The sequence below is a fragment of the Paenibacillus glycanilyticus genome (assembly GCF_023715145.1).
Classification (GTDB): Bacteria; Bacillota; Bacilli; order Paenibacillales; family Paenibacillaceae; genus Pristimantibacillus; species Pristimantibacillus glycanilyticus_A.
Genome location: NZ_JAMBNP010000001.1, coordinates 690,084 through 745,754, shown reverse-complemented (window position 1 = coordinate 745,754; position 55,671 = coordinate 690,084). Strand labels below are relative to the sequence as shown.

At 50.9% G+C, this 55,671-nt stretch carries 61 protein-coding genes and 4 tRNA genes (2 of these 65 running past the window's edge); 39 read left to right on the top strand and 26 right to left on the bottom strand.

The annotated features are described in order from the left end of the window. Positions 1-485, top strand: the 3' portion of a protein-coding gene (ileS, locus tag M3194_RS03470) for an isoleucine--tRNA ligase (protein ID WP_251651620.1). It extends 2,605 nt beyond the left edge of the window; 485 of the gene's 3,090 nt are visible here — the last part of the coding sequence; its start codon lies off the left edge, out of view; the stop codon is at positions 483-485. Positions 486-633: 148 nt separating this feature from the next. Further along, on the top strand, positions 634-999 hold the full coding sequence (locus tag M3194_RS03465) for a DUF5665 domain-containing protein (protein ID WP_251651619.1): 366 nt from the start codon (positions 634-636) through the stop codon (positions 997-999). A gap of 40 nt (positions 1,000-1,039) precedes the next feature. On the opposite strand, the gene M3194_RS03460 is transcribed toward M3194_RS03465, so the two are convergent. Continuing rightward, entirely contained in the window at positions 1,040-1,744 is a 705-nt protein-coding gene (locus M3194_RS03460; RefSeq protein WP_251651618.1) for a TraR/DksA C4-type zinc finger protein, read from the bottom strand. 168 nt (positions 1,745-1,912) lie between these two features. Here M3194_RS03460 and lspA point away from each other — a divergent pair, with 168 nt between their 5' ends. The 16 genes from lspA (at position 1,913) to M3194_RS03380 (ending at position 23,023) form a co-directional block, all read left to right on the top strand. Further along, positions 1,913-2,434 (top strand): signal peptidase II, encoded by a 522-nt coding sequence (gene lspA / locus M3194_RS03455; RefSeq protein WP_251651617.1) that lies wholly within the window; start codon positions 1,913-1,915, stop codon positions 2,432-2,434. After that, positions 2,415-3,362 (top strand): RluA family pseudouridine synthase, encoded by a 948-nt coding sequence (locus M3194_RS03450; protein ID WP_251651616.1) that lies wholly within the window; start codon positions 2,415-2,417, stop codon positions 3,360-3,362. Before lspA ends, M3194_RS03450 begins: the two co-directional genes overlap by 20 nt. Before the next feature lie 143 nt (positions 3,363-3,505). Then, complete coding sequence (locus M3194_RS03445) at positions 3,506-4,741, top strand: LL-diaminopimelate aminotransferase (RefSeq protein WP_251651615.1); 1,236 nt, start codon at positions 3,506-3,508, stop codon at positions 4,739-4,741. Positions 4,742-5,116: 375 nt separating this feature from the next. Beyond that, a complete protein-coding gene (gene pyrR, locus M3194_RS03440; protein ID WP_311289516.1) occupies positions 5,117-5,686 on the top strand; it encodes a bifunctional pyr operon transcriptional regulator/uracil phosphoribosyltransferase PyrR in 570 nt (189 codons plus the stop codon). Further along, a complete protein-coding gene (locus M3194_RS03435) occupies positions 5,683-6,588 on the top strand; it encodes an aspartate carbamoyltransferase catalytic subunit (protein ID WP_285889124.1) in 906 nt (301 codons plus the stop codon). The genes pyrR and M3194_RS03435 overlap by 4 nt, the downstream gene beginning before the upstream one ends. A 31-nt stretch (positions 6,589-6,619) precedes the next feature. Then, complete coding sequence (locus tag M3194_RS03430) at positions 6,620-7,912, top strand: dihydroorotase (protein WP_251651613.1); 1,293 nt, start codon at positions 6,620-6,622, stop codon at positions 7,910-7,912. 35 nt (positions 7,913-7,947) lie between these two features. After that, the gene (locus tag M3194_RS03425; protein ID WP_251651612.1) at positions 7,948-9,093 is read left to right on the top strand and encodes a carbamoyl phosphate synthase small subunit; all 1,146 of its coding nucleotides are present in this window, start codon (positions 7,948-7,950) and stop codon (positions 9,091-9,093) included. Further along, positions 9,080-12,298 (top strand): carbamoyl-phosphate synthase large subunit, encoded by a 3,219-nt coding sequence (gene carB / locus M3194_RS03420; RefSeq protein ID WP_251651611.1) that lies wholly within the window; start codon positions 9,080-9,082, stop codon positions 12,296-12,298. The genes M3194_RS03425 and carB overlap by 14 nt, the downstream gene beginning before the upstream one ends. 124 nt (positions 12,299-12,422) lie before the next feature. Next, entirely contained in the window at positions 12,423-13,148 is a 726-nt protein-coding gene (pyrF, locus tag M3194_RS03415) for an orotidine-5'-phosphate decarboxylase (RefSeq protein WP_251651610.1), read from the top strand. 3 nt (positions 13,149-13,151) lie between these two features. Next, complete coding sequence (gene pyrE, locus M3194_RS03410) at positions 13,152-13,799, top strand: orotate phosphoribosyltransferase (protein ID WP_285889073.1); 648 nt, start codon at positions 13,152-13,154, stop codon at positions 13,797-13,799. A gap of 174 nt (positions 13,800-13,973) precedes the next feature. Then, complete coding sequence (locus M3194_RS03405) at positions 13,974-15,698, top strand: methyl-accepting chemotaxis protein (protein ID WP_251651609.1); 1,725 nt, start codon at positions 13,974-13,976, stop codon at positions 15,696-15,698. A gap of 218 nt (positions 15,699-15,916) precedes the next feature. Then, complete coding sequence (locus M3194_RS03400) at positions 15,917-16,648, top strand: ABC transporter ATP-binding protein (protein WP_251651608.1); 732 nt, start codon at positions 15,917-15,919, stop codon at positions 16,646-16,648. Beyond that, entirely contained in the window at positions 16,614-17,687 is a 1,074-nt protein-coding gene (locus tag M3194_RS03395; RefSeq protein ID WP_251651607.1) for an efflux RND transporter periplasmic adaptor subunit, read from the top strand. The genes M3194_RS03400 and M3194_RS03395 overlap by 35 nt, the downstream gene beginning before the upstream one ends. Before the next feature lie 3 nt (positions 17,688-17,690). Continuing rightward, positions 17,691-20,588, top strand: coding sequence for an ABC transporter permease (locus tag M3194_RS03390; RefSeq protein WP_251651606.1), 2,898 nt, complete (start codon positions 17,691-17,693; stop codon positions 20,586-20,588). A 5-nt stretch (positions 20,589-20,593) separates the two neighbouring features. After that, positions 20,594-21,478 (top strand): ABC transporter ATP-binding protein, encoded by an 885-nt coding sequence (locus M3194_RS03385; RefSeq protein WP_251651605.1) that lies wholly within the window; start codon positions 20,594-20,596, stop codon positions 21,476-21,478. Between the two features lie 6 nt (positions 21,479-21,484). After that, complete coding sequence (locus M3194_RS03380) at positions 21,485-23,023, top strand: extracellular solute-binding protein (RefSeq protein ID WP_251651604.1); 1,539 nt, start codon at positions 21,485-21,487, stop codon at positions 23,021-23,023. A 61-nt stretch (positions 23,024-23,084) separates the two neighbouring features. Here the strand turns inward: M3194_RS03380 and M3194_RS03375 are convergent, their stop codons facing one another. Further along, complete coding sequence (locus M3194_RS03375) at positions 23,085-23,594, bottom strand: 2'-5' RNA ligase family protein (RefSeq protein WP_251651603.1); 510 nt, start codon at positions 23,592-23,594, stop codon at positions 23,085-23,087. Between the two features lie 161 nt (positions 23,595-23,755). Here M3194_RS03375 and M3194_RS03370 point away from each other — a divergent pair, with 161 nt between their 5' ends. From M3194_RS03370 to M3194_RS03345, 6 genes are all read left to right on the top strand, one after another. After that, complete coding sequence (locus tag M3194_RS03370; protein ID WP_251651602.1) at positions 23,756-23,920, top strand: hypothetical protein; 165 nt, start codon at positions 23,756-23,758, stop codon at positions 23,918-23,920. A 152-nt stretch (positions 23,921-24,072) separates the two neighbouring features. Continuing rightward, positions 24,073-24,149, top strand: a tRNA-Met gene (locus M3194_RS03365). A gap of 36 nt (positions 24,150-24,185) precedes the next feature. Then, a tRNA-Ile gene (locus tag M3194_RS03360) sits at positions 24,186-24,262 on the top strand. Between the two features lie 21 nt (positions 24,263-24,283). Beyond that, positions 24,284-24,372 (top strand) — tRNA-Leu (locus M3194_RS03355). Between the two features lie 156 nt (positions 24,373-24,528). After that, positions 24,529-25,206, top strand: coding sequence for a ribonuclease H (gene rnhA / locus M3194_RS03350; RefSeq protein ID WP_251651601.1), 678 nt, complete (start codon positions 24,529-24,531; stop codon positions 25,204-25,206). Positions 25,207-25,219: 13 nt separating this feature from the next. After that, the gene (locus M3194_RS03345) at positions 25,220-25,909 is read left to right on the top strand and encodes a uracil-DNA glycosylase (protein ID WP_251651600.1); all 690 of its coding nucleotides are present in this window, start codon (positions 25,220-25,222) and stop codon (positions 25,907-25,909) included. A gap of 59 nt (positions 25,910-25,968) precedes the next feature. Here the strand turns inward: M3194_RS03345 and M3194_RS03340 are convergent, their stop codons facing one another. The 10 genes from M3194_RS03340 to M3194_RS03295 all read right to left on the bottom strand — a co-directional run bounded on the left by M3194_RS03340 (position 25,969) and on the right by M3194_RS03295 (position 34,471). Next, the gene (locus M3194_RS03340; RefSeq protein ID WP_251651599.1) at positions 25,969-26,940 is read right to left on the bottom strand and encodes an S-layer homology domain-containing protein; all 972 of its coding nucleotides are present in this window, start codon (positions 26,938-26,940) and stop codon (positions 25,969-25,971) included. A gap of 100 nt (positions 26,941-27,040) precedes the next feature. Further along, positions 27,041-27,880 (bottom strand): NAD-dependent epimerase/dehydratase family protein, encoded by an 840-nt coding sequence (locus M3194_RS03335; RefSeq protein WP_251651598.1) that lies wholly within the window; start codon positions 27,878-27,880, stop codon positions 27,041-27,043. Continuing rightward, the gene (locus tag M3194_RS03330) at positions 27,877-28,365 is read right to left on the bottom strand and encodes an acyltransferase (RefSeq protein ID WP_251651597.1); all 489 of its coding nucleotides are present in this window, start codon (positions 28,363-28,365) and stop codon (positions 27,877-27,879) included. The genes M3194_RS03335 and M3194_RS03330 overlap by 4 nt, the downstream gene beginning before the upstream one ends. Next, the gene (rfbC, locus tag M3194_RS03325) at positions 28,349-28,900 is read right to left on the bottom strand and encodes a dTDP-4-dehydrorhamnose 3,5-epimerase (RefSeq protein ID WP_251651596.1); all 552 of its coding nucleotides are present in this window, start codon (positions 28,898-28,900) and stop codon (positions 28,349-28,351) included. The genes M3194_RS03330 and rfbC overlap by 17 nt, the downstream gene beginning before the upstream one ends. Before the next feature lie 16 nt (positions 28,901-28,916). After that, positions 28,917-30,149: a class I SAM-dependent methyltransferase gene (locus M3194_RS03320; protein ID WP_251651595.1), complete on the bottom strand. Its 1,233-nt coding sequence runs from the start codon at positions 30,147-30,149 to the stop codon at positions 28,917-28,919. Then, positions 30,142-31,203, bottom strand: a complete 1,062-nt coding sequence (rfbG, locus tag M3194_RS03315) for a CDP-glucose 4,6-dehydratase (protein WP_251651594.1) — start codon at positions 31,201-31,203, stop codon at positions 30,142-30,144. The genes M3194_RS03320 and rfbG overlap by 8 nt, the downstream gene beginning before the upstream one ends. Continuing rightward, positions 31,200-31,970: a glucose-1-phosphate cytidylyltransferase gene (rfbF, locus tag M3194_RS03310; protein ID WP_251651593.1), complete on the bottom strand. Its 771-nt coding sequence runs from the start codon at positions 31,968-31,970 to the stop codon at positions 31,200-31,202. The genes rfbG and rfbF overlap by 4 nt, the downstream gene beginning before the upstream one ends. Positions 31,971-32,009: 39 nt before the next feature. Further along, positions 32,010-33,122, bottom strand: a complete 1,113-nt coding sequence (locus tag M3194_RS03305) for a glycosyltransferase family 2 protein (protein ID WP_251651592.1) — start codon at positions 33,120-33,122, stop codon at positions 32,010-32,012. A 70-nt stretch (positions 33,123-33,192) separates the two neighbouring features. Further along, complete coding sequence (locus tag M3194_RS03300; RefSeq protein ID WP_251652116.1) at positions 33,193-34,110, bottom strand: cation diffusion facilitator family transporter; 918 nt, start codon at positions 34,108-34,110, stop codon at positions 33,193-33,195. A 199-nt stretch (positions 34,111-34,309) separates the two neighbouring features. Continuing rightward, a complete protein-coding gene (locus M3194_RS03295) occupies positions 34,310-34,471 on the bottom strand; it encodes a hypothetical protein (protein WP_015845409.1) in 162 nt (53 codons plus the stop codon). Positions 34,472-34,639: 168 nt separating this feature from the next. On the opposite strand from M3194_RS03295, the gene M3194_RS03290 reads away from it, so the two are divergent. The 6 genes from M3194_RS03290 to M3194_RS03265 are packed head-to-tail and all read left to right on the top strand — an operon-like array spanning position 34,640 to position 36,055. Further along, positions 34,640-34,864, top strand: coding sequence for a hypothetical protein (locus tag M3194_RS03290; RefSeq protein WP_251651591.1), 225 nt, complete (start codon positions 34,640-34,642; stop codon positions 34,862-34,864). Between the two features lie 31 nt (positions 34,865-34,895). After that, positions 34,896-35,093, top strand: a complete 198-nt coding sequence (locus tag M3194_RS03285; protein ID WP_251651590.1) for a hypothetical protein — start codon at positions 34,896-34,898, stop codon at positions 35,091-35,093. A 22-nt stretch (positions 35,094-35,115) separates the two neighbouring features. Beyond that, complete coding sequence (locus M3194_RS03280; RefSeq protein ID WP_251651589.1) at positions 35,116-35,328, top strand: hypothetical protein; 213 nt, start codon at positions 35,116-35,118, stop codon at positions 35,326-35,328. A 37-nt stretch (positions 35,329-35,365) separates the two neighbouring features. Then, positions 35,366-35,557, top strand: a complete 192-nt coding sequence (locus M3194_RS03275) for a hypothetical protein (RefSeq protein ID WP_251651588.1) — start codon at positions 35,366-35,368, stop codon at positions 35,555-35,557. Positions 35,558-35,596: 39 nt separating this feature from the next. After that, positions 35,597-35,806 carry a hypothetical protein gene (locus M3194_RS03270; RefSeq protein ID WP_251651586.1) on the top strand — a complete coding sequence of 70 codons (210 nt, stop codon included), beginning with the start codon at positions 35,597-35,599 and terminating at the stop codon, positions 35,804-35,806. 51 nt (positions 35,807-35,857) lie between these two features. Beyond that, positions 35,858-36,055, top strand: a complete 198-nt coding sequence (locus M3194_RS03265) for a hypothetical protein (protein ID WP_251651585.1) — start codon at positions 35,858-35,860, stop codon at positions 36,053-36,055. Between the two features lie 745 nt (positions 36,056-36,800). Here the strand turns inward: M3194_RS03265 and M3194_RS03260 are convergent. Then, positions 36,801-36,873, bottom strand: a tRNA-Val gene (locus tag M3194_RS03260). A 177-nt stretch (positions 36,874-37,050) separates the two neighbouring features. Between M3194_RS03260 and M3194_RS03255 the strand changes: the two genes are divergently transcribed. Beyond that, on the top strand, positions 37,051-37,389 hold the full coding sequence (locus tag M3194_RS03255) for a cupin domain-containing protein (protein ID WP_251651584.1): 339 nt from the start codon (positions 37,051-37,053) through the stop codon (positions 37,387-37,389). Positions 37,390-37,443: 54 nt separating this feature from the next. Here the strand turns inward: M3194_RS03255 and M3194_RS03250 are convergent, their stop codons facing one another. The 5 genes from M3194_RS03250 to M3194_RS03230 all read right to left on the bottom strand — a co-directional run bounded on the left by M3194_RS03250 (position 37,444) and on the right by M3194_RS03230 (position 41,138). Then, entirely contained in the window at positions 37,444-38,181 is a 738-nt protein-coding gene (locus M3194_RS03250) for an anti-sigma factor (RefSeq protein ID WP_251651583.1), read from the bottom strand. Continuing rightward, on the bottom strand, positions 38,178-38,750 hold the full coding sequence (locus tag M3194_RS03245; RefSeq protein WP_251651582.1) for an RNA polymerase sigma factor: 573 nt from the start codon (positions 38,748-38,750) through the stop codon (positions 38,178-38,180). Before M3194_RS03245 ends, M3194_RS03250 begins: the two co-directional genes overlap by 4 nt. A gap of 87 nt (positions 38,751-38,837) precedes the next feature. Continuing rightward, positions 38,838-39,527 (bottom strand): cupredoxin domain-containing protein, encoded by a 690-nt coding sequence (locus tag M3194_RS03240; protein WP_251651581.1) that lies wholly within the window; start codon positions 39,525-39,527, stop codon positions 38,838-38,840. Between the two features lie 10 nt (positions 39,528-39,537). Then, a complete protein-coding gene (locus M3194_RS03235; protein ID WP_251651580.1) occupies positions 39,538-40,797 on the bottom strand; it encodes a plastocyanin/azurin family copper-binding protein in 1,260 nt (419 codons plus the stop codon). Between the two features lie 149 nt (positions 40,798-40,946). Then, positions 40,947-41,138, bottom strand: coding sequence for a DUF2524 domain-containing protein (locus M3194_RS03230; protein WP_251651579.1), 192 nt, complete (start codon positions 41,136-41,138; stop codon positions 40,947-40,949). 162 nt (positions 41,139-41,300) lie between these two features. Here M3194_RS03230 and M3194_RS03225 point away from each other — a divergent pair, with 162 nt between their 5' ends. After that, a complete protein-coding gene (locus M3194_RS03225) occupies positions 41,301-41,465 on the top strand; it encodes a hypothetical protein (protein WP_251651578.1) in 165 nt (54 codons plus the stop codon). Positions 41,466-41,516: 51 nt separating this feature from the next. Here the strand turns inward: M3194_RS03225 and M3194_RS03220 are convergent, their stop codons facing one another. Continuing rightward, entirely contained in the window at positions 41,517-41,750 is a 234-nt protein-coding gene (locus M3194_RS03220) for a DUF3892 domain-containing protein (protein WP_251651577.1), read from the bottom strand. Positions 41,751-41,934: 184 nt separating this feature from the next. Next, a complete protein-coding gene (locus M3194_RS03215) occupies positions 41,935-42,681 on the bottom strand; it encodes an MBL fold metallo-hydrolase (protein ID WP_251651576.1) in 747 nt (248 codons plus the stop codon). Between the two features lie 104 nt (positions 42,682-42,785). Between M3194_RS03215 and M3194_RS03210 the strand changes: the two genes are divergently transcribed. From M3194_RS03210 to M3194_RS03200, 3 genes are all read left to right on the top strand, one after another. Next, positions 42,786-43,001: a hypothetical protein gene (locus M3194_RS03210; protein WP_251651575.1), complete on the top strand. Its 216-nt coding sequence runs from the start codon at positions 42,786-42,788 to the stop codon at positions 42,999-43,001. 150 nt (positions 43,002-43,151) lie between these two features. After that, entirely contained in the window at positions 43,152-43,721 is a 570-nt protein-coding gene (locus M3194_RS03205) for a stalk domain-containing protein (RefSeq protein ID WP_251651574.1), read from the top strand. A 120-nt stretch (positions 43,722-43,841) separates the two neighbouring features. Next, positions 43,842-44,162 (top strand): DUF1292 domain-containing protein, encoded by a 321-nt coding sequence (locus tag M3194_RS03200; RefSeq protein ID WP_251651573.1) that lies wholly within the window; start codon positions 43,842-43,844, stop codon positions 44,160-44,162. Between the two features lie 65 nt (positions 44,163-44,227). On the opposite strand, the gene M3194_RS03195 is transcribed toward M3194_RS03200, so the two are convergent. Beyond that, positions 44,228-44,626 (bottom strand): DUF1885 family protein, encoded by a 399-nt coding sequence (locus tag M3194_RS03195; protein ID WP_251651572.1) that lies wholly within the window; start codon positions 44,624-44,626, stop codon positions 44,228-44,230. A gap of 111 nt (positions 44,627-44,737) precedes the next feature. Next, complete coding sequence (locus tag M3194_RS03190) at positions 44,738-46,207, bottom strand: aminotransferase class I/II-fold pyridoxal phosphate-dependent enzyme (RefSeq protein ID WP_251651571.1); 1,470 nt, start codon at positions 46,205-46,207, stop codon at positions 44,738-44,740. A 199-nt stretch (positions 46,208-46,406) separates the two neighbouring features. Here M3194_RS03190 and M3194_RS03185 point away from each other — a divergent pair, with 199 nt between their 5' ends. Both M3194_RS03185 and M3194_RS03180 read left to right on the top strand, forming a co-directional pair. Continuing rightward, a complete protein-coding gene (locus M3194_RS03185; RefSeq protein WP_251651569.1) occupies positions 46,407-47,594 on the top strand; it encodes an MFS transporter in 1,188 nt (395 codons plus the stop codon). Positions 47,595-47,713: 119 nt separating this feature from the next. After that, complete coding sequence (locus tag M3194_RS03180) at positions 47,714-48,328, top strand: YitT family protein (protein ID WP_251651567.1); 615 nt, start codon at positions 47,714-47,716, stop codon at positions 48,326-48,328. Between the two features lie 55 nt (positions 48,329-48,383). Here the strand turns inward: M3194_RS03180 and M3194_RS03175 are convergent, their stop codons facing one another. Genes M3194_RS03175 through M3194_RS03165 form a run of 3 tightly spaced genes read right to left on the bottom strand, consistent with a single transcriptional unit; the run spans position 48,384 to position 50,861 of the window. Further along, positions 48,384-49,043 carry a TetR/AcrR family transcriptional regulator gene (locus M3194_RS03175; RefSeq protein WP_251651566.1) on the bottom strand — a complete coding sequence of 220 codons (660 nt, stop codon included), beginning with the start codon at positions 49,041-49,043 and terminating at the stop codon, positions 48,384-48,386. Positions 49,044-49,098: 55 nt separating this feature from the next. Beyond that, positions 49,099-50,118 carry an ABC transporter permease gene (locus M3194_RS03170; protein WP_251651564.1) on the bottom strand — a complete coding sequence of 340 codons (1,020 nt, stop codon included), beginning with the start codon at positions 50,116-50,118 and terminating at the stop codon, positions 49,099-49,101. Next, a complete protein-coding gene (locus M3194_RS03165; RefSeq protein WP_251651563.1) occupies positions 50,115-50,861 on the bottom strand; it encodes an ABC transporter ATP-binding protein in 747 nt (248 codons plus the stop codon). Before M3194_RS03165 ends, M3194_RS03170 begins: the two co-directional genes overlap by 4 nt. Before the next feature lie 247 nt (positions 50,862-51,108). Here M3194_RS03165 and M3194_RS03160 point away from each other — a divergent pair, with 247 nt between their 5' ends. After that, entirely contained in the window at positions 51,109-54,126 is a 3,018-nt protein-coding gene (locus M3194_RS03160) for an efflux RND transporter permease subunit (protein ID WP_251651562.1), read from the top strand. Positions 54,127-54,208: 82 nt separating this feature from the next. Here the strand turns inward: M3194_RS03160 and M3194_RS03155 are convergent, their stop codons facing one another. Continuing rightward, complete coding sequence (locus M3194_RS03155; RefSeq protein ID WP_251651561.1) at positions 54,209-54,859, bottom strand: DUF1054 domain-containing protein; 651 nt, start codon at positions 54,857-54,859, stop codon at positions 54,209-54,211. A 401-nt stretch (positions 54,860-55,260) separates the two neighbouring features. Here M3194_RS03155 and M3194_RS03150 point away from each other — a divergent pair, with 401 nt between their 5' ends. Continuing rightward, positions 55,261-55,671, top strand: partial view of a proline--tRNA ligase gene (locus M3194_RS03150; protein ID WP_251651560.1) — the beginning only. The gene runs 1,296 nt beyond the window's last position; only the first 411 of its 1,707 coding nucleotides appear in the window; it begins with the start codon at positions 55,261-55,263; the stop codon falls past the right edge of the window.

The window sequence follows — 55,671 nt, the reverse complement described above, 5'->3', positions numbered from 1 at the left end:
GCAAAAAATACGGCAAGCATGTTGGACCTATCCAGGCTTACCTGAAAGGTCTGGCACCTGGTGCGACGCGTGAAGCCGTTACTTCTGGAAGCCTTGTGTTTACAACGGCGGAAGGCGAAGCGATTACGGTAACGACGGAAGAACTGCTCGTTGAAAAGCAAGCCAAATCTGGCTTCGCATCGGCATCGGCGAGCGGCGTGACCGTTGCGCTTAATACAGACATTACGCCTGAGCTGGAACAGGAAGGCTGGGTTCGCGAAGTTATCCGTGCCGTGCAGGATACGCGCAAGAAGCTGGATCTTCCGATTGAGAAACGGATCGATCTTGCCCTGGATGTAGATGCCGATCTGCAAGCTGCTCTGCAGGCCTTCAGCAATGTTCTGAATGAGAACGTCCTGCTAAGCAGCGTCTCGTATGAGAAAGCAGAAGGCATGGAACGCGTATTGCTTGGTGAGAAAGAAATCGGAATTCTTGTCCGCGGATAGGCATACAGACGCCAAGGATCGGGATATAGTATAAGGAGCATGGCCACAAAAAAACGAGCGCCTTGATTGCAAGGCCTCGTTTTTTCCTTCACGGAGGCGGATGGGAATACTAATTAAGCCGCTGACGTTTTGCAAAGGGGGACGCCGCATGGTCCGTATTAAACTGGATAACGACAACTTGGAAAAAGATCGCAAGGATAAGGATCACAATGATTCTTTAGAAACCTCATTAAGCAGGTTGGACATGCGTTTAAGCAAGATCGCTACGGATATGGAACGGACACAAATCGCGGATTACGTGGAATTGCTGAATCGGCCGTTCAAGCTGATGTGGCGAAATCTGCTGGCCGGCCTCTCCCGGGGCGTTGGCATCGCGATCGGATTTACTTTTTTTGCAGCCACCATTCTGTACGTCCTTCGTATTATCGGTGCGCTTAACCTTCCGATCATCGGGGATTACATTGCGGACATTGTGCGTATTGTCCAAATACAGCTGGAAGGCAAGATTTATTAATAAGAAAGGCGGACGGTGCCGGCACCGTCCGCCTTTCTGTTCATTCAAGCTCCAAATCATGATCGCCTTCGTTATGGTCCATGTATTGCTTGTAATTGCGGTTGCGAATGACGGATACATGATTGCCGGTAATATCGGTTGCTACGAAGCTTTCGTAGGACTCGACAAAGCCGTCGTTCTCATCCGCTTCAATTCCAATATGATCATAATCTTCAGCGTTATTATTTTCCGAGTAAGCGGGGGATTCGGACGTACCCCATTGCTCAACAATCTGCCAGGCGTCTTCACCGTCAAAGCCGTTATAATCATCGTCATCCCGGCTGGATCTGCCAAACGGATGAGCGAGAAATTCTTCTTCGACCGGACGATTATGAGAAATCTCCTGTCTGGGACTATGCTCTAAGCAGTACATGGAGTCGGGAAGCGCCTCAAGCCGTTCGTCAGAAATTTGCTGGCCGCAGACGAGGCATTGCCCGTAAGTCCCTTTGTCCATCGCCTCAAGCGCCATGGAAATGCGGGCCAGGTGAAGATCTTCCTTCTCCAGCAGGGCCAAATCCTTCGAACGCTCGAACATTTCGGTTCCGAGATCCGCCGGATGATTATCTATCGGAGATAACTCGCCTGTATTATCGCGCAGCGATGAGGCGAGCCCGTTATGTTCATTGTGGGATTGTCTTTCCTCGATCTCCCTTTTCTCCGCCTCAAGCCGGCTTCGAAGATGTGCAAGCTGGGTTGCATTCGGCATCGGTTGCACCTTCCTTAGATGATTTAGGTCAAACGTTCAACATCTAAGCTATAGTCTTCACCAACGGCTTTTTTTTATAAAGGACTTCATTGGAAAGGGGCACTACTGGCTGAGAAGCTGGCCGTTATGCTACAATACAATAGTTTGGTACAAACTAGGAGGGATACGATGCGTTTATATTATTACTGGATCGCAGTAGCAGCTTTTGTGCTGGACTTCATCACCAAAAAGATCATTGCTGCTCAGCTTGATATCGGCGAACAGATTAGCGTAATTGGCAATTTCTTTCTCATCACCTCGCATCGGAACCGCGGCGCAGCATTTGGCATTTTGCAGGAGCAACGAGTATTCTTCATTATTATTACCGTCCTCATTGTAAGTGCCATCGTCTGGTATATTCATGCTTCCCGAAATACGGGGAAATCCTGGCTTCTAACCGGACTTGGACTTGTACTTGGCGGGGCAGTGGGCAATTTCCTTGACCGTGCCATTGCCGGTGAGGTCGTTGATTTCCTGATGTTTAATTTCGGCAGCTATACGTTCCCGATCTTTAATGTAGCGGATTCCGCTATTTGCGTTGGCGTAGCATGTATTCTAATTGATACGTTGCTGAATTCGAAGGATGATTCGAAAAAAATCAGCAATAGAGAGGATAAGGACCATAACGAGCATGAGCAGCAACCTGTATAACGAGAGCGAAGAATTGTTGGAATTTGAAGTTGCGCCGGAGCAGGCGGGAGAACGAATCGATAAGTTCGTTACGGACAGCCTAAACGAGGATTCCATATCCCGAACGCAGGTGCAGGATTGGATTAAATCCGGTGCCGTGCATGTCAATCAAAATACGGTAAAGCCGAACTACAAAGTGTCTTCGGGCGATCAAGTGGCCATTCGCGTGCCTGAACCGGAAGACGCGGCAATTGTAGCCGAGAATATACCGCTTGATATTGTGTACGAGGATTCAGACGTTATTGTAATTAACAAACCAAGAGGTATGGTCGTTCATCCCGCACCGGGACATTCCTCGGGCACAGTCGTGAATGCGCTGATGCATCATTGCAAGGATCTGTCCGGCATTAACGGCGTTCTTCGTCCAGGTATCGTACACCGCATTGATAAAGATACATCGGGTTTACTGATGGCCGCGAAAAATGACCTTGCTCACGTCTCGCTGGCCGAGCAGCTCAAGGACCATTCGGTATCCCGTAAATATATTGCGCTTGTTCATGGCAATCTGCCGCATGATCAAGGAACGATTGATGCGCCGATCGGCCGCGACCAGAATGACCGGAAGCTGTTTACGGTCACGGACCGCAACAGCAAGCACGCCGTTACTCATTTCGTAGTGCTCGAGCGTATCTCTGATGACTACACCATTGTAGAGCTCCAACTGGAGACGGGGCGTACGCATCAAATCCGCGTTCACATGAAGTATATCGGTTACCCGCTAGCGGGAGATCCGATGTACGGCCGCAACAAGACCGTTGCGCTAAAAGGACAAGCTTTGCATGCAGCGCTGCTTGGCTTTAAGCATCCGCGGACCGGCGAGTATCTGGAGTTTGAGGCACCGATTCCCGCGGATATGGAGCATGTGCTGAATTCGCTTCGTTTGCGCTGATAAGCCGGAAATGCACGCGTTCCAGGGCTTGTGCGGAAAAATGCAAACATTTCAGCAAATCATTCATTATTTCAACGGAAAAAGTAAGCTATTCTTAGCTTAAATCGCAAGACCATTTTGCAAGAAGGAACGGTGAACTATTCATGACAGCCATTAATCACAATTATACAGAGCTGCAAGGCAGCTACCTGTTCTCCGAAATCGCTAAACGCCGCACAAAATTCGTGCAGGAAAATCCAAATGCCGAAATTATCAGCCTGGGTATCGGCGACGTTACGCGCGGCTTGCCCGAAGCGGTAACAAAAGCGATGCATGCTGCTGTTGACGAGCTGGCGGTGCCGGGTTCGTTCCGCGGCTACGGCCCTGAACAAGGCTATGACTTCCTGATCAACGCCATTATCGAGAACGACTACAAAGCGCGCGGCATCAACATTCAGACGAACGAAGTGTTTGTCAGCGACGGTTCGAAATGCGACGTGGGCAACATCCAGGAAATCTTCAGCGAGAACAGCATTGTTGCCGTTCAAGACCCTGTGTATCCGGTTTATGTGGACACTAACGTAATGGCTGGCCGCTCAGGCAAATTCAACAAAGAAACTAACCGTTACGAGAATATCGTGTACCTGGAATGCACGGCGGAAAACAACTTCACGCCAAGCCTTCCGGACCGTAAAGTAGACATCATCTATCTTTGCTACCCGAACAATCCGACAGGCATGACGCTTTCCAAAGAAGAGCTGAAAAAATGGGTTGATTATGCAAAAGAAAACAACTGCATCATCCTGTACGATTCGGCCTATGAAGCGTTTATCCAAGAAGAAGACGTTCCGCACAGCATTTACGAAATCGAAGGCGCTGACGAAGTAGCTATCGAATTCCGCAGCTTCTCGAAGACTGCCGGCTTCACTGGCGTTCGTTGCGCTTACACGGTTGTTCCGCGCAAGCTGAAAGGCCTTGACGCTAACGGCAACGAAGTGCTCATCAACGATCTGTGGAACCGTCGTCATACAACGAAATTCAACGGCGTATCTTATGTAACGCAGCGCGGTGCTGCAGCGATCTACTCGCCTGAAGGCAAAGAGCAAATCGCGGCCCTTGTTGATTACTACATGACGAACGCAGGCATTATCCGCGAGGGTCTTGCTTCGATTGGTCTTGAAGTGTTCGGCGGCGTTAACGCTCCTTACATCTGGCTCAAAACGCCTAACGGCATGGACAGCTGGTCCTTCTTCGATAAGCTTCTGTCGGAAGCTAACATCGTGGGTACGCCTGGCGTAGGCTTCGGTCAAAGCGGCCAAGGCTACTTCCGCCTGACGGCTTTCGGCTCCCGCGAGAACACGGAAAAAGCGGTTGAACGTATCCGCAACCTATCCCTGTAATAGGAATTTACGGCCGTGCAGATTCTAACTGTACGGTCGTTTTTTATTCCTTTCCCAACAGTTAAATTAAGACGCGTAGTTTGCTTTTTATCTGCTATACCCTTGACATCTTATGTCCGACGCGGTACAATTCCTTTGATATATGGCAGTACCTTTAAATCAGCCCTGTGAGGCTGGCAAGGTAGCGTGAATAACAGATCTGCCGCACGTAGAAAAGGGCCTTAGCCTGAACCGCATCCTGCTGGGATAGCGGCGGTTAAGCTGACCCTCTATGTTCGGCTGATCTCAGGCTCCTTGCGTTGTTAGCAAGGAGCTTTTTTTGTCTCCTTGCTGATATGCGCGATTGATGATCCATAACGAGGGAGGCGGCAAGCGGTGGAAGAAGAGCATCTGGTCATAATGGACGAGACGGCGATCCGAAGAGCACTCACAAGAATTGCTCACGAGATCGTTGAGAAGAACAAAGGCATTGATGATTGTGTTCTCATCGGCATCCGGACAAGAGGGATTTACCTGGCGCGCAGAATTGCGGATCGTATCCAAGATATTGAAGGCAAGCCGGTTGAGGTTCGCGAGCTCGATATTACGTCCTACCGCGATGACCGCAAAACGTTAGTTAATGCCAACGTAGAGCTGGCAGCCGTCATTGGCGACCTGAATGGCGAATCATTCTCCGCACATGATAAGAAAGTTATCTTGTGCGATGATGTACTCTTCACCGGACGCACGATCCGGGCAGCGATGGACGCGCTGATGGACTGCGGCAGACCGCAAAGCATCCAGCTGGCTGTACTGGTAGACAGAGGCCACCGCGAGCTTCCGATCCGGCCTGATTACGTGGGCAAGAACGTACCGACCTCCAAACAAGAGCAAATTGACGTCTCGTTAACGGAAATCGATCTGAAGGACCAAGTCATGATCATACACCAGAGGGGGCAGGCCTGATGACGACGATGACACAACTTAAACAACGCAGTTTGCTTGGACTGAAAGAACTTAGCAAAGAAGAAATCGAATCCATCTTGGATCGCGCGGCTTACTGGGAACAGCACCCTAGCAAAGTGCATAACGTGATGCAGGGCAAATTCGCAGCGAACATGTTCTTCGAGAACAGCACAAGAACGCGCTTCTCCTTTGAGGTGGCAGAGAAACGTCTTGGCGCCGAAGTGTTGAACTTCTCCGCTGCTGTATCCAGCGTGCAAAAGGGCGAGTCGATCTATGACACGGTCCGCACACTTGAATCCATGGGCATTGATGTCGGCATCATCCGGCTGAAGCCAATCGGCGTTCTGGCTGAACTGGCAACGAAAATCCAGGTGCCGCTTATCAACGCAGGCGACGGCAACAACGAGCATCCTACGCAGGCACTGCTTGACTTATATACGATGCGCAAGCATTTCGGCAATCTGAACGGTCTGACCGTATCCATTATCGGTGACGTTCTGCACAGCCGCGTAGCACGCTCCAACCTGTGGGCGCTTCGGAAGTTTGGCGCGAAGGTTCAGTTCTGCTCGCCAGGCAATATGAAGGCTCCGGAGCTAGACGCTCCATACGTAACGATGGATGAAGCTCTCAAAGCGGACGTTGTCATGATGCTGCGCGTACAGCTGGAGCGGCACGAGAGCGGCATGCTGAACTCTGCGGAAGCTTACCGCGAGCATTACGGACTGACGGTCGAGCGCGCAAGCCGGATTGGAGAGCACGCGATCATCATGCATCCGGCTCCAATTAACCGCGGCGTAGAGATTGACGATGAACTGGTTGAGCACCCGCAATCACGCATTTTCCCGCAAATGGCAAACGGCGTGCCGATTCGGATGGCAGTAATTGAACGGGCACTGAGCTAACACGAATAAAATCCGGAAGGTGAACAAAACAATGTCAGTATGGATTATTAACGGTAACGTATGGGATACAGCTTCTGGAAGCTTGCAAAAGAAACATATCCGCCTCGAAGGCGAGCAAATTGCTGAAATCGTAGACGGTTCGCTAACGCCTGATACAGGCTCGGCGGAAGTAATCGATGCAGCAGGAAAACTCGTATCGGCGGGCTTCATCGATATGCACGTCCACCTTCGCGATCCGGGCTTTGAATACAAAGAAGATATCGCGACTGGCACAAGATCGGCAGCGAAAGGCGGCTTTACGACAATCGCTTGCATGCCGAACACCCGTCCTTCGGTGGATACGCCGGAAACGGTGAAATACATTCTGGATAAAAACGCGGCAGAAGGCGTTGTAAAAGTTCTTCCTTACGCAGCGATTACAAAAAACCAGCTGGGCCGCGAATTGACGGACTTTGCCGCTTTGAAAGAAGCGGGAGCGATCGGCTTCACGGATGACGGCGTAGGCGTACAAAGCGCGCAAATGATGAAAGACGCGATGGCGCTGGCTCAATCGATGAATATGCCAATCATTGCGCACTGCGAAGACAACACTTTGGTTGAAGGCTTGTACGTGAGCGAAGGCTCCTTCTCCCGCAAGCATGGGCTGAAAGGCATCCCGAACGAATCCGAAGCGATTCATGTCGGCCGCGATGTACTGCTGTCTGAAGCAACTGGCGTGCACTACCATGTATGCCATGTCAGCACCGAGCAATCGGTACGCTTGATCCGTCTGGCGAAGCAAATCGGAGTAAGGGTAACGGCTGAGGTTTGTCCTCATCACCTGGTCCTGTCCGATGAAGATATTCCGGGCTTTGACTCCAATTGGAAAATGAACCCTCCGCTGCGCACGCCGCGTGACGTGGAGGCGGTTATTGAAGCCTTGGAGGACGGCACGATCGATATGATCGTAACCGACCATGCACCGCATAGCGCGGAAGAGAAAGCGCGCGGCATGCAGCTTGCGCCGTTTGGCATCGTAGGCTTCGAGACAGCGTTCCCGCTGCTCTACACGAAGTTTGTGCAGACAGGCAAATGGACGCTTGGCTTCCTGCTTGAGCGCATGACGGCTGACCCGGCTCGCGTATTCGGTCTTTCTACCGGCCGCCTTGAAGCCGGAGCGCCTGCCGACCTGACAATCGTTGATCTCGATAACGAGCGCGCGGTAGACCCATCTACCTTCGCATCAAAAAGCAACAACACGCCATTTGGCGGATGGAAGCTGCAAGGCTGGCCAGTGGCTACAATCGTTGACGGCAAGATCGTATACAACGAATCCGCTAACTAATAGAACATACGAAGACCTGATGAGGAGTGATACGGATGCAAGCAAGATTATTGTTGGAAGACGGAACGTTGTTTACGGGACAATCTTTCGGCGCGGAAACGCAAACGTTCGGAGAGGTTGTTTTTAATACAGGAATTACCGGTTACCAGGAAGTATTGTCGGATCCGTCCTACTGTGGACAAATCGTAACGATGACTTACCCGCTGATCGGCAACTACGGCATTTCGCGCGATGACTTCGAGTCCATCAGCCCAAGCATTCACGGATTTGTCGTACGCCGTTATGAGCCGGTGCCAAGCAACTGGCGCGCTCAATATTCCCTCGGCGATCTGCTGAAACAATACAACATTCCCGGCATCACTGGCATCGATACCCGCATGCTGACTCGTATTCTCCGCCAGCACGGTACGATGAAAGGCCTACTTACTACCGGCAACGAGCGTATTGAAGAGCTCCAAGAGCGTCTTGGCCTGTCCACTCTGATGACAGATCAAGTAGCTCGCACTTCGACCAAATCGATCTTCTCGAGCCCGGGCTTTGGCCCTCGTATCGTCCTCGTTGACTTCGGCGCGAAAAGCGGTATTCTGCGCGAGCTGACTGAGCGCGGCTGCGACGTGGTTGTGGTTCCTCATAACACAACGGCAGACGAGATCCGCCGCCTGGCACCGGACGGCATTCAGCTGTCCAACGGCCCTGGGGATCCGAAAGACGTTCCTTACGCTGTACAAATGATTAAAGAGCTGCTTGGCGAATTCCCGATCTTCGGTATCTGCCTTGGCCACCAGCTGTTCGCGCTGGCTTGCGGCGCCGATACGACAAAGCTGAAATTCGGCCACCGCGGCGGCAACCATCCGGTTAAAGAACTGGCAACGAACCGCTGCTACGTTACTTCGCAGAACCATGGCTACACGGTTCTTGAAGATTCGATCAACAGCACGGAGCTGACGGTCACTCACATCAATAACAATGACAAGACCATCGAAGGTCTGAAACATAACAAATATCCGGCGTTCTCGGTGCAATACCATCCGGAAGCTGCACCAGGCCCGTTTGATTCCAGCTACCTGTTCGATGAATTCCTGGAAATGATCCGCGAACACAAACAAAACAACCCGCAAAAACCTCGTCAAGCTGTGCTGGCGGCAACATTGAAAGGAGAACTTCAATATGCCCAAAAATAATGAACTCAAAAAAATTCTCGTAATCGGCTCCGGCCCGATTGTCATCGGACAAGCGGCGGAGTTCGACTACGCCGGCACGCAAGCTTGCCAAGCGCTGAAAGAGGAAGGCTATGAAGTCGTTCTGATCAACAGCAACCCTGCAACAATCATGACGGATACGAACATGGCCGATAAAGTTTACATCGAGCCGATTACGCTTGATTTCGTATCCCAAATCATCCGCCAGGAGCGTCCTGACGGACTCCTGCCAACACTCGGCGGCCAGACTGGCCTGAACATGGCTGTTGAACTGGCACGCGCTGGCGTTCTGGAAGCAGAAGGCGTGAAGCTGCTTGGTACGCAGCTGACTGCCATCGAGAAAGCGGAAGACCGCGATTTGTTCCGTGACCTGATGCGCGAATTGGAACAACCGGTACCGGAGAGCGTTATCGTAACTACCGTAGAAGAAGCGGTTAACTTCGCTAACGAAATCGGCTACCCAATCATCGTTCGTCCGGCTTACACGCTGGGCGGTACAGGCGGCGGCATCTGCGCTAACGAAGAAGAGCTTCGCGAAATCGTTGCATCGGGTATCCGTTACAGCCCGATCAACCAATGTCTGATCGAGAAATCGATCGCGGGCATGAAAGAAGTCGAGTATGAAGTTATGCGTGACGCGAACAATAACTGTATCGTCGTCTGCAACATGGAAAACTTCGACCCTGTAGGCGTGCACACAGGCGACAGTATCGTAGTAGCACCATCCCAAACGCTGTCCGACCGCGAATATCAAATGCTTCGCTCGGCATCGCTGAAGATCATCCGCGCCCTTAACATCGAAGGCGGCTGTAACGTTCAGTTCGCGCTGGATCCGCACAGCTTCCAATACTATGTTATCGAAGTTAACCCTCGGGTAAGCCGCTCGTCGGCGCTGGCATCGAAAGCAACGGGTTACCCGATTGCGAAGATGGCCGCGAAGATTGCTATCGGCTACACGCTGGATGAAATCGTTAACCCTGTTACTGGCCAAACTTACGCGATGTTTGAGCCAACCCTTGACTATATCGTATCGAAAATCCCGCGCTGGCCGTTTGACAAGTTCGTTAACGCGAACCGCAAGCTCGGCACGCAAATGAAAGCAACGGGCGAGGTTATGGCGATCGGCCGCACATTCGAGGAATCGATGCACAAAGCCGTCCGCTCGCTGGAGATTGGCACACACCGCATTCATTTGAAGGAAGCAACAACGCTGGATGATGCGGTTCTGCAAACTCGTCTGGCTAAGCCGGATGACGAGCGCATGTTCCTCGTAGCGGAAGCCTTCCGCCGCGGCTACAAGCTGCAAGACGTTCAAGACATGACCAAGATCGACTGGTGGTTCCTGGACAAAATCCAAGGCATCGTTGAATTCGAGGATCAAATCCGCCGCGAAGTCGCATTGTCGCGCGAAACGCTTTACGAAGCGAAACGCAGAGGCTTCTCCGACCGTTCGATCGCAGAAATCCGCAAGGAAGGCTTCCCGAACGGCAGCCATACGAACGAGCATGATATCCGTGCCTTCCGTAAAGAGATTGGCCTGACGCCAGTCTACAAGATGGTAGATACTTGCGCGGCCGAGTTCGAAGCTTCGACGCCGTATTACTACTCGACTTATGAGACGGAGAACGAAGTAACGGAATCCTCGAAGGATAAAGTACTCGTTCTGGGCTCCGGTCCAATCCGTATCGGCCAAGGCATCGAGTTTGACTACTCGACTGTACACGCGGTATGGGCGATTCAAAACGCCGGCTACGAAGCGGTTATTATCAACAACAACCCGGAGACGGTATCGACGGACTTCAGTACATCCGACCGTCTGTACTTCGAGCCACTGTTCTTCGAGGATGTTATGAACGTTATTGAGCAAGAGAAGCCAATTGGCGTAATCGTACAATTTGGCGGCCAAACGGCGATCAACCTTGCCGCACCGCTTACCAAAGCTGGCGTGAAGATTCTTGGCTCCAGCCTCGAGAGCATCGATACGGCAGAGGACCGCAAGAAGTTCGAAGCTTTGCTTCGCGGCCTGAATATCGCGCAGCCTGAGGGCAGCACGGTTACTTCGGTAGACCAAGCGGTTGAAACGGCTCAAAAGCTCGGCTATCCGGTTCTTGTTCGTCCGTCCTATGTACTCGGCGGCCGCGCAATGGAGATCGTATACTCCGACGAAGAGCTTCTGAGCTACATGGAAGTAGCCGTGAAGATCAATCCGGAGCATCCGGTTCTGATCGACCGTTACATGCTGGGTAAAGAAGCGGAAGTTGACGCAATCTGCGACGGCGAGACCGTTCTGATTCCGGGCATCATGGAGCACATCGAGCGCGCAGGCGTTCACTCCGGCGACTCCATCGCGGTATATCCGCCGCAATCGCTGTCCGATGCTATCAAGACTCAAATCGTTGACATCACGGTGAATATCGCGAAAGCACTCAAAGTTGTTGGTCTTGTAAATATCCAATTCGTTATCCATAACGATAAAGTATACGTGATCGAGGTTAACCCGCGTTCGTCCCGTACGGTACCGTTCCTGAGCAAGGTAACGGATCTGCCGATGGCGAACCTGGCAACCAAAGCGATTCTTGGCACTAAGCTGGCTGATCTGGGTTATGTGGACGGCCTGTGGCGCGAAGACAGCTATGTATCGGTTAAAGTACCGGTATTCTCCTTCGCGAAGCTGCGCCGCGTTGACCCTACGCTGACTCCGGAGATGAAATCGACGGGTGAAGTTATGGGCCGCGACGAGAACTACGCGAAAGCTTTGTACAAAGGCTTGATTGGCGCGGGAATGAAAATTCCAATGTCCGGCGCTATCGTTGCAACCGTAGCGGACAAAGATAAAGAAGAAGCGACTGAACTGCTTCGCGGCTTCTACGATCTGGGCTACAAAATTATTGCAACAGGCGGTACGGCTGATACGCTTGAGGCGGCTGGCATGCGCGTTAGACGCGTGAACAAGCTGAGCGAAGGCGCTCCAAACATTCTTGATATGATTCGCGAAGGCGAAGCGCAATTTGTTGTGAATACCTTGACGAAGGGTAAAACGCCTGAGCGTGACGGCTTCCGTATCCGCCGCGAAGCGGTAGAGAACGGTGTTGTATGTATGACATCGCTCGATACGGTCCGTGCCTTGCTGCGGATGCTCGAGTCGATCAACTTCTCCTCGCGCCCAATGCCGGTGCTGCAGAAGTAATTGAATACATGAAAGCACGGCCAGCGCCGGTTGCTTTCGGAAGCAGAAGCTGCGAGGCTTCGCCTCCGAGGCCGGCGGATGGCCGTTTATTTCGGCCTCAGAAGCGGAAGGAGTCCTTAAAGCGATGAGTTTAACAAGAGAACAAGCGGCAGACAAAGTGATGGTTGCCCTGGATTACGCGGATGCAGCTTCAGCTGAACGGCTGCTTAGCGAACTGGAAGGCATTCCGTGTTATATGAAAGTGGGCATGCAGCTCTTTTACGCGGCGGGACCTTCGTTCGTAGAGGGATTGAAGAAACGCGGCTACCGCGTATTCCTGGACGTGAAGATGCACGATATCCCAAACACGGTAAAAGGCGGTTCGAATAGCGTAACGAAGCTTGGCGTTGATATGTTCAACGTTCATGCGGCAGGCGGCGCGGCCATGATGGAAGCGGCTGTGGAAGGCGCTGAAGCAGCGTTGTCCAGCGGACAAGCAAGGCCCGCTATTATCGCCGTTACGCAGCTGACTAGCACTAGCGTTCAGGTACTGAACGAAGAGATCGGTATCGCAGGTTCGGTAGAGCAGGCGGTAGTCCGTTATGCCGAGCTGGCCAAACGAGCAGGTCTTACTGGAGTAGTCGCTTCCCCGCTTGAAGTGGAAGTGATTAAGGCAGCATGCGGCACGCCGTTCCAGACCGTAACCCCTGGCATTCGTCCGACTTGGGCGGCAACCAACGACCAGTCACGCATCATGACGCCTCGCGAAGCATTGCTGCAAGGTACGGACTATATGGTAATCGGGCGTCCGATTACAGCAGCGGCAAGCCCGCGCGAAGCATTGGAATCTATTATCGAGGAGCTGATCTAAGCCATGTCTAACGTAACATTAAATGAATTGCCGCGCGCAATCGCGAAGAAGCTGCTGGAGATTGAAGCGGTAGCCCTTCGCCCGAACGATCCGTTCACTTGGACTTCCGGCCTGAAGTCCCCGATTTATTGCGATAACCGTTTAACGATGACTTACCCTGAAATCCGTGACATGATTGCGGAAGGGTTCGCAACCGTTATCCGCGAGAATTACCCGGACGCGGAAGTAATTGCAGGCACTTCCACGGCGGGCATTCCGCATGCGGCATGGGTCGCTCAAAAGCTGAACCTGCCAATGGCGTACATCCGCGATAAAGCAAAAGGCCACGGCAAGCAAAATCAAATCGAAGGTCGAATTACCCCAGGTCAAAAGGTTGTTGTTATCGAGGACCTGATCTCGACTGGCGGCAGCTCGCTCAAAGCAGGCCTCGCGGTTCGCGAAGCAGGCGCGGAAGTATTGTCCGTGCTCGCGATCTTCACTTACCAGTTCGAGAAAGCGTCAAATGCGTTTGCAGCGGAGAACATGCCGCTTGAGACATTGTCGAACTACGGCGCTTTGATCGAAGCGGCTGTTGAGATCGGCAAAGTACAAAGCGAGGACATTGCGACGCTGCAGGCATGGCGCGCAAATCCGGAAGCTTTCGGTAAATAAAGATACCCATATTCATCAAGAGCAAGCCATTGCGGGCTTGCTCTTTTTTTGTTCGATTCGACAAAGAAATTTGTAATTTGTAATATGCGGTTATTCCAATTTCCCCTCCTCTTACCGATATCATAGTAAAGCAATATTCATTAATTTTGTTTACGTAAAGGGGCTAATCGCGGGATGAGATTCAATTTAAAATGGAAGATGGCTTTAATCGGGTTGTTACCGCTTTGTTTCTATGTGTTCTCCGGTATCTACTTGCTGAGCGAGCTCGTAAAAACAAACAAGACGATGTCAGACGAGGTGTATGGCGTATCAGCCCGTTCTTCGGCACTTATTTTGAATGCGGACCGCGATTTATATCAAGCCTATTCGGCTTATCAATATTTGGCTTTTGGCCAATTGGATGAGAGCGGCAAAGCGGAATGGAGCAAGGCTCTTGATGAAAATATGAAGGATGCAGCGGACCGGGTAAATGAGGCAAAGGGGATATTCGAGGCGAATAGCTTGCTCGAGCTGAAGAGTGAAACCGGCACAACGATCGGGCAGCTGATTCAGGAGTTTAATGCGGATTTCAGGGCTTGGGAAACAGCGGTAAGCGGCTCCGTTCAGGCTGGTAATGCCGCTGCGCAAGATAACGAGCTTCGCGGTCAATTCGAGAAAGCCCGGGCCGGGCTTGACGATATCGACGGTTTGCTTGAACAGTACGCCGGTTTGCAAATTGAAGAGAGCAAGGAGAAGCTCAAATCAACGGAATCGGGCATTTATGTCGGGATGGGCCTGGCGATTCTGCTGCTGGCGGCGCTTATTGCCTTTACCATTCAAAGGGTTATGCGGACGGTAAGAACGGTTATGGTCAGAATGAATCGGGTGGCGGAAGGCGATTTGACCGCTGAACGCAACGTGAAATACAGCAAAGACGAGCTGGGAGATATTTTACGCTCGGTTGACGACATGATTGGCATATTGAAACGGTTAATTACCTCAATCTCTTCTAGCGCCAAGGAAGTAGGCAATTCCACTACGCAATTAAACATCGTCTCGCAGGAGTCGGCAACGGCTTCGCAGCATGTGGCAGTGAATATTCAAGAGGTGACGGGCGGCACGGAAATACAGGCGCGAAGCGCAGAGGAAACGGCGAAGGCCATGGAGGAAATGACGATTGGCATCCAGCGTCTGGCGCAGAATACAACAGCTTCGGCGGAGCAGTCCGTATCGACGGCTTCCGAAGCAGGTCTTGGACAGGAAGCGCTTGAACGGTTAATCGGGCAGATGGGCGAGGTGAAGGGGGTTATCGGCCAGTTGTCCGACATTATTGATACCTTGGAAACCCGATCACAGCAGATTGGCGCCATTGCGGAGAATATTACGGCATTTGCCAATCAGACGAATATTTTGTCGCTTAACGCATCCATTGAGGCTGCAAGAGCAGGCGAGCAGGGACGCGGTTTTGCCGTTGTTGCCGGCGAGATTCGCAAGCTTGCCGCCAGCTCCCTGGAATCGGCAGAAGGCATTCATCAGCTCGTAGCTGAAACAAGAGGCGAAATATCCGGTGCTTCAAGTTACATGGCGCGGACGCTGGAAGAAGTACAGCGAGGCAACAACAGGGTGGAGGAGCTTCAGCAAAGCTTGGCGGTTATCGTCGCCGCTATTGATCATATGACTGCGCAGCTGCAGGAAAACTCGGCAATCACCGAGCAAATGTCAGCCAGCTCCGAACAGGTCAATGCTTCGATGGAGCAGGCTGCCTCTTCGGCGGCCGCTAACCTGGAGCGGACGGAGAGCGTCGCCGCGGCAACGGAGGAGCAGCTTGCGCTTATGGAAAGTATTGCGTCTGCAGCAAGTCAATTGGATGGTGTGTCCCGCGAGCTGAACCGGGAAATTAACTATTTCAAAGTAAATTAGCAGAGCGGAGAAATGAGGGCTTAGTTGTATTTCCGAAATGATTTGGAAACACGCTATGCTCTTATTTTATTTTTAGAAGAAATTTCTTTCGTTTGGAACTTTTTCTGCATGAACAACGTCTAACGTTTAGATGAGAATTATGAAAGATTGAGATTTTCTTCGAACGAATTCGTTCGCTCGAAGAAAACTCCGGTATAGGGGAGGTATCGCATCCGTTCATGGCGGCAACAGAGAAGGAAGAACGAGTAGATGGAGGGCAGCAGGACGACGAATTACATAACACCAGGTTGCTGTCGGTAGTAGATGTAGAGAGAACTTTTCAGGCTGGAGGGGCGCCGCTGCGCGTTCTGAAGGGACTTCATATGGAGCTGAAGCACGGTCAGCTGGTTATGCTGCGAGGCAGGTCAGGCTCCGGCAAAACAACCTTGCTTAATTGCCTTGGGGGACTCGATACGCCTAGCAAGGGCGAAATCTGGTTTAACGGCAAGCCGTTTCATACATTGAACGATACCGAGCGTACGCTTATCCGGCGCAAGGAAATGGGATTTATATTTCAGGCCTTTGCCTTAATGCCTTTGCTGTCTGCTTGGGAGAATGTAGAGCTGTCGCTTCGCATGGCCGGTACGCCTCGTTCCGAGTGGAAGGAAAGGGTTGCTTACTGCCTGGAGCTGGTTGGCCTTGAGAAACGGATGCATCATCGTCCGTTCGAGCTGTCAGGAGGCGAGCAGCAGCGTGTTGCCATTGCGAAGGCGATTGCCCACAAGCCGATTCTTCTTCTGGCGGATGAGCCTACGGCCGAGCTTGATTCCAACATGTCCGCACAGATTATGGCGGTCTTTCAAAATATTATTCGCACAGAACAAGTTACGATTTGTATGACTACACACGATCCTACAATTTTGGAGGTTGCCGATCATGTCTATGAAATGGTGGACGGGAAATTTGTATAAGCGTTCTGCGGCTATAATGATTGCGGCATCGGTCTTTATGACGAGCGGCTGCGCATTGCTGCCCGATGAACCTGAAGAGGAGGTGCTGCCGTCCATCGCACCGCCTCAAATCTCGAAGAAGCCGGAATATGAGGTTACAACGGCTACTTTGGAGACAAAGGTGCAGGTTATCGGGAAGATGATCTCGCAGCAGGAGGAGACGCTTTATTTTACGCTCGACGGCATGCGTCTGAAGGAATTGAATATCAAAGCCGGCGATCAGGTGAAAGCGGGCCAAACGATTGGCGTGCTGGACGTTGAGCTGATGCAGAAGGATCTTCGCAATCAGAAGCTGGCCTTCCGCAGGGAAGAGACGGCGATGAAAGAAGCGCTTCAAATGAAGGATGAGATGGACCCGATCGAATTCGAGGAGAAGTCGATTGCCTTCGAAGAGAAGAAGCAGGCGCTGAGCGATCTGGAGGAGCAAATCAGCCGTTCGGTCTTAACCTCTCCGTTCAGCGGTACGGTTGTGACTCTTAAAGTGCAGAAGGGCGATCTGATTAAAGCTTATGATCCGATTGCCGTTATTGCGGACACAAGCCTGCTTATCCCGGCAGCAAAGCTGACCAAGGATGAACAAGCGAAGATTGCCGTTGGCATGCCGGTTGTGGTTGATATTAATAACGCCGGACAATTCAAAGGCACGGTCAAAGCGCTGCCGGTTACGACTTCCGATCCTAACGGAGGCGGCGGTGGCGGCGGTGAAGGCCAGGAGCCGGCCAGAGAGCGTCCGGAGGATTTCATGGTAGTATCCGTAAAGGATTTGCCAAAGACCATCAATCGCGGTACGCCATTATCCATTAACATTATTACGAAAAGAAAGGAAAACGTCGTCGTTATTCCTCCATCCACGCTTCGCACGATCGGCGCCAGAACCTACGTGCAGGTTGTCGATGCCGACGGGAAGCGGGAGGTGGACGTTGAGGTCGGCCAGCAAACGGCAACGCAGGTAGAGATTATTAAAGGACTTACGCCTGGCCAGAAAGTTGTAGGTAAATAGCTTATGGGGATTCCTTTATTCCGATTTCTGTTCCGCAAAATGTGGAATACCCGCTGGCTGACGATAAGCACTTTAGCTGGACTTATTCTTGCCGTTGCTTTCGCAACGAGTATTCCGATGTATGCCGACGGCGCGCTGAAGCGCGTTGTCGCCCAATCTCTTCAAGAGAAGAGCGACGGTCTTCCCGCGGGCTCCTTGTTAATGCGTTATCAGGTGCCAGGCGGTGAGAAGACGGATCCCGAAGCTCTTAAAGAGATGGAGCGATTTATCAAAGAGGATGTACCCGGCCTTATCGGCTTCCCTTTTCAGACGAACATAAACAGCTATTCCATTCGGGGCACCGAGGTCGTTCCGGAGGATCCAAGCAAGGTTGATGCCAGCCGCATCCGTCAAATGACGATCATGACGATGGCCGATCTGGAAGGGAAAACCGAACTTACCCAGGGCCGCTGGTTCAAAAACACGGAAGGCACGGACGATGTTCTGGAAGCAGTGATGCTCGAGGAAGGGATGTACCGCAACGATCTTCATATCGGCGATGTGCTGGAATATCCGGTATACGGCGGACTAGATCTCACTCTGCGCGTCAAGATCGTAGGTGTCGTTAAGCCGCTAAATCAAACCGACCCCTACTGGTACCAAGGGCTGGAAGGTCTCATGAATACGCTCCAGATCAGTGAAGACGAGTTTATGGGATCGCTGATCCAGAAGGCTGGCATCCCGGTCAACAACGCAAGCTGGTATTACGCGTTTGACCTGTCACAGGTGAAAACGAGTCAGCTGGCCCCGTTAAGCCGGACGCTTGATCGGCTCAATATTGACCTGTATCAGAAGCTGAAGGGAGCAAGAGTGGAAATCTCTTTCGCTTCGACGCTGACGGAATTCAAGAAGCAAAGCCTGCAGCTGCAGACGCTTCTCTTTACGCTAGCGGCGCCAATGCTGGCGATGGTATTCTACTTTATTGCCATGAACGCCCGCCAGTCGCTGGATAAACAACGAAGCGATATTGCCGTCCTGCGAAGCAGGGGAGCGGGAACGAGGCAAATTATTTGGATTTATTTGCTCGAGGGCTTGCTGCTAGGCAGCATAGCTATCGTTGCAGGGCCGTTAATTGGCTGGTTTATGGCCAAGAGTATTGGCTCGGCAGACGGCTTCCTGTCCTTCGTTAACCGGAAGTCGATTCCGGTAGGTTTCTCGACGGAGGCGATTATTGCAGGGGCTGCTGCTGTACTGCTTGCCGTGCTCTCAACCGTTATTCCGGCGGTCATCTATGCGCGCTCCTCTATTGTCAGCTACAAGAGGGAGCTTGCACGCTCGGACCGCGGACCTTTATGGCAGCGCTGGTTCCTGGACGTTGCTCTGCTGGCAGTAGCCGGATACGGCTGGTATATGTTTAACGAACGGCAGATGTTGTCTTTCCAGACGGGAATGACAACGGATCAATTAAACGTTCAGCCGTTTCTATTCTTTGTCCCGGCGCTGTCGATCTTCGCGCTTGGCCTGGTCTGCTTACGGCTGTTCCCGTGGCTGCTCAAGTTGTTCAACTGGCTGGGACGCAAGTTTCTCCCGGTTCCCTTATATTTGACGCTGACGCAGCTCTCGCGTTCGTCCAAAGGCTATTACCCGCTGATGATCCTGCTTATCCTGACGCTTGGACTCGGCGTGTACAATGCTTCGGCCGCACGCACCATTGACCTAAATTCAACCGAGAGAACGCTCTACAAATACGGCTCGGACGTGACCATCCAGACGGTATGGGAAGGGACCATTGAAGTCCAGCGCCCTAGCGGCGGAGACAACGGCAATGGGGGCGGCAATGGAGGCAATGGCGGTGGCAACGGCGGTGGAGGAGGCGGTAACGGCGGAGGCGGCGGTGGCGGCCAGCAGCCGGTACCAACCAAGATCCTGTACAACGAACCTCCGTTTGAAATATTCCGCAAGCTTGAAGGCGTTGAGGCAGCGGCCCGCGTCCTTCAGACAAAAGGCAATGTAGTCGTATCGGGCCGTTCAATCGGTCAAGGCAGTATCATGGGAATCGACAATGTCGACTTTGCGAAAGTCGCATGGTTCCGCAGCGATCTGTTCCCGGTCCATCCGTACAATTACTTGAATTACTTAGGCATGTATGAGCAGGCAGCGCTTATTCCGTCCAATGTGGCAGAGAAATATCAGCTTAAACCTGGTGATCTGATTTCGGTCGGTTTCTCGGAAGGCATGCTTGATTTTGTTGTTGTTGGCATTCTGCCTTATTGGCCGACGCAATACCCGGATCAATCGCCGTTTGTGATTACCAATCTGGATTATATCTATGACCAGCTGCCGATGATGCCTTACGAGGTATGGCTGAAGATGAAGCCTGACGCCAAGCTGGCGCCGGTCGTGGAAGAGCTTCAGAAGGCGGGCATCGAGATCGCTAATGTCGAGGATGTACGCTCCGAGCTTATTACCCAATCGAAGCTGCCGACAAGAGGCGGCGTATTCGGGATTCTCAGTCTAGGCTTCCTCGTATCCGTCATCGTTACCTTAACCGGATACGTCCTGTATTGGTTCTTTAATCTATCGGGCCGAGTCGTGCAGTTTGGCGTCCTTCGGGCAATGGGGCTTTCGAGAAGGCAGCTTACCGGTATGCTGCTGCTGGAGCAATTGTTCACAGCGGGCCTGTCTATCGGATTAGGCATTCTGATTGGCAAGGTTACGAGTCTTATCTTCCTTCCGTTCCTGCAAACCGCAGAGAATGTGGCGGATACGGTACCGCCTTTCCGGGTCGTCTTTGACTCGAAGGATACGAATCAGCTGTACGCGGTTGTTGGATTTATGATGGTTACAGGGGCTGTGCTGCTCTTCCTGCATATCCGCAGGCTGCGGGTACATCAAGCAGTCAAAATGGGAGAGGAGCGGTAAACAACATGATTACTTGCGAAGGACTCGTCAAGATATACAAAAGCGACGATCTCGAGGTCGTCGCTCTGCAAGGCTTGAACCTTAAGGTAGAAGACGGAGAGCTGATGGCGATCATCGGCAACAGCGGAAGCGGGAAGTCCACCCTGCTTAATATATTAGGCGGGCTGGACCGTCCCTCCGCCGGCTCCGTCCATGTCGGCCCATGGGATCTGCTGAAAATTTCCGAGGACGACTTGGTGAAATACAAGCGCGAAACCGTTGGCTTCATCTGGCAGAACAACGCCCGCAACCTGCTGCCGTATCTGACGGCTTTGGAGAATGTCGAGATGCCGATGATGCTGTCCGGCAAGGTCGACCGGGCCTACGCGAAGCAGCTGCTCGAATGGGTTGGCCTGAAGGAGCGGATGCATAACAAGCTGCATCAGCTCTCCGGCGGCGAGCAGCAGCGCGTAGCTATTGCCATCTCGCTGTGCAACCGTCCGAAGCTCCTGCTTGCCGATGAGCCTACCGGCTCCGTAGATACAGCAACCTCGGATCTGATTATGGGGATTTTCCGAAAGCTCAATAAGGAGCTTGGCGTAACGATCGTTATTGTTACCCACGATCTTACGCTTGCCGGCAAGGTTGACCGTGTCGTTGCAATTCGCGATGGATTAACGAGCACGGAATTTCTGAAACGCAATCCGAATATGATTCCCGGTGGAGGTGAGGAGCAGCAGGAGGAGAAGGGACTTCAAGCCGTCCATGAGGCTTATGTTGTCGTGGATCGTGTTGGCCGACTGCAGGTACCAAAAGAATACTTGAGCGCACTAAACATTAAAGACAAGGCATCAATGGAATTTGACGGCGAGCGGATTATTATTACACCGCCGAAATCACTGGGGGGTTAGAACCGAATGAAGAGGAAATGGGCGTCTAAAGTTACTTTTTTATCGTTATCGCTAATTATGAGTACTTCCCTTCTCGCAGCATGCAGCAAGGGCTCCGAGAGCACGGCAGAGAAGCATGTATTGCGTCTTGGCGTATTGTACGGGGGAGCGGATAACGAGTCTTATGTCCGCCAGCAATATACCGATACGTATGAGATGATGCACAAGAATATCGATTTCGAAATCGTCAGCGCGATTGATTATAACGATTCAAGATTTGATACGCCAGGGCCTGACGGCGTGACGAAGCAACCGGATCCGTTCGAGAAAATGAAAGAAATGCTTACCGGCGACAATCCGGTTGACGTTGTTATTCTCGATTACAGCATGCTGCGCCGCCTGATCCAGGACAATATGCTGCAGCAGCTTGATCCGCTTATCCAAAAGAGCAAATTCGATCTGACCGACTATGTGCCGACGGTAATTGACGGCATCAAATCGGCAGATGACAGCGGCAATATCTATGCTCTGACGCCTACCTTCAGCGCGTCTGCCCTGTATTACAACAAGAAAATGTTCGCCGATGCAGGCGTTGACATTCCGAAAGACGGCATGACTTGGGATGACGTGATTAACACGGCGAAGCTGGTAGCCTCCGGTGAAGGCACGGACCGCAAATACGGCCTCTCCATTAACCGCTGGGCTGGCGACGGATTCAGCGATGTTCAAACCTTCAGCGCTCCGTTGCAGCTGAAGATGTGGGATGACAAAGGCGAGAAAATGCTCGTAAACAATGAGCAATGGGAATCGGCTTGGAACACCGTAGCGGATCTGTATAAGCAAAAAATCTCGCCTAGCCAGGAAGATATGGGGGCATGGCAGCAAAAGGTTGCTGCTGGCGGTGACACAGGCTACAACCCAGTCGGCGGCGACATGTTCATGAACGGCAAAGTTGCTATGACTATCGCAGAATACGGCTATGTCAACGAACTGAGCAACACCATGAACAATGCTTCCAAGATCAAAAACTTTACGCCGTTTGATTGGGATGTTGTAACTATGCCAACGCAGACTTCCAAGCCCGGCATTGGAGGCAACATCTACTTCAGCCAGCTGATGGGTATTAATTCGAAAGCGCAAAATCCTGACGATGCTTGGGATTTCGTTCAATTCACCAACAGCGAAGAATGGGCGGAGCTGAAATCGCGCAGCACGTATGAGCTGGTAGCTCGTAAAGAATTCCTGAAGCCTAGGAACGGCATGAATTACAACATTAATGCGTTCACTACGCTGAAGCCTATTCCTCCGCAATCAACGGACACAGAGAAGCTTGCGCGCGAGAAACCGGGTATTTGGGAAGCGCAGTCCGCTGGCTATGAACTCTTCCAGAAAGTAATAAAAGGCGATTTGTCGGCGAAGGAAGCGCTCCAGGAATGGGAGACCAAAGGCAATGCCGTTCTGGAGAAGCTGAAAACGAATCCGAATGGAGGCGTTGGTGAAGGCGGCGGACCAATCGTAAAACCGCTTGATGGCGCCGCTTCCGTGGAAGCAGTTCCGGTAGGTTAATCCAACTAAAGTCCGAAGCAATACGAAAGAAGCCCGGCAGGTTATCCTGCCGGGCTTCTTTTCATATAAGCGGAAAGGATTTATCAACATGCCACACTCCGCTGGCCGTCTTGCGCAGCAGATGAAGCTGATCAATCGTCGAAGTCAGGTTAACGGCAGACATGCGAAGATTGCCGTACAGATCATGGAGCTCGTCAGGCGGCATATTTTGCCCGATGGTCACATGAGGCGTATAGACAAAGTTTGGTGCCGGCTCGTGGAGCGGCCCTTTGCATACCGCTTCATGGAGCCGGATCATCGGTGCCGGATCCTCCAGTGCCAAATACAGCACGTGACTTGCGGGATAGAAGGAAGATACGCGGTTGAACCGGATTTGAAAAGGCTTGGTTTGTGAAGCAACAGCTTCCAGATGCTCGGTTATGGCCGGCAATTGAATGTCCGAGAGCTCTTCTTTATCCCGGACCGTCAGATGCGGCGGAATGATCGAGTAATGCGGATCATGTCGAATACGCCAGCTGTTTGCGAAGTCCTGTACAGCCTGCGAAGGAAAAACTGCAATTCCATAAAGCATACTCATCAGCTCCTTTATTCCATTCTAAGAAAGTATAAGTTTTCCCTATCCCGTGCTTATATTTCACTTGCGAATTAAAAATCGGCTTATTAATTTGATTATACCCAATTTGCTTGATTTCACCGAATTTGGGCAATATATATCCCGAGGAGGGATCCGTTATGAGATGGATATATTGGGTACGGTTATACGAAACCAAATTTCAGGCTGGGTGTCTTGTAAGGAGAATGGAGAACGACTGGTGGGTCTACGGGTATGAATGCCCGCAGGAAATCGAGGTTTTCCGCTCGAGAAAAGGCCGTTATGGCGTACGCTTTCTTATGTAAGCATATGACGGAGAGGGAACAACGATATGCCAAAATAAGAGCCGTACATATTTTTTCCTCGAAAGAGAAATAAATGCTTGACTGTGCATATGGGTGTGTAGTATATTAATTGATGTCGCCATTTCAATTTGATGACTTACACAAATGGATATCGCGGGGTGGAGCAGCTCGGTAGCTCGTCGGGCTCATAACCCGAAGGCCGCAGGTTCAAATCCTGCCCCCGCAACCAACCACTCGTTTGAAACGTGATTGTGGCGTTTTACGAGGGCCCTTAGCTCAGTTGGTTAGAGCGGTCGGCTCATAACCGATTGGTCGTGGGTTCGAGTCCCTCAGGGCCCACCATTTGAAGCATCAACACAAAATGCCGGGGTGGCGGAACTGGCAGACGCACAGGACTTAAAATCCTGCGGTGGGTGACCACCGTACGGGTTCGATTCCCGTCCTCGGCACCATTTTTCTTGAACTACATAGGATTTATAAGATAAACCCCTTTCGTTTGGTCTCGCGGCCAGGCGAAAGGGGTTTTTACGTGGAATATCCGGTATGGATGATTGTCCTTTAATCCATTACAATAGGAAGACAATGTTGAATGTAAAGGTGGTTCATGGATGGCAGGTAGCAAACATTATGTCGTCTGGGTAGGCAAGCAGCCGGGCGTGTACAAGAGCTGGCCGGAGTGCCAGGCACAGGTGAACGGGTATCCGGAAGCGAAATATAAATCCTTTGAATCCAAGGACAAAGCGGAGGCTGCTTATAAGGAAGGCTGGAAGAAGCATTGGGGCCAAGGGAAAACGACAGCCTCAGCATCCTCGTCTCCGGTCCGAAGCAAAGCTTCATCCTACGCCTCCAAATCGGTACCAGCGGCGGCGGAAGAGCAGGAGATTGATTATGACAGCATCTCCGTTGACGTTGGCACACGGGGCAATCCAGGGCCGGTGGAATATAAAGGGGTGGATACTCAAACCGGGGATATCCTGTTCTACGTGGGTCCCATTCCGAACGGTACTAACAATCTGGGCGAGTTTATTGCCGTTGTTCACGCGCTGGACTATCTGAAGAAAAAGGGAAGCGCGCAGACGGTCTACAGCGATTCGCGGACGGCATTAAGCTGGCTGCGGAATAAGAAGATCGCATCGAGCCTGGTAAGAGACGCTTCAACGAAGCAAATCTGGGAGCTGGCCGATTGGGCGCTGGATTGGCTGCGCAGCAACACGTATTCGAATAAAGTCGTCAAATGGAATACGGAAGAATGGGGAGAAATACGCGCGGACTTCGGGAGAAAATAAGGGAGAACGACAGATGGATTTTCAGCTGAATAACGATTGGGCAGAGCTGCTGCGTCCCGAGATGGACGAGCCTTATTTCAAACAGATGGCCGGGCAGCTTGAGGATTTTTATGCGACAAAGACCGTGTATCCGAAGGTAGAGCATATCTTTAACGCTCTTCAACAGACCTCTTATGAGCAGGCTAGGGTCGTCATTATTGGCCAGGACCCGTATCATGGTCCAGGGCAAGCGCACGGGCTTAGCTTTTCCGTGCAGAAAGGGATCGCGATTCCGCCGTCTCTAAGAAATATTTATAAGGAGCTGCAGGAGGATATCGGCTGCTCCATTCCCCGGCACGGCTCATTGCTCACATGGGCGAAGCAGGGTGTACTGCTGCTCAACACCGTTCTCACGGTGGAAGAGGGTCAGCCTAACTCGCATCAGAAGCTTGGCTGGGAACAGTTCACCGACCGGATTATCCGGCTGCTCAACGAGCGGGAGAAACCGGTTGTATTTATTCTGTGGGGGAAGCATGCCCAAGATAAAGCGGCCTTTATAAATACGGATAAGCATCCCGTTATTTCGTCGGCGCATCCAAGCCCTCTGGCGGCGCGCAGAGGATTTTTCGGCAGCCGTCCCTTCTCGAGAGTGAACGAGCATTTGCGCAGCCTCGGCAGTTCGGAGATTGATTGGTGTCTGCCGGAGCAGCCCGAGGAAGAATAGCATGTAAAAAAGCCTCCCGGCCATTCGTAAATGGCCGGGAGGCTTTTCGTCAAGCGTGATTAGCTTGCCAAAGCTGGGCTGCTAACTGCCGCGTCTCCAGATGCAGTAGCTTCTGTGGGAGCCAGCACGGGTTTCAAGGCTGCATCTACATAGGTAGAGGCGCTAACTTCTGTAATGACTTGCGGATACATTTTGTTCGGATCGGGTTGAACCGTCTCTACCTTGATGACCGCTTTACCGTCAACGAAGGAGATTGCCGCAATGCGCAGGCCATAACCCGGATTTGGCGCTTGACCGGTAACCGTTACTTTGTTGATGTCTTTATTAACCGACGTTACAGTCAGCTTAAGGTCTTGAATCGGCTGTGGAGCCGGCTCGGAAGGAACCTCAGGAATTGTAGGTGTATTTTTCACGAATTCAAGGCCGTCATACAGCCAGCCTGCCGCAACGCCGCGTGTAATTTTTTGCTTCGGATAGAAGTTGTTTTTCTTATCAAGTGTCGCGATTTTCGAGATAAGCAGCTTTTGGATGCTGTCCATGTAATCCTTGTTCACGTTCTTCTCGTCGTTAATGGTCATGTACAGCTCAATGAAGGCAAAATCGCCTTGCTTCACAATCGCTTTGAAGAGATGATGAGCGAATTGCTCGCGTGTCATTTCATCATTAGCTTTTACATTCTTAGGTACTTCAAGGCCGTTGTATTGCGCAATGATGAACGCGTCAGCGTACCAGGCATTGTCTTTCAGGTTCGGGTAATAATCGGATACTTTAGGCTCTTTGATGAACCGGATGTTGTCAATGTTCAGGTGGAAGGCTTTTACGAGCATCGAGACGCCAGCTGCATATGTCAGCTTGCCGTTGGAATTAAATTTATTGCCCTTATCGCCTTTGATAACGCCTTGCTTCTCAAGGGCCTCAATCTTGGATTTGTTCGGATCTTTACTTGTATCGCTGAAAGCAAATACAGTTTGTCCCAGGGTAAAAACAAGCAGCATGGATACTGCCAATAGTAGAACTGCTTTTATTTTCATGAACGACTCTCCTCTTGATTGAATTTTGCTATAGCAACTATAATAACGAAGCAGCCTTTGGTATTGTTGCACTGTAAAGAGAAGAGTCCGCGAAAATCTGTTAAGCTTTAGTATTTCGGTCAACAAATAGCTGCCGTATGGCAGGCAGACAAGGCGATGGCCGGAAGCCGAACTCCTCCTGGATCCGCGTGATGTCAATAGGTTCGAAGGCAACGCGAACGGCGGAGGGCGAGAGCTTAAGCTCAAACTCCCGGACTTCTGACCAGGCATCAATCAGCTGTTGATGGGTAAGGTTAACTCCGCTTGCGACGTTATATATAAAATGATTCCCGCTTAACGCGATTTGAATAAGCGCCTCCACGACATCCTCGACCCGAATATAATCCTTCTCCGAATCAAGCGCAGACTGCAGCATGACGGAACCCCTGGCTATTATGTCATTCATGACGGAGTAAATGAAATTGCTGGAGCGAAAATCATCGCCAACAACATTGGACAGCCGGGCGACACGGACGTTGGCGCGTCCCGAACACAAGCATACGGATTCTCCCATTAGCTTGGATAAGGCATAGATATCCTCCCGATGATTGGGATTGACCGTCAGCGGAGCTTCTTCGCTTGTAGATGCCGCGCGATGATACAGTCTCGTTGTTGACAGATAGAGCAGGGAATCGAATTCGGCGCTGCGAAGCAGACGGCTGATATAACCGGTATGCGCCTCTACCACATCGTACGGGCGGGAACGGAAATCCGCCGTAATGCCGGCACAATAGAAGAGATGGCCCAAAGGGCGGGAGTAAACAGAAAGATCTCCTTTATCCGGGCAAAAAACATGAAAGCCAAGCTTTTGCAGCTTGGCAGTCAGATAAGAGCCCACAAATCCGTTTGCGCCAATCACAGTCGCGGTCCCGGTCGCGGTCCCGGTCGCGGTCCCGGTCATAATCGGGCCCCCTTAAGCTGAATCGGGTTTCCCGCATATATGCTGTAAGCCTTAAGCGTTCCGCGTACAAGCGAATTGGCTCCGATAACAGCACCTTTCCGAATATAGGTGCCGTCAAGAATGACACAGTTCGCCCCGATCCATACATCATCCTCGATCGTGATGCCGCCTTTGCTTCGCAGGAAGCCCTGCTCCCGGATCAGCCGGTTCCGATCCTCGTACGCGTGATTAACGGGAGCAAACGTGCAGTTGGCTGCGATAAGCACGTTGTCGCCTATTTGAACGCCGTTTCCGGAGTAGATAACCGTCCCGGAGTTAACATTCACATATTGCCCCAGCTGAATATCGCCGGTGCCTCCGGCAAACTTCACCTTCACAAAAGCATCAATCATGGAATGCTCGCCAATCGTAAGCGTGCTGCCGCGGCTGGAGGTCTCGAGATCGCACAACGGTGAAATAGCGGCCGATTCAGAGATCAAGTGCATATTCATCTCTCCAAGGCGCGAGGTGGGCGTCGCGTTCGCTTATGACGGGATCTTCTTTGAACGGCCAATCAATCTTAAAGGCGGGATCATCATAGCGGGCACCATTTTGCACGGCGGGATCATAAATGCCGGACATATGATAATACAAAGTGGAATGAGGCTCCAGCGTCTGAAAACCGTGAGCATATCCGGGAGGGATATAGAGCATATGGTGATTATCTCCGCTTAACCGGAAAGCTTCCCACTGCTCATAGGTTTTGGAGCCTTTCCGGATATCCACGACGACGTCATAGACGCTGCCCTGAATGCATTGAATCATCTTGGATTCGGCAAACGGAAGGTTCTGGAAATGCATGCCCCTGACCGTTCCTTTATGGATATTGCTCGAGATGCTCCACTGCTGGAAATTCTCCTCGAGTCCGCGTTCCTTGAATTGATTACGGCAGAAGGCACGGGCAAAAAATCCGCGGTTATCAGTTAATCGCTCCGGTTCAATCAGATAAACGCCTTCTAGAGATGTAGTGTGAAACAACATGCGGCTTCATCCTTCCTCAATAAATTTCCAGCCTCGGAATACAGACGACCAGCTTGGCACCCCATTCTCGCGCATGAAGCAGCTCCTGCTCAATCTCCTCCTTTAAATTCCAGGGCAGGATCAAGATGTAATCCGGCTTGGTCTCTTGAATTCTGGAAGGAGAGTAGACCGGAATCCGGCTGCCGGGCATAAATAAGCCCTGCTTGTAAGGATTTCGATCCACGGCGTAGTCGATATAATCGGTACCTACGCCTAAGTAATTAAGCAGGGTATTGCCTTTCGCCGGCGCGCCGTAAGCAACGACCCGTTTGTTCTCTCGGGAAGCCTGAAACAGGAAGCTGTATACCTGTTCCTTAATGGTCTTCACCTGCCCGGGGAAGCGGGAGTACGTTGTCACATCCTGAAGGCCATACCCGATCTCATCATTAATAATCCTCTCGACTTGAGGCGTTGCCGCGAGGTCCGCATGCTCGGCATGCCTCACGAATACGCGCAGCGAACCGCCATGCGTCGGCCATTCTTCCACGTCATAGACCGTTAAGCCATACCTCGTAAATAGATGAGTGACGCTTAATAGCGATAAATAAGAGAAATGCTCGTGATAAATCGTATCGAACTGATTTTCTTTCATCAAACGCAGCAAATGTGGGAATTCAAGTGTAAGGGTTCCGGCGGGGGATAGCAGCTCCTTAAGGCCTGCGGCGAAATCCTGCAGCTCCGGAACATGGGCAAGCACATTGTTGCCAATAATCAGATCGGCTTTTCCCCGCTCCTGGGCGAGCTGTTTGGCGAATGCCAATGTGAAAAACTCCGATACGGTGGGCACGCCTTTTGCCTCTGCCTGCTTTGCCACATTTCTTGCGGGTTCAATACCGAGAACCGGAATCTGATAGGGGGAGAAATACTGCAAGAGATACCCGTCATTGCTCGCGATCTCCACAACAGAGGAAGAACGGCCAAGGGACAGGCGCGGAATGATCGTATCGACGTAATGCTTGGCATGGGCGAGCCAGCTGGAGGAATAAGAGCTGAAATAAGCATATTCTTCAAAGATTTCCTGAGGCGATTCAAATTGCTCCAGCTGGACGAGCAGACAGGACTCGCATACAAAAACACGAAGCGGATAATAGGGGGTGCCTTGGTTCAACTGCTCCGGCCGGAGGAAGTTATTGGAGAGAGGAGAAGTCCGAAGATCAACGAACAGATGCCGGAGAGGATAGCTGCAGGAGCGGCAAACGGCATTAGCCAAGGCGATTCACCTCCAATTGCTCATATTGTTTGATTTGCGCAAAGGTAAAGGCTCGCATATCATCGCCGCCATAGAAAGCGCGGTACCAGTCTCTTGTCCATGACAGGGTCTCGTCAAAGCTCAGCCTGGAGCTCCAGCCAAGCAGCCGGACGGCTTTATCGGAATTAAGCAGCAGGGTTTGGGTCTCATGGGGCTGCTCGCCTTTATCGTAGGCAAACTGCGGGAGATCACCCCATTCCCGGATAAGCCGTGCTGCTAATTCGCCGACGGTAACGCCTTGATTCACGGTCTGCCCGAAATTCCAGGCTCCGCTGAATTGCTCATTCTCCCACAGCTTCTCGGCCAGCAGGATATAGCCGTAGAGGGGCTCAAGCACATGCTGCCAGGGACGAATGGCATTCGGGTTCCGGAGAACCGGCTGCTGACCGGAGGTGATGCTCCGAATAAGATCCGGTACGATTCGTTCCGCCGACCAATCTCCTCCGCCAATGACATTGCCTGCCCGTGCTGTCGCAATACGTTTGGACAGCGGCTTAAGAAAGGAATCCCGATAGCTGGCCGTAATAATCTCCGAGCAGGCTTTGCTGGCACTGTAGGCATCGTAACCGCCTAACGGGTCGTCTTCCGCGTAGCCTTTGGACGATTCCTTATTCTCGTAGACTTTATCCGTCGTAATATTAATGATCGCCTTCACTGACGGGGAGTTGCGGGCAGCATCCAGCAAGGCTGCCGTGCCGTACGCATTGGTGAAAAACGTCCCCAGCGGGTCGCGATAGCTGTCGCGGACGAGCGCTTGCGCGGCAAGATGGAAGACGATATCCGGCTTATGCACGGACAAGGCCTCCGCTATTGCCGCCGGGCTCGTAATATCGCCAGTCACGGTTGTCATATCGAGCGACAGGCATTCCGACAAATTTGGCGTTGTAGAAGCGGGCAGGGAGTAGCCGGTCACTTCCGCCCCGCGATGCTTCAACACGGCGCAGAGCCAGCTTCCTTTAAAGCCGGTATGACCGGTAACGAACACCTTCTTACCTGTCCAGAATCGATCCATCATTTCCACACCTTCCAAGGTGCATTTCCTTTGTTCCACAGCTCACTCAGATCGTTTTTGTCCCGGAGGGTATCCATGGAATGCCAGAAGCCGTGATGCTGGAAGACGGACAGCTCCCCGAAGGAAGCAAGCGATTCCAGCGGGCCATGCTCCCAAATGGTGTCATCGCCTCGAATTAACTCGATCACCTTCGGTTCGAGGACGAAGAAACCGCCGTTAATCCAATGTTTATCGTTATGCGGCTTTTCCTTGAAGGATACGGCTTGCTGCTCCCCAATCTCAAGAATCCCGTATCGCATCCCGGGGTTCACGGCGGTTACGGTCGCCAGCTTGCCGCTTTTGCGGTGAAGGGCAATCAGCTCGGCGATCGGGATGTCGCCAACGCCATCCCCATAGGTGAAGCAGAAGGGTTCCTCTCCGATATAAGGAGCAAGACGTTTCAGCCTGCCGCCCGTCATGACATGATCGCCGGTATCCACAACGGTTATTTTCCAAGGCTCGGCTTTGGAATTCATCAAGGTGACCCGGTTGTCAGACAGATCGAAGTGCACATCCGACTGATGCAGGTAGTAGTTCATAAAATATTCTTTGATGACGTAAGATTTGTAGCCGGCAGCGATGATAAAGTCGTGAATGCCGTAATGCGAGTAAATCTTCATGATATGCCATAAAATCGGCTTGCCGCCGATTTCGACCATTGGCTTCGGTCTGGATATCGTTTCTTCCGACAAGCGGCTTCCGAGTCCTCCGGCTAGGATAACAGCTTTCACGCGGGCAACCTCCCCATGGCAGGAATCGTACAGCTTCGGTTAGGTAATGAGATGCCCCGATGGCAGCAGATAATTCATTATGCTGTTGCCGGAGCGGATGAATTCGGGGTACCCATGCTCGAATAAAATATAATCAAATTGCTCGCCTGCTAGCAGCAGCTCGATATCTGACATTGTTTCGTAATAGAGGGTCCGGTCAGAGACTGTTCGAAGATCAGTCATATATTTCTCCTCGCTGGCCAGGCTTGTAAGCCGCACCTCTTCAGCTCCCCGTTGTTTGAGAAAGGTTTTGAAAGCCAGCGGGGTTGCGCCGATACAGCAGTTAATGGCAAGAAGGGAGACGGAGGCCTTAGGCATCCATCGGCTCTGCAAGGCTTCAACAAGCTGCATATTCGGCAGGCCTTCCGCCCATGAATCAATGCCGTATTTACGGAAGAAAATTTGTCTGCTTACCTGTAGCGAGTTGTTCTGCTGCTGATCGATGCCGGTCGTAACCGAGCCATGGTGAAAAATAAACGTATCGCCCGCATAGATCAGCTTGTAGCCGGCCCTGCGGTAACGGTAGCTGATATCGTCATCGCCAAACTCTCCATAGTAGAAGCGGGAGTCATAGCCCCCTATCTCCCGCAGCCTTTCGGTCAGGGAGAAGAGGATAACCGGCATGAGACGGATTCGCTCCTCCCATTTGCCCGGATCCGAAACGTTGTAGGCTTTTGCCTGCAGCTGCATTTCCTCAAGCGTCTGGAAGGGAAGATTGATCTGCTGAAAGTTGCTGACATAATTGGCTCCCGGCGAGACAAAACCGATTCTGGAATCGGATTCGATGCAAGTGATCAAATTCGGAAGCCAGCCCGCGGTCAGAATCATATCATTGCTGATTAAGGCGATGTACTTGCCCCGCGCGTTATCCATCCCGACATTAAACCCGTTGACCGGGCCGATATTTTGCGGAAGATGAATGGCTCTCGCGCCGGGGATGGAATCGAAGTAAGCCTGCGTGCCGTCGGAGGAGCCATTGTTGACGAGGATCAGCTCATTGCTTTCTAACGGCGTATGTAAGAGAAGACTGTCTATACAACGTTTCGTTATCTCTGAGTGGTTGTACGCAAGAATAACGACGCTCACGAACGGTTGGCCGGGCAGAAGGATCACCTCGCGTATGCTGATTGTTAAATTCTATTTTTTGGAATCAAAAAAAGACCCTTGCAGGTCTTTTAAGTGATTACGATTGAGCATCTTTGTACCAGGGATTCAAGTGAATAAGAACCTCCTCCACGTCGGAATGATGCTCGATAATAATTTGTTTGATTTTTCGGGATACATCATGCCCTTCCTGAATACTAAGCTCGCCCGGAACGCCGACGCGGACATCAATCATGACATATTGGCCAAATTCCCTGGCGCGGATCCGGTCAATTCGTTTCACTTCCGGTATGGAGAAGACAAGGCGTTCGTAATCCTGCAGCTTCTCCGCGGATACCGCCTTCTCCATTAATACGTCTACGGCTTCCTTCCCCATATGATAAGCCAGCTTCAATACGAAATAAGCGACAACAATTCCCGCAGCCGCATCGCCGTAGCTGAGGAACGAAATATCATTTCTCTCGCCGATAATAGCCGCGCCAATACCTATGCAAGCAGCAATCGAAGCATAGACGTCGGCCAAATGATCATAGGCGGTTGCTTCGAGGCTTTTGCTGGTTGTTTCCTTGCTCACGCGCATGCAATAAATATAGAGCCACAGCTTCCAGAACAAGGAGACAACGGCAGCGGCAAAGGCCACCATACTGGCTTCGCCAGCGGGATGGAAGAAGGATTCAAAGGAATGATACGCGATAAATAAAGCCGCAATCACCATAATAATGGCGACCATGGCCGAGCCGATCAGCTCGCTTTTGCCATGACCGTACGGATGGTCCTCATCCGCAGGCTTCTGAGCAACCTTAGCGGCGCCTAATGCCGCCATTGTCGCAATCACGTCGCCGGCGTTATGTACACCGTCCGCAATCAATACCTGGCTCTTGAACAGGAAACCTACAATTAATTTAATGCCCGTAAGAATCAGATTGCTGAATAAGCTGATCCAAATCGCAAAGACATTCGAGGCCGTCTTGGCATCCGAGATTTTAACATCCGTCATTTTAGAATCGCTCACCCTGCAAACCCCCATCAATTTCCTAAACCCTGTTAAAAAAACAACGACCCTTATCATATATGATGAAGGTCGTGTGGGTCTAGAGAAACAGTGTTGCAATGGGTCAAGAATGTTAGGCGAAGTTAAAATTCGCAAGCGGAAAGGGGAGGGAGCCTAGGGCTCCCTCCCCTCTTGTCCTGCAAAATTATCGGTGTTCAATCAAATCAATGGCGCCAAGCACCATATGGGCAAGGCCAAAACCGAGAACACCGGTACCCACAAGCTTATATTTGCTTTTTCTTAGCAGTGATGCACCAGAGGCCGACACAACAGTTCCAAGAACGGCAGGAATCAAACCTTCACGCATTTTACCCACTCCTTAGATGGTTTTGCAAGACAGCTTAGTTTGTGCCATTAGAGGAAGAAAATACGCGGGCGGCAGCCTCTTTCATAGATTTGGATGCTAATTGTACAAGCAAATCTTGTCCCGGTTCATACACTGTACAAATTTTATTGGTCGAGGTGGTGGGCTTACATGTCAGATCATAGCTGCGGAAATAAAACGTATGGCACAAGGAGTGTATATGCGCTTCTAAGTACTTTGCCTATTGGTACAGCGATTACGGTACACGTGGCGGGTTCCGTTCATGACGGGACGTGGGCGGGCTTTACGGACGGCAACGCAACGGTTATTGCAGCATTCGATAACAAAACCGAATATATCCCGTTAAACCAGATTACTGCCGTATATGTACCTTAATTAAGCGTTATTGTGGAGAGGAGATGACGACATGACAGACAGAAGACCTGCAATTTATGAGTATTTAAAAAGCTTGCCGATTGGTGAACAGCTGACGGTTGTAAGTGCAGGAACCACGTTTTTGTTCGACGCCATATGGGCTGGCTTTTACGAAGGCAACGCGAAGTTTATTGACGGGGGAGTTCCGGTCTATATTCCGGTAACAAGGATTCAATATATTCATCATTAAAGTGGATAAGGCGGTGAGTGACATGTCAAACAAAAGCTGTGGAGACGAGGGTGCGGCATACGCCATATTAAGCACGTTGCCCATTGGTCAACCGATCGCTTTAGTACTGGAGAATGCTTTGGTAGAAGGGACCTGGTCGGGATTTATTGCAGGCAACGCAACGTTAATTTCGTCGGCTAACAATAAAGCCGTATACGTAACGTTGGATAAAATCCAATCGGTAACGGTCCGCTAATGCCATTCTGATTAATTATCTGAAAGGAGATGAAACGATGAGCTGCTCGATATACAGCATTTTGGATTCGATTCCGCTAGGGGATCAGCTGACTACCGTAAGCACGGGGAATACCGTTCTAACCGATGCGATATGGGCCGGATTTTTCGAAGGGAATGCCAAATTCGTTAATGCGGCGGGTCTGGCCGTTTACATCCCATTGTCGAAGATTCGTTTTATTAAACGTTAACGGGCTTGCAATACGAAGACAAACAAGGTGGTGACTCATATGATTGGAAAAAGCTATGGCGTGAAGAGCGTGTATGCGATTCTAAGTACTCTCTCCATTGGTCAAGGCATTATCGTGCATCTGGACTATACGTCCCTGGAGGGGACTTGGTCGGGCTTTGCGGATGAGCTTGCGACGATTATTTCACCGGTTGATCAGGATACCGTGTATATTCCCTTAAATAATATCAGAGGAGTTACGGTTCGTTAATCCAATTGATAGCGGTGTTGGCATCATGTCTAGTGAAGGGAGATGGGGAAGATGAAGCAGCAAGAGGCAAGTCTGTACGAGATTCTGGAATCACTGCCGATTGGCGTGCAGGTGACGGAAGTAAACGCAGTGACCATCGTTTTATCCAATGCCATATGGGCTGGATTTTTTGAAGGCAATGCCAAATTCATAAGTCCAGATGGCGCGGTCTATATCCCGGTATCCAAGATTCAATATATCAACCGTTAATGATAGAATCAAAAAAAAGCCTTGATTATTCAAGGCTTTCGCCGTAAACAGGACAGAGTCTCTTATTTGTTATATACACTGGTACAAGCTTGAAGGTAAAATGTTCCAGAGAGAGTATATTTCGAAATAAAGGGAGTGGGACGCTGAGAGGAATACGGTAGAAGTCAAAAAGCCTGTTATAAGTTCTGAAGGCAACGCCGACACGGACCAGCTGAAAGCGTACTTTATTATGGCCGACTTTTATAAAGAACTTTCGGATCTGGGAGAGTGGTTATATAACGTTTCCCAGATTAATCTAAGCCTGGCGTATGACGGAATAGACACGTATAACGACACAACGCAATTAGATAGAGCGTATGATTCTCTGGATACGTACAGTCAACTTTATAATGACGAGGTTGATTATTTAAACAGCGTGGCCCAAGAATTAAAATCGCACGGAATTTCTACTAGCTAAGCTAGTAGAAATTGAATTACTTCTACGATGCTATTGAGCACTATCAAGATGCTTTATCTTACCTCGAAAGCTTTTACAGCAGCAGATCGAATACGGCATTCAAAAAATACTTAGATGCATCGGGCAAAGGATTTGACGCTACGCATAAAGGAATGGGTATTATTACGAAAGAATATCCCAAGTATAAAAATCTCGTACTGTCCCAATAGCCCGCAACGCTGCTTATGAGCAGCTGCAGCAATAAAGAAAACCCGCAAAGCTCAAGGCTTTGCGGGTTTTCCATTCGTATGATCTGTAGTGGGCTCGAACCACTGACCCCTACCCTGTCAAGATAGTGCTCTCCCAGCTGAGCTAACAGATCGTGTGAGTGATGAATATTAATATATCAGCATCCAAAATGAATGTCAACACAATCGAAGCAACTTTTTTGCCACACTATGGATATGGAGCTGGGGATGATTACCTTCATTTCGCAAGCCCAATCTGCTACGATATTGAACAAAATCATACGTCTTAATAACAGCAAGGAGCAGACAGGATGAAGATGAGCAAAAGCAACGCGGAGCATTACATATGGGGAGATCGGTGCGACGGATGGCATCTGTTGAAGCAGCAGGATTTGAGCATCATCCACGAGAAAATGCCGCCGCATACGGCCGAAACGCGGCATTACCATGAACAGTCCCAGCAATTTTTCTTCGTTCTTGAGGGGACGGCTACGATCGAGATCGACGGGGAGAGCTTTGAGCTGGAAGCCCATGAGGGGATTCATGTTGCCCCGCATACGCCGCATCAAATGTTTAACAAGTCGGATAAGGACGTCCAGTTCCTCGTTATCTCGGAGCCTGCGACCAGGGGCGACCGATACCCGGCGTAACGCAGTCAAAACCGCCATTCCTGCTTACCGGCATGAATGGCGGTTTTGTTATTTTTAGGAGATGGAGCTGTAAACCTTGGTTCCACGGGGCTGGTCCCCGTGTTCGTCGGGCTCGATTGTGATGCCGATGGAATCAAAGGCCAGCGTTTGATCGGCTATCGGCATAGCCAAAACGCCAATCCCTTTCTCATCCACACGGAAAGTACCCGCGCTGTCTTTCTGCCCGGAATGGTTCAGCCATACCTGGTAGACGGTATCACCGGTTGAGACGGGAGCGCCGAATACATACACGACAAATTGTTTGTTGCTTCCGTTATCGACTATGCAGGCGACGGCATAGGAAGAAGCAACGTCCTCTGACACGGGCTTTAAGGAAATGAACTGATTGATTTGAGAGGCAGACACGGACAAAGCCTGTTCAATCGGAATGACTGCCTGACTGCTGCGGCTGTTATAGAGATTAATATTCCACATTGTTCCAGCGATAAAGACGGCGAGTACAGCCGCCGCAATAGCTCCCCATGCCAGCTTGCGGACGGGACGCTTGGCAATAGGCTGAGGGGAGGCAAGCGCGGCATTCATCACCCGCTGCTTCAAATCCGCCGGCGGTTCGATCAGATCCATGTCGGAAGGAAGGGAGTCCCATACGAGCCGCAGCTCTTCCAGCTCGGATTGGCAGGCCGGGCAGGCGGGAAGATGCCGTTCGAAGGCTTTTTTCTCTTTATCGGAACAAACGCCGGAAATATAGTCCAGAACATAATGGCAAACCGTCACATTTTGCTGCTGCTTCATGATTGCTCTCCTTCGGCTACAAGATGCCTGCGTAATATTTTTAACGTCTGATGCAGACGATTCTTAACCGTTCCTATGGGCTGGTTATAGATGTCCGCAAGCTCGCTTATGCTGTAGCCTTGCCAGTAGAAGTGCTCGAGCAAATGAATCTGCTGGGCGGACATTTTGCTGTATGCCCGTCTGATCTGCTCCTTCGTAGAGCTGACTAGAGCCGCGTCTTCCGGCGAGGCAGATACTTGATCCGGAATCTGCGCCAGCTGTTCGGGCTCGACCTGGACAAGAGGAGCGGTGTCTCTCCGTCTTTTGCGCAGCCAGTCGGTTGTAATATTGCGAGTAATCGTCAGCAGCCAGCTGGAGAAGCGTCCTTGCTCGGGATCATAGACCGACTTGGTCGTCCATAATCGCATAAATACGGCCTGTACGATTTCTTTTGCGACATTCTCATCCTTTAGCGTTTTCCAGGCAAAGGAATAAACGAGAGACGAGTAGCGGTCATAGAGAGTCGACAGCGCCTCGCTCTGCTTGCTCTGCACGAGCAGCATCAATTGATGATCCGTAAGCTCCCGCATACGATGATGACCTCCGCGATTGAAGTTAATATAAATCCATTCTACTAAAAACAGGGATAACCATGTATGGTTATCCCTTCATCCGTTCTATTTGTCAGATACGGTAATCGTTGCTTGCATGCCCGGATGCGGCATGCAGTGATAGGCAAACTCGCCGGCATCGTCAAACGTTACGGTTTTGTTCTCATCCTGCGCAAGCAGACCGGTGTCAAAGGAGCTGTCGTCAGCCGTTGCGCTATGTTTAATCTCGTCTTTGTTTATAAATTTGACGCGGTCGCCTGCTTTTATCTCCAGCTTGGCAGGGGAGAAGGCGAAATTCGTAATTTCAACCACGTACTCCTTGCCTCCGCCCTCGGAGGCAGATGCCGTAGCGGCCGGCGTGCTTTTTGGAGAATCCTCACTGCTTGCGCTTGGCGTAGCTTTCGAATCATCGTCATCCGGGCGCCCGCTATGATGATCATCATGGGACGCTGATGGCGACGGTGAAGGTGAAGGCTTTGGCGAAGGCTTGGCCGAAGCTTGCGGTTTAGTTGTTGGGGCAGCTGTCGGCTTTGCTTCCGTCGTTGCTTCCGGCGTGGCCGTTGGCATGTCTGATTCATGCTCCATATGCTCTTCACCTGGCGCGGAGGCTGAAGGATACAGGCTTGGCTCAATAGTCGCCGCATTCTGGGATGGCAATGGCTTATTTTCCGCCGAATTCCCGCATGCTGCCAGAAGTACTGCGAGCAGAAGCCCGGAGAGCAATGTCAGCAGAATCTTATGTGTATTTCGTTTCATCTCCCATCCCTCATTTCACAATAATCGTACCCGTCATAAACGACTTGTGCAGCTCGCAAAAGTAGCTGTAGGTTCCGGGCTTATCCAGCGTAATGGCGTAAGATTCCCCGGTTTTCAGCAGAGGTACCTTAAAGCTGCCGTCAACGGCCACCGCATTATGCTCCATCTCGTCATAGTTGGTAAAGGTAATCTTGGACCCCGCTTCAACGGTTAATGGCTCCGTCCCGAACGAGAACTGTTTGATGTCAATTTGATAGGATTTTACTTCGCTTGTTATTCCCTTGAAGACGGACGGATCAATAACGAACCATGCCTGGAGAACATTCTGGCCAAGCACATCGCCCGGCTTCTTATCTTGGATAAATGTATAGAGCGGATAACCTCTGTAGGTCCATTGCTTTGTTCCGTCAGCACGGGTTAGGGTCGAGAAATCGGCCTTGTTCAGGAAAGCCGGGATTTGCAGTTCACCGGATGCGAGAACAGGCCAGTTCACCAGGCATTGTCCCTGACAAGCATTAATATTGTCCGCATCCTTCGTGAAATAGTAAAGAGTCATGCCATTGTTATCTGCGAGATAAGTACCCAGCTTTTGATCGCTGCGCAGTTGAATTCTTTTTCCTTGGGGGAGGACGGCGATTTGCGAAATAACGCCTAACTTCTGGAGTGCAGCAAAGAACACTTCTCCTTGCGGCGTACGAACATTCAAGGCTTCAATGAGCGCTGTTGCCAGATGGGCATTGGTCAAACGAGCGGCAGCGGCAACGGAAGCCATTCCTTTGGAAGCGGCGTAGGTCAAGGTCTCTGCATAAACGAAGTCGGATCCGGAACGGAAGCCGGCATTTTCGAGCAGCACCTTATAAAGCTGTTGGGGGCTAATGGGATCATTGGGGTGGAAGGTGCGGTCCGGATTTCCCGACCATCCCAATTCAGGATGATTCATTAAATAAGCAAGGATAGGCTCGTTTGATTTGCCGGCTTTGGAAGCGTCTTTGAAATTGGCAGCGGGAGCAAAAGACATCGCTTCCTTCAAATGGCCGTTCAGGCGCAAGGAGATAATGGCCGCCTGCATTCGGGTGGTTTGCTTAGCCAAATAGGCATCATTTACGCCGCTTCCATCCCCCAATAAAAGCCCCAGCTTGGCGGCAGTCTCCGCATCCGTCGTTACGGAAGCGGGCTGCGGTTCGGCTGCGGACGCGCCAATGACCGATGTTAATAGGCCGGTTAAGAGTACAGCTAGAAACATAAACATTGTTAATCGTTTGGTTGTCATGATTAACCTCCTCAAAGAATGATTGACTCTTATAGGAGGTAACGAAGGAAATGAAGAAGCGGTTTGATGGGAGTTGAAGTTTTTTTTGCGGCAGGTTAGAGGTGGGGGGAGGCCCATGCGCTGTGGCATGGACCAATGAAATCTGATGTTTAGTGATTGCTGTGCGGAATATCGCATTTGTTCTGGATGAACCGGATCTGATTCTCCAGCCGGTTGATTTCGTCCTGCTGCTCAACGGAGGAAACAGAACTGCTTCTTACCGCGTCAAGCTGAGCCATAAGGTCCGGCAAATCAGAGGATGCATTCGCGCAATCATATTGACTGTTCAAATCGATAGTCATGAAAATCACTCTCCCTCGCAAATATAGGCATGGTCGTCCGCCTTTTAGTATGATCGGGAACAGGAAATATGATTCTGATTTGTGACAAAATCAGCATAAATGATACCAGCCGTTCATACGAGTATAGAAAGCACTTGCAAATCGTATAGGAGGCGGTATCGTTTGGCAGAGGAGTATGCCTATATGGCCGTTTGGCTTCTAGGCTTGTTTGGCATCGTGGGTACGGTAAGCGCTTATGTTGCAATCTTCGTGAAGAAGGATTCCTTGTCTTATGATCAAACACATGTATGGCGCAGAAAACTGCCTCCTGAAGCGAAAAAGAAATAATGACACACAAAAATCGGCTGTCCGCAGATGCGGCAGCCGATTTTCTGGTTGTTAGAACGTAGGCAAATTGTCGAGATTGTTATCCGTTCGGCCATCGGGATCGGATCGGAGATGCTCCTCGTGATCGCGGCCCTTAAAGACGTTTAGTCCGGCAATTTCATTATTTTTAACCATCGTTTGCGCGGTTTTGTAATCGACGACCTTGCCAGACGTTAACTGCAGCTCAACAATATCGCCATCTCCGTTCTTCCGTACAGCAACGACCTCTTCTTGTGCGTGATCCATATGATCATCCTCCCGAAGGCTAGTATGGATCAATGGGGACAAATAAATGCAAGACCCTTGTACAATTACGTTGTAAAAATTGAAACAACACGCAGGCTGCATGCATAAGCTAAAGCAAGAGCGGATGTCTGCAGCGCCAGTAGCGCGGTGGATATCTGCTTGTTATTTTACAGGCTTAAATGGCTTATATATTATAGACGGTTAGCTGTTCGACGAATCGCATGAGGCCAGTATGGCCGATGAACTCTTCCATATTGTCGTTGTAATGCATCAGCCATACTTTCTCCTGAATGTCCGCCGGCAATGTGAGCAGCTCATCCAGGCTCGCATGGACAACTCCCGGAGAGATCAGCTGGCAGTCATGAAAGATCGTTGTTACGCCGTCCTCAATTAAGTCCCCAAGCAAGGCTCCGTTGAACTTCATATCGGCAGAGTAGAAGAAGGTCCCGTTAAAGAGAAAGGAGTAGCTCAGCTTGCCGGCAATATGATCGGTCCGGATAAGCTTGACGGTTAACCCCGGATGAATCTCGAAGACCTCTCCTTCCTTAATTGGCCGCACATCGAAGAAGTCATTCAGAGCGGTAAGCGGCTCTTGCGTCAGGCCCCCCCGCAGCGTCTGTTCCCATAAAGGCTCTACAAGCGTATCGGCAATATAAAGGACAGGCTTCTTGCCGTAGCGGAACATCATCTGGAACGCGTACTCCTCCAGCCCTCCGACATGGTCAGCGTGCATATGGCTGATCAATACCGCATCCAAATCATCAAACGAGTAGCCGGCATCATGAAGCGAACGCGGCAATGTGATGCCGCAGTCTACAAGCAGCTTGAAGCCGTCAAGCTCAATCAGCGCATTATTGTTCGCATATTTTTTCGCAAAAGCACCGCCGGTGCCGAGCATTTGAATCTGCAAGTGGGTATACCTCCCCAACATTTGTTTGTCTACACTTTATCAAATAACGCCCGGCGCTGACAAACACAATTGCTTGCGCCTACATATAATGCTTAAAGCACAAACGGCGGGAGGACTGAAGGAAGATGAGTGCAGCAGCGGCAAAAGGCAAAGGCAAGGTCGTAAAGAAGAAAAAAGCGTCTAGCGATAGAAAGCAGTATTATTACAAGCTTGTATTATCCGATACATGCGGGGTATGTAAAACGCCGTGTGAACGGGGCATGCGTTATTGGAAGCGAATGCAGGAGCCGGGAGCGGTAGGGAAGGGCGTTCCGTGCATCCTGACCCGCACGTTCAGCTAATCCGGGCAATATTGAATATTTCCCGGGGTATTTCAACCGCATCGCCTGTTGCCGTCGAGCCTAAAAACTTTTATTGCTTTAGCGCAACTTTGGGTCAAAACCCGAGTATAACCAAACATCCAGACAAAACGGATGGAGGGTTATCAGCTCATGTTGGTCAGATTCAAGAAAATAGCCATTCTGCTCGCTATTTTGTCGGTTTGCGGAGGTACACTCATCTTTGCCGATTCAGCTTCGCAGAAGGTACGCGTTATTGTAAACGGAAGTGAGCTCGACGAGGGCGGCATTATTGTGGACGGCAAAACCTATTTGCCTCTTCGCCAGGTGGTCAACAGCCTGAATGCGCTAGTTAACTGGGATAATCAGAACAAGAAAGCGACGATTAACAAGCCTAATGTTCATATGATTTTGTTCCAGGATAAAGTCATTTTTGGCAATGTGGACAAAGGCAACAAATACACGTTTAACGTCTTCTCCCAGATCGACAACCTGAAGACGGATATCTCCGCCGTGAAGGTGTCGATTACGGATCCTTACGGCAACGAGAAAGTGATCCAATCCCAGAATGTGAGCATTACGAAGGATAACTTCTGGTACAGGACGGAAGACATCAAATATAACTTCGAGTTCGCCGGCAAGTATGCGGTTCGCTTCTATTTGAAGACAACGACTTCGGATGACTGGACGGTCGTGTCGGAGAAATTGATTACTTCGCAATAAGGTTCTAATCAAGGCGCCTAGGGCTGCAAACGCAGCAACAGGGCGCTTTTTGTTTGACCGACGTTCCTCCGCATGGTACGATACGTTAGTATGTATAAATAACTGAAATGGGGTAATTCCATGAGCGAGCATCAACATCAGCACGGCGAAGACTGCGGCTGCGGACATGATCACGAACACGATGAGCATGTGTTCATCGTGACAGACGACGAAGGCCAAGAGCGTGAAATGGTCATGGTCTATACATTTGAATCGGAGAATAACGTATATGCTGTATTGCTGGATCGCAACGATCCGGAAGCGGACGGCGTTATCTTCCGTATCGAAGAAGAGAACGAAGAGGCATTCCTCGTTGGAATCGAAGACGATGCTGAGTGGGAACGCGTTACTGCGATCTACGAAGAAATCGCAAAAACAGAAAACGAGAACAAAGAAGGTTAATGACCTAAAACACCCGTCTATCCGAGAGGCTTATGCAGCCCGGACAGCGGGTGTTTTTTTCGCCATCATTTTCGCGGATTATAATAAATCGTGCGGCCGTTAAACATCGTGAGCTCGGCCAGCAGCTGTTTGGCCAAATATTTGCAAAGCTCGTTTGCTTTTGCCTTGTCGCCGTGGGTTGAACCGTCAGGCAGGACCACCTGAACGGTTGAAGGGCCGTCGTCTCCGTTGCCGAACACGATATATTTGTACTGAGGATTGGTTCCTTGCAAGTAAAACCAGCGGTCATCCTGCTTCGACTCGATTGTGTACGGGAAAGCAACGGCGGCATAATCCCAATCGAGCTGCGTTCCCGTTAAAGCGGTCTGCTCACGGTAATGCAGAAGCTTCTCCCTTAGCTGATCAAGCGGCAGTTCACTTACGGCAGATCCTTGAACAAGCTTGATAAATGCGCTTTGACTCATTCATCCCACCCCCCATCCATCATAGCATGCTGATGAGAGGGTTTACAATAAGTGGAATCATACGAAAAAAGCCAACAGCATCGCCTTAAAGCGCTGCTATTGGCTTTTCTTTTAGAAGATCGCGTTCTCTTCCACAATAACTTTAACGAATTGAATACTGCGGTCCTCCGGCCCTTTAACAGGAAGGCCAACCTCGACATGATCAACGATATAGTCAATATTCTTCTGCGAAATGACTTCACCCGGCAGCAGAATCGGAATGCCCGGCGGGTAGACGTAAATAAATTCCGCGATAATCCGGCCAGCGGATTCTTTGAAAGGAACAATCTCCGTTTCGCCGTAGAAGGCATCGCGCGGCGTCAGTGACAGCTGCGGAATTTCCGGAATTTTAACAACCAGCTCACGGGCTTCAGCACCTTCATGGAAGGTATCCGACAGGCCGCGAAGCGAGATCAGCAATTTATCGATCGAGTCGGACGTATCTCCCGGCGTAACAAGGCAAAGAATGTTATACATGTCGCTCATCTCGATCTCTACGTTGAAGTTATCGCGAAGCCAGTTCTCTACTTCATAGCCGGTAACGCCCAGATGGCGGACATGGATCGTAACCTTCGTCGGATCATAGTCGTAGGTTGCTTCATCGCCCAGAATTTCTTCACCAAAGCATTCCAGGCCAGGGATCAGGTTAATTTGCTCGCGCGCATATTGGGCGAGTTCAATCGCGCGTTCGGCAATTTCATGGCCGTTCAACGCCAGGTTGCGGCGGGAAGTATCAAGCGATGCCAGCAATACATAAGAAGTGGATGTTGTCGTCAGCATGCTTAGAATCGTTTGAATACGGAACGGATTAATCCGTCCTTTGCGTACGTTCAGAACCGAGCTTTGCGTCATCGAGCCGCCGAGCTTATGTACGCTGGTTGCCGCCATATCCGCACCGGCCTGCATGGCGGACATCGGAAGCTTCTCGTGGAAGTGAATAAGCACGCCATGAGCTTCGTCAACAAGAACCGGAATATCGTAGCTGTGAACCAGATCTACAATTTCCTTCAGATTCGCGCAAATGCCAAAGTAAGTCGGATTAATGACCAGAACGGCCTTGGCATCCGGATGGCGGTCAAGCGCACGCTTCACCGAACGCGTCGTAATGCCGTGGTCAATCCCCAGATTCGCGTCGCGTGCCGGCGAGATAAATACCGGACGGGCACCCGCGAATATGATGGCGGCCATGATCGACTTGTGCACGTTCCTAGGCACGATGATTTTGTCTCCCGGATTGCAGACGGTCAGAATCATCGTAATGATGGCGCCGCTGGTGCCTTGAACGGAGAAATACGTGTAATCGGCGCCGAAAGCATCGGCGGCCAGCTTCTGTGCTTCTTCAATAACGCCGGTTGGCTGATGCAAGTCATCAAGCGGAGCAATATTTATAAGATCGATCGACAAGGCGTTGTCGCCGATAAATTCGCGAAACTCAGTGTCGCTGCCGAGACCTTTCTTATGCCCCGGAATATGAAATTGTACCGGATCGTTCTCCGCATGGCGGCGGAGTGCGCTGAAGAGCGGGGTTTTGTTATGATCCATCGCTTTCGTCCCTGCCTTTCGAATGTCGTCTAATGTCTAATGTACAAACAAAGTTGAGTATAGCAAAAACAAGTCGGAATGCAAGCAACAATTTTAATGATGAAGCTTGGCATTCCCAAGCTGGACAAGTAATGTTCTCCATTTGTTCATAACTTGGCGTCAGCTTGATATGTTACGATAAGGGATGGGGTGAAACATAATGCGAGATAAACGACTTCTAATAGTAATGGCTATTCTAATGACCACCTTCATCGGGTTTGGGATTATTATTCCTGTTATGCCTGAAATGATTAAAGCTGTTAACCCGGGAAATGCCGAAAAACATACGGGCTACATGCTTGCGCTGTATTCCGCCGTATCGTTCATACTTTCTCCTTATTGGGGAGGCTTATCCGACCGGATTGGCCGGAGACCGATCATTATCATTGGCGTTACCGGCTTTGCGATCAGCTTCCTGCTGTTTGGCTTGTCCTCGGACAATCTGGCAATGATGTATCTCTCCCGCGTGCTCGGAGGATTGTTCTCCGGTGCGGTCACATCGGTAATAGTCGCATATGTAGCGGATATTACGCCGCCCGAGCAGCGTACGAAAGGAATGGGGCTTGTCGGCATGTCGATCGGCTTCGGCTTTACGATTGGTCCGGGCGTAGGCGGTCTGCTTAGTCAGATTTCCCTTGAAGCGCCTTTCTATGCAGCTTTCGCCATGGCGTTAATCACGTTAATTCTGGCGTTTATCAAGCTGAAGGAATCGCTGCCGCCCGAGAAGAGAAGAGCCGCAAGCGAGAAGCGGGAATCCCGCTGGACGGCCTTCACCGGTCCGCTTAAGTTTTTGTATATTCTCGCATTCTTCGTTACCTTTACGCTGGCCGGCATGGAGGCGACACTGCAGTTCTTCGGCATCCAGCGATTTGACGTAACGCCTCTTCAGGTGGGCATTCTGTTCTTCGTGTGCGGCTTTGTTGGCGCCTTGGTACAAGGCGGTGTTGTACGGCGCAGAATCAAGACGGGGCAAGAGCCTCAGTACATCGCGATTGGCCTGATTATTTCGGCCGTTGGATTCTTTATGCTGCTGGCTGCTCATTCCTTGTGGTGGGCGACGTTGTCCCTTGCGATATTTGGCATCGGCAACTCGCTGATTCGTCCATGCGTTACTTCGTTGATTACGCAAAAGACTCAGGTCGGACAAGGCGTGGCATCCGGACTCAGCTCCTCGATGGACAGCCTGGGACGAATTCTCGGCCCGCTTGCGGGGACGTTCTTATTTACGCTAGATCTGCGATTGCCTTATGTATCCGGCGGCATCTTATGCCTTGCTGCTCTGATCTTGTTGATGCAGTTCCGCAGAATGGACAGCACGGCCGGTTCGGCGGCTGCCGCACAGGAATAAATTTTACGGCTTCAAGCCGGCTTCTCAAATGGAGGAGCCGGTTTTTTTGTTTTTTCCAAAGAATGGCTTGTCTGGCAGCGGCATATAGATGAGGTAGGGTAAAAGAGGTGAAAGGAAGAATGGGAATACTCTCATGGCGCAGATGGACGGCCATCATATTGGGGAGCTTGCTGATTTCGGCGGGCATTAACTTTTTTCTCGTTCCATTAATGATATTGGATGGGGGACTTATTGGAATTGCCCTCATAGTCAACTATTTGCTGCATGTTCAGGTTGGCTTGACGATGCTGCTTTGCAGTATCCCGATCTTTGCTCTCGTATGGTTTCAAAGCCGCAGCATGATCTACCGGAGCCTGAACGGTTTGCTGTTATCCAGCTACGTCATCGATTTGTTAAGTCCATACCGGTTCCATTTTCTCTACTATATCGAATGGACGCCGTTTACCCGCGCGGTCCTTGGCGGCTTTTGCATCGGGACAGGCATAGGCATCATGCTTCGGAATGGGAGCACCACCGGAGGGACGGATTTGCTGGCGCATTTTTTGTCCCGCTATATCCCTCTGAACGTTGGCGTTATCATCTTCCTGACGGATTTTATCATCATCGGGACGGGGGCAATCCTGCTGCCGGAAAATACATTCGTGCTCTCCTTGATAACCGTCGCAGCCGGGGGAGTGGCTACTAGTCTGTGTACATGGAACCTGCCGCATAATCATCAATTTACGCATCATTAAAAAAGAAAGCCGAAGGCATGATTGGATGCCTTCGGCTTATTTATGCGGTATTTTGTTACGGAGCCAAGCCTTTCATAATAAACGCAATCGTTGCTTCCCGTTCCCGTTCATCATCCCAATTGCTGCCTTCGCGCTTGCCATAGATAGTCCGCAATGCGGCATAACCGATCAAGGAGGATGCCGTAAGGCGAATAATCGTCTGCGGCGACCAGTCCACAAGACTTCCTTCCTCCTGGAATCTGCGGATGTTTGGCGTTATTTTCTCAAAGACCCTCGCCAGAACCAGCTTCTCGAACTGCTCCTGCAGCTCGGGATGGAACGGAATCTCTTGTATGAAGATTTTCAGCACATGCATATGCTTCTCCAGAAAGGCCAGCCGGTTCTCGAGAATCGCGCGAAGCATCTGATCGTAGCTGTCGTATCTGCTGTCCAATACCTTATAGAACTCCCGCATGACAAAAGGAGCTACCAGCTTTGCCATGACCGGCGCAACGATGGAGACAAGCAGATCCTTCTTGGTTTTATAGTGACGGAATATGGTGCCCTCCGCGACTCCCGCACGCTGTGCAATCTCATTCGTGGATGAAGCGGCAAAGCCTTTCTCCGCAAATATTTCCGAAGCGGCTCTTACAATCTTGAGCTGCTTATTGGTCATAGACTTTTCATCGCCTAGCTTGTTCAGCTCTTCCAGCCATTCGTCAATCGGCTCGCTCATGCCCGACACTCCTTTTTTGCCCATTCCCGTCATTATAGCAGAAAAAGAATCCGGCCTACATGCGGCGATGCTTCTTCAAGGCTATGACGTTCAGAAGAGCAAACAGGATGGATAAACCGGCCAATACGTAGATATCGAGCTGGATATCCGAAATGCCCTCTCCTCTAATCATGATTTCCCGCATCGCATCGGCTCCATAGTAAAGAGGCATGACGTAGCTGAGCTTCTGCAGAACCGGGTTCATCGCATCCAGATTAAATAATCCGGAGAAGAAAGCCTGGGGCACAATGATGATCGGAATGAATTGGATGATCTGAAATTCGCTGCTTGCAAACGAGGACAGCAGCGTGCCAAGCGTTAGAGCCGTCAGCGACAGCAAAAGATTAATGAGCAGCATATTGACGATATGGCCGGTCATCGACATGCCTAACACCTGTACGGAATACCAGGCGATCAAGGAAGCCTGGATAAGGGTGAAGATGCCAAAGCCCGCTAGGTAGCCTGCCACAATCTCAGATCTTCGAATGGGTGTAGCCAGCAGCCGTTCCAATGTTCCGCTGGTGCGCTCGCGGAGGAAGGATACGCCGGCCAGCAGGAAGACGAAGAAGAAGGAGAAGAAGCCGATAAGTACCGGTCCAAACGAATCAAAGGAAGCCATATTGGGACCGCCGTATAAATAATGAACGGTTGGCGCCAGCTCCTGAACATGGCTTTGCAGCGCTTTTTGCATGACAAGCTGCGTGCTCCGGCTCACTGAAGGATCGCTGCCTTCCAATGTGATGTCCGGCTTGCCGTCTTTGATCTGGATGATGGCATCAAGCTCTCCGCTCTTAAGAGACTTATCGGCAGCATCATAGGAGTCAAATAAGGTAATGCTTGCATTCTGCTCTTCCAGCTGCTGGGAGAAAGCGGAAGCGGGACCAATTAATCCGATTTCGGGAGATACCGTTCTGCCGTCAAAAACCAGCTTCGTTAAGCTTAAAATAAGCAGGGGCGCGAGGAACAAGAGGGCTAACGTTCGTTTGTCCCGGAAGAACTGCCTGATAATGCGTATGACAAGCGCGCGTATTCTCATGCCTGTTCCCCCTTTCCGCTGCCTAATGCAATAAACGCTTCTTCAATCGTATGAACTCCGGCCTGCTCGATAATAGCCCGAGGAGTATCCACCGCAATCAGCTTTCCATCGCGTATAAGTCCAAGCCGGTCGCATTTTTCCGCCTCATCCATGACATGCGTAGTTACAATAATCGTTACGCCCGTTTGCGTCAGATCCCTCAGCTCATTCCAAATAGCTTTCCGCAGGACAGGGTCGATGCCAACGGTTGGCTCATCCAGCACTAGAAGCTGCGGCTCATGGAGGAGGGCGATTGCAAGAGACAGGCGTCTCTTCATTCCGCCGGAATAAGCGTTTACGGACTTATCCAGATGGTCGTTCAAGTTGACCAACGCGGCACAGGATTGGATGCGGGAAGCTAACGCTTTGCCGGTTAGTCCATACAGCGAGCCGTAAAAAGCCATGTTCTCCTTGCCGGTCAGCTCCTGATACAGGGCATCGGCCTGAGCCATATAACCGAAGGCTTGCAGCATCTTGAGCTGCGGCATGGGCTGCCCAAACAATTCAACCTTGCCGCCGTCGGCCCGGTCGATGCCGGTTATCAGCTTTATCAGGGTTGTTTTTCCGGATCCGGAGGGACCAAGAAGTCCAAAGAGCTCTCCGCGCGGAACGGTAAGCGATATATCGCTCAGCACCGTTCGCTCGCCGAACCGTCTCACAATGTGACTGACGGCAATAGCAGGTCCTACAGCTGATTCATCCATCTTCAACACTCCTTTTTCAAAAGTGAGTGATTACTCATTTTTAGTATAGAACCGGTTTGAAGATATGTAAAGTGAGTACTTGCTCACTTTTTGCACTGGACTTAAGTCGTAGACGCACTCCGACCAGAGGCGAGATCAAAATACCGTCTGGAGACGTTTTAACATTATTTTCAATACAGGTATGCTTAGAACTGTCAAAAACAAACACAAAAAAGAGAAATCCGAATAGGGAGAAGGAGTAGTTGTAATGAATAAGCTAACCGAATGGTCGTTCCGCAATAAGGCGGCCGTTATTCTGATCGTCATTATGTCCTTGACGGTTGGGGTCATCAGTTATTTGAAGCTGCCGATGGAGTTCTTGCCGGAAGCGGATAACCCGCAAGTTATGGTTACCGTAATCGGGCCGGGCATGGACGCCAAATCGATGGAGCAGCAAGTGACGAATCCGCTGGAAGAAGCGGTTATGTTCACGAAGGGCAAGACGGATATGTTCTCATCATCGGGGAACGGTTATGCCCAGGTTAACGTGAATTTCGATTCCAATACGAATATGAAGGAAGCTAAGGCCGAGATTGAGCGTTCCGTGGATCAGGTACAGCTGCCGCAAGGCGTTATGAAGCCTTTTGTCGTACAATTCAATACCTCAATGATACCGATCTCCTGGATTGTCGTTACCTTTGATGAAGGAATAAGCGAACAGGAGAAGGAAGCGAAGATCAAGCTCGTCACTACGGAACTGCAAAAGTCCGAAGGCGCGGGACAAATCAGCGTAAACGGCAAATCTACCCCTACAATCCACATTACTCCGGAGACCGATAAGCTGGCGCAAAAAGGCATTCCTGTGCAATCCCTGCTCAGCGTCCTGCAGGGACGCGGCGTATCCGCCTCGATTGGCGAACGCAATGTAGACGGAGCTGCCGGCAACATTAATGTATATGACGAAGTTACCAGCATCGAGACGCTTCGCAATCTTCCGGTTGCAGCCGGCGTGAGGCTGTCCGACGTCGCGACTGTCGAGCAGGCGAAAGAGCAGGAGAGCATCAGCCGTATGAACGGCAAAGACGCGATTTTGTTCACGATCTCGAAGTCGGCTAACGCCAATGCAGTGTCCACGGGTAAAAATATTGAAAAAACCGTCGAGCATCTGAACAAGGATGTAAAGGGCGTTGAAGCGGTTGTCCTGCTCAGCACGGCGGAATCGGTTGTTCATTCGGTAAACAGCATGCTTCGTGAAGTGCTTCTGGGAGCATTGTTCGCAACGATTATTATTTTGCTCTTCATGCGTAATCTCCGGGCAACGCTGGTTACGATCGTCTCGATTCCATTGTCGCTTGGCATCACGCTGTATCTGCTTGATCTGTCCGGCGTAACGCTTAATATCATTACCCTAGGCGGTGTAGCTGTAGCCGTAGGACGTCTTGTCGACGACAGTATCGTCGTTATCGAGAACATTTACCGCAGACTGCAAAAAGAACCGTTCTCCGTCACTGTCATAACGGATGCAACGAGGGAAGTCGCAACGGCGATTACCTCTTCAACGCTTGTTACTGTGGCGGTATTCCTGCCAATGGGTCTGCTTCGCGGCTCCCTGCAGGCATTCCTGCTGCCGTTCGCGCTGACCGTTGCGTACTCGCTCCTGTCCTCGCTCCTTGTCGCATTAACCGTTGTTCCGCTTCTGAGCGCCGTCCTGCTGAGAGGTACAAAGGAAAAGCCGCATAAAGGTTCGGAGAAGTTCGCATCGTTTATTCGCTGGAACCTGCAGCACAAATGGATTACGCTCGTTGTTGCATTGGTTCTGTTAGTGGGCTCTATCGGCTCATACATGATGATGCCAAAGGGTGCGCTTGATTCCTCCAGCGCAGAGAACCTGAACATTTCCCTTCAGTATCCGAGCGACACGCCGGCCGAGAAAGTGGAGCAGGGCGGGACGCAGCTGGAAGGCTTTCTGAAGGATAACAAAAGCGTTGAATGGGTCATTATGCAGCTTGGCAACAGCTCGGATAACGCGCAATACGGCGCTGTCTCCTCTCCGACGCTAGTAACCTATATGGTTGATCTGAAGAAAGGCGTAGACGCCGAAGTATTCATGGATGAAGTGAAGCAGCAAAAAACGAACTTCAACGATGCAGAGCTGGTCGTGAATGCGACGGACCTGATGATGGGCGGCGGCGGTTCGCAAGTCTTCATTGACGTCACCGGCGAAGATCCGGAGAAGCTTACGCAAACAGCGGATCAGTTGATAGCTGCCATTAAGCCGATTGAAGGCGTATTGAAAGTACAAAGCAACCAGGAAGAGAAGAAGCCGGTCTACACGTTCCAGGTAGACCCGGAGAAAGCGAAAGGCCAGGAAGTATCCATGCAGCTGCAAAGCATCCTGAATCCGGTGCCGCTTGGCGCCATTCAGGTGGACGGACGGGAGACGCCTGTTGTTATGCAGCCGGTTGTTAATCCGGATACGGAAGCCGGCTTGAATGACTTGACGATTGCCACCTCTTCCGGTGCCGTGCCGGTATCGAGCGTTGCAAAGCTGGTACGTACGGAAGAACCAAGCTTGTATTACCATAAAGAAGGAAAAGTGTATGTTCGGATCACGGCCGACGCGGATCCCGAGAAGCTGTCGGTAGTAGGCACGGATATTCAGAAGGCGGCAGACAAGCTGACGCTGCCAGATGGCGTTAAGCTTACGGTTGGCGGCGCTTCGGCCGATCAGGCGAGCGATTTTGCCGACATCGGATTAACGGCACTGATCTCGATTGGCATTGTTTACTTGATCATGGTGCTTACCTTCAAGACGTTGCGTGCTCCGCTTGCGATCATGTTCTCGCTGCCGCTTGCCGCGATCGGCGCGGTTGTTGGTCTCTTGATCTCGGGAGTTACGCCTGATTTCACGGCGATGTTTGGCGCATTGATGCTCATAGGCATCGTTGTGACGAACGCGATCGTTCTAATCGACCGCGTGAAGCAAAACGAAGAATCGATGTCGATCCGCGATGCTTTGGTCGAAGCGGCTACGACGCGGATGCGTCCAATCGTCATGACGGCTGTAGCAACCATCTGCGCGATGCTTCCGCTCGTATTTGGTTCCAGCGAATCGGGCAGTATCGTATCGCAAAGCCTTGCGATCGTCGTTATCGGCGGCCTCGCGGCAGCAACGCTTCTGACGCTGATCGTTGTGCCTTGCATGTACGAATTATTGTTCTTCCGCGCTTCCCGCAAGCAGCGCCGCGAGAAAGCGCAAGCGCCCAAGACGGTTACGGCGGTGTAATTAAAAAAAGCTGTGCGGAGTTTAATCCGCACAGCTTTTTTGGTCCTTCCCAATCCTTATATTGTTTTTCGCGCGCTATATCCTAGACAGAAGCGGCCAAACGATACAAAGGCATCAACGCTTCATAAGTATCCTGAGTAAGCTTGTACAGCGCCTCTCCATCGTGCAGGAGCGGGTCGCCAGCAGGAAGATGACGGCCGATGAGCAGCTCGGCTTTCTGCACATCCCGAAGGCGGGTAAGAGCGTTTGCCCAATCCTGCCTGCTCATTTCGCTTACGGACTTGGACTCCTTCTTCATATGGTCGAGTGAAATGACATAATCGGCGGGAACGGCCGCGATCACTTCATCGAGGCGATCCAGATAGGCGGATGCAATCTTCGATTTGTTCGGCGCTTCATAGATAAGGGCGAACCACAGGAACAGATGATCATCAAACAAGCCAAGCTGGAAATGGGGATGCGCTTTATAGCCGCGTTTATTGTTGCAGATGGCAAGCCATGTATCCTTGGGCGGGTTTACCGTCCGGCGGGCATGCCTTGCGATATGCAGAAACATTTCATCGCCTGCCTGAACCGCGATATCGCCGGCCAGCTTTTCTCCGAGATAGCGGAATTTCGGGCGAATCCGTTCTTCAATGGCAGTCATGCGCTGTTCGAGTCCCTCGATCAGAAACGTGTCAAAATCCTTTTGCTCAAAGCCTTTGAAATCTGCAGCGATTGTTGGTGTTGTCATCTATGTTCTCTCTCCTCACATCTAAAGCCGATAATTATTTTTGATTATAGCACATTTGTTCCTATCGTAACATCTTGGACGATCTTGACGAATCGCATCACTTGTTATAAATTAATCTAAATATTCTAACAGCTTTGATCAAGGTCGAGTACTTAAGCATATGTTCATTCCAGAGAGGAAGCCCGCGGCTGCAAGGCTTCTATGATCGCTTAATCCCTCATCCTGCCTTGTGAGCTGCAAAGGCTGCCGCTTTAGTAACGGCCCTTGCCGGGATGAGAATCCCGTTATCGATGGAGAGCCGGCCATATTGCGGCTAATTAAGGGTGGTACCACGAGCACATTCGTCCCTTGCGAATGTGCTCTTTTTGTTTTTGCAACCATAGCCGGGAGAGTGAGAATCGATGCGTCAAAGCCAGCTTTTTATGCCAACCTTGCGTGTTTCGCCATCCGAGGCTGAAGCCGCCAGCCATCAGCTTATGCTGCGTGCAGGATTGATCAGGCAGCTTGCTGCCGGAATATATACTTATCTGCCTCCAGGCCGGAGGGTACTGCGCAAGCTGGAGGCGATTATTCGGGAAGAGATGGACAAGGCGGGCTGCCAGGAGGTATTTATGCCCGCGATGCAGCCGGCTGATCTGTGGCGGCAGTCCGGCCGTTATGAGAAATACGGTCCCGAGCTGGTTCGGCTGAAGGACAGGCATGAGCGTGAATTTGCGCTAGGGCCGACTCATGAAGAAGTCATAACGGATCTTGTGCGCGGGGAATTGAGCTCTTACCGTCAGCTTCCGTTAACCTTGTACCAAATCCAGACG

Coding starts and splice junctions, on each gene's coding strand:
- M3194_RS03465 (WP_251651619.1), top strand. CDS start 634: ATGGTCCGTATTAAACTGGATAACGACAACTTGGAAAAAGATCGCAAG.
- M3194_RS03460 (WP_251651618.1), bottom strand. CDS start 1,744: ATGCCGAATGCAACCCAGCTTGCACATCTTCGAAGCCGGCTTGAGGCG.
- lspA (WP_251651617.1), top strand. CDS start 1,913: ATGCGTTTATATTATTACTGGATCGCAGTAGCAGCTTTTGTGCTGGAC.
- M3194_RS03450 (WP_251651616.1), top strand. CDS start 2,415: ATGAGCAGCAACCTGTATAACGAGAGCGAAGAATTGTTGGAATTTGAA.
- M3194_RS03445 (WP_251651615.1), top strand. CDS start 3,506: ATGACAGCCATTAATCACAATTATACAGAGCTGCAAGGCAGCTACCTG.
- M3194_RS03430 (WP_251651613.1), top strand. CDS start 6,620: ATGTCAGTATGGATTATTAACGGTAACGTATGGGATACAGCTTCTGGA.
- M3194_RS03425 (WP_251651612.1), top strand. CDS start 7,948: ATGCAAGCAAGATTATTGTTGGAAGACGGAACGTTGTTTACGGGACAA.
- carB (WP_251651611.1), top strand. CDS start 9,080: ATGCCCAAAAATAATGAACTCAAAAAAATTCTCGTAATCGGCTCCGGC.
- pyrF (WP_251651610.1), top strand. CDS start 12,423: ATGAGTTTAACAAGAGAACAAGCGGCAGACAAAGTGATGGTTGCCCTG.
- pyrE (WP_285889073.1), top strand. CDS start 13,152: ATGTCTAACGTAACATTAAATGAATTGCCGCGCGCAATCGCGAAGAAG.
- M3194_RS03405 (WP_251651609.1), top strand. CDS start 13,974: ATGAGATTCAATTTAAAATGGAAGATGGCTTTAATCGGGTTGTTACCG.
- M3194_RS03400 (WP_251651608.1), top strand. CDS start 15,917: ATGGCGGCAACAGAGAAGGAAGAACGAGTAGATGGAGGGCAGCAGGAC.
- M3194_RS03395 (WP_251651607.1), top strand. CDS start 16,614: ATGTCTATGAAATGGTGGACGGGAAATTTGTATAAGCGTTCTGCGGCT.
- M3194_RS03390 (WP_251651606.1), top strand. CDS start 17,691: ATGGGGATTCCTTTATTCCGATTTCTGTTCCGCAAAATGTGGAATACC.
- M3194_RS03385 (WP_251651605.1), top strand. CDS start 20,594: ATGATTACTTGCGAAGGACTCGTCAAGATATACAAAAGCGACGATCTC.
- M3194_RS03380 (WP_251651604.1), top strand. CDS start 21,485: ATGAAGAGGAAATGGGCGTCTAAAGTTACTTTTTTATCGTTATCGCTA.
- M3194_RS03375 (WP_251651603.1), bottom strand. CDS start 23,594: ATGCTTTATGGAATTGCAGTTTTTCCTTCGCAGGCTGTACAGGACTTC.
- M3194_RS03370 (WP_251651602.1), top strand. CDS start 23,756: ATGAGATGGATATATTGGGTACGGTTATACGAAACCAAATTTCAGGCT.
- rnhA (WP_251651601.1), top strand. CDS start 24,529: ATGGCAGGTAGCAAACATTATGTCGTCTGGGTAGGCAAGCAGCCGGGC.
- M3194_RS03345 (WP_251651600.1), top strand. CDS start 25,220: ATGGATTTTCAGCTGAATAACGATTGGGCAGAGCTGCTGCGTCCCGAG.
- M3194_RS03340 (WP_251651599.1), bottom strand. CDS start 26,940: ATGAAAATAAAAGCAGTTCTACTATTGGCAGTATCCATGCTGCTTGTT.
- M3194_RS03335 (WP_251651598.1), bottom strand. CDS start 27,880: ATGACCGGGACCGCGACCGGGACCGCGACCGGGACCGCGACTGTGATT.
- M3194_RS03330 (WP_251651597.1), bottom strand. CDS start 28,365: ATGCACTTGATCTCTGAATCGGCCGCTATTTCACCGTTGTGCGATCTC.
- rfbC (WP_251651596.1), bottom strand. CDS start 28,900: ATGTTGTTTCACACTACATCTCTAGAAGGCGTTTATCTGATTGAACCG.
- rfbG (WP_251651594.1), bottom strand. CDS start 31,203: ATGATGGATCGATTCTGGACAGGTAAGAAGGTGTTCGTTACCGGTCAT.
- M3194_RS03300 (WP_251652116.1), bottom strand. CDS start 34,110: ATGACGGATGTTAAAATCTCGGATGCCAAGACGGCCTCGAATGTCTTT.
- M3194_RS03295 (WP_015845409.1), bottom strand. CDS start 34,471: ATGCGTGAAGGTTTGATTCCTGCCGTTCTTGGAACTGTTGTGTCGGCC.
- M3194_RS03290 (WP_251651591.1), top strand. CDS start 34,640: ATGTCAGATCATAGCTGCGGAAATAAAACGTATGGCACAAGGAGTGTA.
- M3194_RS03285 (WP_251651590.1), top strand. CDS start 34,896: ATGACAGACAGAAGACCTGCAATTTATGAGTATTTAAAAAGCTTGCCG.
- M3194_RS03280 (WP_251651589.1), top strand. CDS start 35,116: ATGTCAAACAAAAGCTGTGGAGACGAGGGTGCGGCATACGCCATATTA.
- M3194_RS03275 (WP_251651588.1), top strand. CDS start 35,366: ATGAGCTGCTCGATATACAGCATTTTGGATTCGATTCCGCTAGGGGAT.
- M3194_RS03270 (WP_251651586.1), top strand. CDS start 35,597: ATGATTGGAAAAAGCTATGGCGTGAAGAGCGTGTATGCGATTCTAAGT.
- M3194_RS03265 (WP_251651585.1), top strand. CDS start 35,858: ATGAAGCAGCAAGAGGCAAGTCTGTACGAGATTCTGGAATCACTGCCG.
- M3194_RS03255 (WP_251651584.1), top strand. CDS start 37,051: ATGAAGATGAGCAAAAGCAACGCGGAGCATTACATATGGGGAGATCGG.
- M3194_RS03250 (WP_251651583.1), bottom strand. CDS start 38,181: ATGAAGCAGCAGCAAAATGTGACGGTTTGCCATTATGTTCTGGACTAT.
- M3194_RS03245 (WP_251651582.1), bottom strand. CDS start 38,750: ATGCGGGAGCTTACGGATCATCAATTGATGCTGCTCGTGCAGAGCAAG.
- M3194_RS03240 (WP_251651581.1), bottom strand. CDS start 39,527: ATGAAACGAAATACACATAAGATTCTGCTGACATTGCTCTCCGGGCTT.
- M3194_RS03235 (WP_251651580.1), bottom strand. CDS start 40,797: ATGACAACCAAACGATTAACAATGTTTATGTTTCTAGCTGTACTCTTA.
- M3194_RS03230 (WP_251651579.1), bottom strand. CDS start 41,138: ATGACTATCGATTTGAACAGTCAATATGATTGCGCGAATGCATCCTCT.
- M3194_RS03220 (WP_251651577.1), bottom strand. CDS start 41,750: ATGGATCACGCACAAGAAGAGGTCGTTGCTGTACGGAAGAACGGAGAT.
- M3194_RS03215 (WP_251651576.1), bottom strand. CDS start 42,681: ATGTTGGGGAGGTATACCCACTTGCAGATTCAAATGCTCGGCACCGGC.
- M3194_RS03210 (WP_251651575.1), top strand. CDS start 42,786: ATGAGTGCAGCAGCGGCAAAAGGCAAAGGCAAGGTCGTAAAGAAGAAA.
- M3194_RS03205 (WP_251651574.1), top strand. CDS start 43,152: ATGTTGGTCAGATTCAAGAAAATAGCCATTCTGCTCGCTATTTTGTCG.
- M3194_RS03200 (WP_251651573.1), top strand. CDS start 43,842: ATGAGCGAGCATCAACATCAGCACGGCGAAGACTGCGGCTGCGGACAT.
- M3194_RS03195 (WP_251651572.1), bottom strand. CDS start 44,626: ATGAGTCAAAGCGCATTTATCAAGCTTGTTCAAGGATCTGCCGTAAGT.
- M3194_RS03190 (WP_251651571.1), bottom strand. CDS start 46,207: ATGGATCATAACAAAACCCCGCTCTTCAGCGCACTCCGCCGCCATGCG.
- M3194_RS03185 (WP_251651569.1), top strand. CDS start 46,407: ATGCGAGATAAACGACTTCTAATAGTAATGGCTATTCTAATGACCACC.
- M3194_RS03180 (WP_251651567.1), top strand. CDS start 47,714: ATGGGAATACTCTCATGGCGCAGATGGACGGCCATCATATTGGGGAGC.
- M3194_RS03175 (WP_251651566.1), bottom strand. CDS start 49,043: ATGAGCGAGCCGATTGACGAATGGCTGGAAGAGCTGAACAAGCTAGGC.
- M3194_RS03170 (WP_251651564.1), bottom strand. CDS start 50,118: ATGAGAATACGCGCGCTTGTCATACGCATTATCAGGCAGTTCTTCCGG.
- M3194_RS03165 (WP_251651563.1), bottom strand. CDS start 50,861: ATGGATGAATCAGCTGTAGGACCTGCTATTGCCGTCAGTCACATTGTG.
- M3194_RS03160 (WP_251651562.1), top strand. CDS start 51,109: ATGAATAAGCTAACCGAATGGTCGTTCCGCAATAAGGCGGCCGTTATT.
- M3194_RS03155 (WP_251651561.1), bottom strand. CDS start 54,859: ATGACAACACCAACAATCGCTGCAGATTTCAAAGGCTTTGAGCAAAAG.